The following is a 57,671-nucleotide window of genomic DNA, read 5'->3' as shown; positions in this document are numbered from 1 at the left end:
AATATTTTATGCAAAATCGATTGAAGCTTTTCTTTTTCTTTGTAAGTGCTATTGTACTGTTTAGCTCTTGTTCAAAAGATGTTGAGGAGTATAATAAACCGGCTATCTATTGGTATGGAAAGATCATCAGTTCTATATCGGATGGAAATATAGATAAAGCGGATGATTATTACTCATCACTTCAAGGTGAACATATCGGTTCCCCTTTGTTACCGGAAGCGACAATGATACTTGCTATTGCTCATATGTATGAGGAAGAGTATCTTTTAAGCGAACATTTTTTAGATGAATATATAAAAAGATATGCTAATGAAAATGAGAGAGAGTTTGCAGAATTTTTAAAGATTAAAGCAAAATATTTATCGTTACCAAATCCAAGACGTGATCAGGTTCTTATTCAAGATGCTATTAAAGCTGCTGAAGCATTCAAGAGAAACTATCCAGGTTCTGATTATTATGCATTGGTAGATTCTATGCTTACAAAATTGTATCTTTCAGAGGCTGCTTTAAATGAAACGATAGCTTCTTTATATGACAGAGTAGATAAATATAAATCTGCCCAATATTATAGAGATATAAAACCTGAGCCTTGGATCAAGTGGGATGAAATAGACAAAGCAAACAGCCCTTGGTACAGAGAGTGGTTTGAAGGGGATGGAACGGCAAGTTGGTATGGATTCATGATACCTGAAACACAAAGCGTTGTTTCAAGAAACTCTGTACAAGAGAATAATTCGACAAAATAAGGATGGCTAGATATGAAACTAAGTAATTACGGAGAATTCCCTGCTGATATTCCTGTTATCGCAGAGGATGACATTTTTTTATATCCATTTATGATATCTCCACTTTTTTTAAGTGATGAAAAAAACATAAATGCTGCTACAAAAGCGATAGAGGATAACTCTTTGGTGATTGTTTGTCCAACAAAGCCTAAACATGACGGTGAAAGAGAATACGACTCTCTTTACGATGCAGGTGTTGTTGGTTCTATTATGAGAAAAGTTTCCTTGCCTGATGGCCGTGTGAAAGTACTTTTTCAAGGTTTAGCACGCGCTAAAATGTTGAATAAGGTTTCAGATGAACCTTTAACAGCTCATGTAGATGTTATTCCATCGGTTGAGGTAAACAGCTTAAAAATAGATGCAATCTTAGAAGTTGTTCGTGAAAAAGTGCGTACACTTTCAGGTGTAAGTAACTATTTTCCACCGGATCTTTTACGTACGATTGAAGAAAACCATGACCATAACCGTATAATTGATCTTATCTGTTCAACTGTAAAATTAAAAAAAGAGCAGGCATATAAACTCTTTATAGAAACAGATACGGAGAAAAGATTTTTAGATTTAATTGATTATCTTATTGATGAGATTGAAGCAAATAAACTGCAAAAAGAGATCCGTTCTAAAGTACATACTCACATTGAAAAAGTAAACAAAGAGTACTTTTTAAAAGAGCAGTTAAAACAGATCCAAAAAGAGCTTGGAACTGACACGGCGCGTGATGAAGAGATCGAAGAGTATCGTAAAAAACTTGAATCGAAAAAATCAAAGATGACTGAAGATGCTTATAAAGAGATCTCTAAGCAACTTGAGCGTTTTTCAAGAATGCATCCAGACTCTTCCGATGCATCAATGACACAAACTTATCTTGACTGGGTATTGGAAATTCCTTTTGGTTCTATAAGCAAGAAGTCTTTAGATATTAACAAGGTTGAAGATCAGCTAAATAAAGACCATTACTCTCTTGAAAAACCAAAAGATAGAATTGTTGAATATTTTGCAGTGAAAGAGTTACTTGAACTGCGTGGTATTAAGCAGACAAAATCGGCGGGTGCTATCCTTTGTTTTTCAGGACCTCCGGGTGTAGGTAAAACTTCTTTGGCAAACTCTATCGCTTCTGCGCTAAAGCGTCCGCTAGTACGTATTGCTTTAGGCGGTTTGGAAGATGTTAATGAGCTTCGCGGGCACCGTCGTACATACGTAGGTGCAATGCCGGGACGTATTGTTCAAGGTTTAATTGATGCAAAGAAAATGAATCCTGTAATCGTACTTGATGAGATCGATAAAGTTACTCGTAACGGACGCGGTGATCCTACAGCGGCACTTTTAGAGATCTTAGACCCTGAACAAAACAGTGAATTCCGTGATTATTATACAAACTTTAATATTGATCTCTCAAACGTAATCTTTATTGCAACGGCAAATGATGTTGGGCGTATTCCGAAACCTCTTTTTGACAGAATGGAGTTTATTACCGTCAGTTCATATACACCTCAAGAGAAGTATGAGATAGCAAAAAGATATCTTATACCGCAAGAGTTAAAAAAGCACGGACTTAAAAAATCTGAAGTGACAATTTCAAAACCGGCACTTAAAGAGTTGATTCATAGCTATACTCGTGAAGCGGGTGTGCGTAATTTACGCCGTAGAATTGCTCAGATGAGTCGAAAAGCGGCATTGATGATGCTCAAAAACAATAAGCTTACTAAGATCTCTGTGAGTGTTAATAATTTAAATGAGTTTTTTGATAAAAGTGTTTTTGAGATCGAAAAAACAAATAAAGTACCTGTAGTTGGCGTAGTTAATGGTTTAGCGTGGACAGCTGTAGGCGGAGATGTTTTAAAAATAGAGTCTATCCGTATTAAAGGGAAGGGGACTATGCAGTTAACGGGAAGTCTTGGTGATGTTATGAAAGAGTCTGCTCGTATTGCTTTTAGTGTAGTTAAGACTTTAATAGATACAAGAAAATTAAAAATATCGGCAGAAAATATCCCTGTAACATTTAAAGAGAAAGAGGATGATATCAAAGTAGATCCAAGTGAAGTATATAAACGTTATGATCTACATGTTCACGTTCCAGACGGTGCTACACCAAAAGATGGACCAAGTGCAGGTATTGCCATGGTAAGTGTTATCGCTTCTATTTTAAGCTCGGCAAAAATACGTTCAGACGTAGCGATGACGGGTGAGGTTTCTTTAAACGGTGATGTTCTTCCAATCGGCGGACTTAAAGAGAAGCTTATAGCTGCACACAAAGCAGATATGACAAAAGTACTGATACCACAGAAAAACTATGAAAGAGATCTTGATGAGATACCTAAAGAGGTTAAAGATGCTATGGAAATAGTTGGAGTTAAAAGAATAGAAGAGGTGTTAAAACAAGTTCTTGTATAGAACTTGTTTTAAAGAAGAAGATTAAACGATTACAGTATCCATTTTTGCGATTAATTCGTCATTTCTAATCGGTTTCATTAAGAAGCCGTTTGCTCCAGCTTCTAGTGCTTCAGCTTTTTTAGTTTCATCTGTTGTTAATACAATGATAGGAAGTTGACGAAGAGAATCATCTGCACGTACAACTTTCAGCATTTCAATTCCACCCATAATAGGCATAATGATATCTAAAAGAATTAAATCAATATCATTACGTCCTTTGAGCTCACCGATAGCATCTGAACCGTTCTTAGCTTCAATAACCTCTTTAACGTTACCAGTTTTTAAAAGCATCGATTTTAATAACTTTAAGTTAATCATATCATCATCTACGGCAAGTACTACTAAGTCTTTTTGTGTCATAATTTATTCCTCTACATATATTGTTTTAATAAATCTTTTAATTTATCTTTGTTAACCGAATCTTCGAAAACCAGTACATCTGTGTCGGTGTGATCTTTTACTGCATCTTTAAATAATGTATCAGCTAATATCACTTTATATTTATAGTTGTCTAGTTTCTCATTGAGAACCTCTTGTGTATTAGCAGTATCATATTCAAATGAAAGGTCTGTTAATATTTTGGCAAATAGTTTTGTATTAAATTTACTATAGTTTGCAATCAATACATCTGCATCATATTGCATAGCTTCTGTCTCTTCTTGTGTCAACTCTTGAGGCATTTCTGCTTCAAGACCTTGAACCTCTTCAACTTCAGCTATTTCAGCTACTTCAGGAGCAGATTCAACAGGAGCTTCATCACCGTTTTCGGCACTATCCGTAATCTCCTCTTCATAAACAATATAATCACTTAGGAAGTGGTTCAATAGGGTAACTATTTCAGCACGAACTAGAGGTTTTGTCGTATACTCATCCAATCCTGCTTCAAGGAATCTTTCTCTATCTCCTTTAAGAGCATTTGCCGTTAAGGCTAAGATCGGAACGTGAGGTTGATTATATACCTCTTCATACTCTAAAATCTCTTGAGTAGCTTCCATACCATCTAAGAAAGGCATCTGGATATCCATAAAGATTAAATCGTAGTTTCCATCTTTACGTTTTTGGAATGCTTCAAGACCGTTTGATGCTATGTCAATTGTTAAACCTAGATCTTCTAACGTTCTTTTGATAAGTTTCTGGTTAATGATGTTATCTTCAGCAACCAATACATTCGCATTAAATCTTGCCGATTCTGCATTATATTTTTTACGATTAACTTTTTTAGATTTTTTTGCACTAAAGTTTGAACTACTAAAGTTTTCAAGAGTTAATTTTAACTTTGTATTATTGAGCGGTTCATAAAGTGTTTTAAAAATATCTAGACCCATTGAGTCTATCTGTCTCATATAGTACGATTTTGTTAAGAGTATTAACTCTTCCGGCATAGAACTAAATGCATTTAAGTCATTTTCATTCGTATAATCAAAATCTATAAATAAAAGATCGTAACTTACCTGTCTTTGTAATGTTTCAAGCTCAGCAAGGTCTTTGAATAATGTATAACTAACACCGTAAAAATCAAGGTATTCACGTAAGTATCTATCTTGACTTTTTTGTTTATGAGCTGATTCAAGTACAAGAGCGTTGATACTTGAGAATGCTCCTTTTGCAGAGTCTTGTGTAGGTTCAACCTCTTCAAAATCAACTGTAAAGAAGAATGTTGTTCCTTCCCCAGGTTCACTGTGAAGATCAAGTTGACCACCCATTAGCTCAATAAATCTAGATGAAATTGTAAGCCCTAGACCAGTACCACCGTATTTACGTGTAATTGAGGTGTCGGCTTGAGAGAATGCTTCAAAAATTCTTGCTTTTTGTTCACTTGTTACACCGATACCACTATCTTGGATCTCAAATCTAACACGAGTGATTCCCTCTTGCGGTGCTTCAAGTTTTCTAATATCAACGTTAATAGAACCTGAACTACTTGTGAATTTAACAGCATTTGAAAGAAGGTTAATAATAACCTCTTTAATTTTTGTAGGATCCCCTTTGATAGGTGTCTCAAGTTCCGGATCAATAAAACATCCAAGGTTGATATGTTTTTCACTTGCACGAACAGCGTATACTTCAACAGCACTCTCAAACTCTTCAATAGGATTGAAAACAATATCTTCAATTTCAAGTTTATTAGACTCGATTTTAGATAAGTCAAGAATATTATTGATAATTTCAAGAAGGTTTTCTGATGATTTTTCAATAATCTCAACAAATTCCTGTTGCTCCTCTTTAAGACCAGTATCTTTAAGAAGTTCAGTAAATCCAACAATACCGTTAAGAGGTGTACGAATTTCGTGTGACATATTTGCCAAGAACATAGATTTTGCTTCACTAGCCTCTTGAGCCATCTCTTTATCAAGTCTTGTTTGCTCAATAATTTTTTCAAGCAGGTTATACGCTTCAGTAGTACCTCTTGCGGTATCAAGATTGATACTTTCAGCATCATGTTCAGTCGCATCTTCTGCAACACGGATAAGAACCTCTTCAAGGTTTTTGATATTTTTAGCAATCTCATTTGAAAGTAAATATCCTAAAATACCAAGAAGAATTGAAACAAGCCAAACTGTAAGTGTGATTGTAAGAAACTGAAGAGCTTCAGTTTTTACTGCAATTGCTCTTTTATCCATCGCACTTAAAACTTTTTCCTGTGCTTGAGATAAAAGGTTTGTCTTTTCAGAAAGCATTGCGAACCAGATACCCGCATTTGTCTCATATTCACCTGCTGCTGCTGAAATCATTACTGAAGCTCTTTCAGTATTGATATCATCAAAAAGTTCCATTGCGTCTTCATTAACAAAAATTGCATCTAGTGCTTTGATGAGTTTTTCATCTCTTAATGTATCGTAAGTGATAGCATCTGCTTTAGAGACAAGGTGAATCCATCTATTTACCTCTTCCTCATCCAGCTCCGTCGAACGTGCAATTGCAAAAGAGATAAAGTCCCTTTCCGCTGCCGTAAACTCATTTGCTCTAACTAATGTAAGATATTTAAAAGAGTAGTCATTGATCTGTGAATCGAGCTGATCATAAGTGATCTCTTCAAGTTGTTTGATTGCTATAGTTTGCGCAGCACCGTAAATTTTTTCATATACATCTGTAAAGTTTGTTTTTTGTTCATCAACTAAATGACGTGTTGCTACAATTTTTTTGATTGCATCTTCAAGTAGTTTTGATTCCTGTTTTAAAGTAGTTGAATGCTCTTTATCAGCTTGTGCATAGATGTGTTCAAAATAGAGTTTAGCTTGATCATCAACTATTTTTCTTTGCTTTATAAGAGACTTTAATGTATTTGGAGATGAATTTCCAAGATACATTACCGTCATACCTCTTTCACGAGATATATTATTTACGAGTGTATTTAACTCTCTGTTTGCCGAAAGTCTGTCTTGCAATTGTTGCGCAGCTTTATAATTTTCATACGAATCATAAACGAAGTAACTCGTAATAGAAAATAGAATAATAATAGGCAGTAATGAAATTAATCTAAGTCTATTTTTAAGTCCTAGTTGCATCTGTTAATCCTCTGTAGAGATTTGTTGTAAAAGTTCTTCAACTTTAGTTAGCGAAAAAGATATCTGATCTGTTGAATCAGAATCTAAAAGCTGTTGGAGTTCACTTGATAAGTCTGAGAATCTGATATTGTTACTCATACTTTTAAGTTGGCGAGCTTGATCTTTGACAAAATCAAGATCTGAATTTTGTATAGCAGTTTTCATACTTGCTATAATCTCTTGAGACTCACCGCTAAACTCATTAAGTAGTTCGTTAAAGCTTTCACTGTCAAGTCCTATCTCTTGTGCAATAGTATCTCTTTTATATGTTTGATCCGGAGTCGTTTCATCTAGTGATAACGGCTCATCAAGTTCCATTTCAAGTTTATCAGCTTCAAGATCATTAGCAAACTCTATAGGCATATCATCTTGTGCTACAAAATTGTCATCTGCTAGTTCAGGGATCTCAATTTGTTCAGGTACATCATCGTCTGCTATTGTAATCTCTTCTGCTACTTCAAAAGTGTCGTTTGGTTCATCTTTAAAGTCAAGGATAAGTTCATCATCTTCAACATCAGGTTCATCAAAATTAATCTCTTCACCTGCAAGTTTTGCAATGATAATGTAGAAAATATCAAGATTTTTCTTAATTATATTAAGATCAGAAGTTGTATTAACTGTTGTTAATACTTCAAGAGCATCTTCAATACGAAGGTTCGCAGCAACCCCTTTAAGTTTGTGAGAAAGAATTTTTACATTATCAATATCACCTTCATCTAAGGCGTTATATAAACTAGGTTTAAACTCTTTGGCTTGATTGATAAAGTCTTCAATAAATTCTTCAATAAGGTCTAATGGTAATCCAAGTTCATCAGATGCTATTTGCGGATTGTAAACATAGTCACTGTGAATTGCTTTTTCAAGGTCTGCATCTAGTTCTTTATGTTTATGCGCTGGAGCAGCAGTCGGTTGTTCAACAACCTCTTTTATTTCTTCTGTTTCAAATACTTCAGGGAGTTCAAGTGACTCAGGTGTCTCTACTGGAGTCTCTTCTTGCGGCATTAATTCAGGATGCAGATCAAGTGAATCATCAACGACGTCATCAACACTTAAGTCACCAACATCTAATGGATGGTGGTATTCTTCTTCCACCGGTGTTACCTCTGCTATTGCACTTGTATCGTATTCATCTTCTAAAACCTCTTCGGTAATAGTAGGTTGTGGTTGTGTCGGTGTAGTAACGCTTTCAAAATGGATAGGAGTAATTTCAGTAGCTGCTGTAGATGGATGTTTGTCAAGTATATCTCCGGAGATTGTACTCTTTTCTGCATCTGTAAGAACTCTTAAGTGGTTAAGGTTGACAAGATAAGCTTTTTCTACAGGGTTGTCTGCAAGGTAACATGTAGCTATAGTTACATCTGCTTTAAAAAGGTTGCCTTTTGCATTGATTACAACTTTAGGTTGTTCAGTAGAATCAGCACAAGCGATATAGTCGATCCAGTGCACATGTTGGAAGTTATGTACATATCCAGGTGTTTTTACAAAAAGATCAGCAAAATCAGCAGCTTCTGTACGTAATTGAGCTAAGTCCTCAACTCCTAACGTTTTTAAGTCCTTTTCATCGATTCCTATAAACTCTTTTTTATAATTATATATCAGCATCATAACCCCTTATTTCTCTACTGCTTCTAACATTTTTTGATAAGCTTCTTCAGTATCCACTATATCTTTTCTTGATGCGGCACGCCTTGCAGCGATAAAGCCGGTGATATTATCATCGCTATCTTTGATAGGTAAGACTTCTGAATCTACCCAGTAGTATTTACCATCTTTTCTCAGGTTTTTTACAATACCGTTCCATGCTTGGCCACCTTGAATAGTACTCCACATTTTTTCAAATGCGGCTGCGGGCATATCTGGATGTCGAATGATATTATGCGGTTGTCCCACAAGCTCTTCTACACTATAACCAGAAACTTCACAAAATGCCTTGTTTGCATAAGTGATAATACCTTTTTCATCTGTTTGACTTACTATGACCAAATCATCAAACATGTACTCTTCATCAATAGGAGTCACTTTTTCCATCTCTAAACCTTATAGTTAGCAAAAATTTTAGAATTGTCACAAATATATCATAAGGAAATAAAAATAAAACTTATTTATAAAGCAATTTGATGTTTTTTGCATCTTTTTTGTTCAAAATTGTCGTTAAATCCTCTACAGAAGCACTTTTTATATTTTCAAAAGTTCCGAAATGATTGAGTAATTTTTGGATTTTTGGGGCAGAAATACCGTGTAAACTTAAGAGTTTGCTCTCTTGATCAAGTTTAAGTTTCGTTTTCTTATGAAAGGTGATTGCCGAACGGTGTGCTTCGTCTCTAAGGTTTTGAATCCATTGAAGTCTTTTGTCAGATTCTTGAAGTCTATAAGTTTCATCTTTTGTGTAGATAATATCTTTTGCTTTCCCTTTTGCACGATGTGCTTTAGCATCAATCTTTTCTTTCGATATAGCAATTACATCTATCGTTACGCCGTTTGATTCTAAAATATCGAGTGCTAGTTTTAAAAGCGTAGCCCCTCCGTCAAGAACCCAAAGATCAGGAGCCGGGTTTTTTATGAAACTCTCAACTCTTCTTGAGAGTGTTTCTCTCATTTGGGCATATTCATCTTTAGCTTCAAGATGGTAAGTTCTGTACGATTTTTTATCAAACTTCCCGTTTTCGTAAACTATCATAGCTCCAACCGTAGCCATTCCAGCCATATGAGAGTTGTCAAATACTTCAACTCTGTTTGGAATCACTTCTAAATGACATAACTCTTTGATCTCTTGGAGTAGTTTTTGATTTGTATTATTCTGTTTTTTAAGAAGCTCTTGTGCATTGAGTAGGGCTAAAGATACCAAGTCTTTTTTCTTTCCCCTTTGAGGTACAGAGAGCGAAGTTTTTTTCTCAAATACCTGACTTAAATGTTCTTCAATTAAGTTTTTGTCTTCAAAATCCATATTTACAAGTATCGGGGCTACAATAGGTGGCTTTTCATCTTTATAAAAGTCTACTAAAGCCTGCGTAAAAATCTCATTTTCATCAAAACCTTCATTTAAATTGATATAGTCATGGGAAGAGGAGATGATTTTCCCGTTTCTCATAAATATTTTAACAAGTACCGCACGCACTTCATTATGCTCTACAACAAATATGTCGAAGTTTTCATTGCTTGCAAAATCTATTTCGGAATTGATTTCCGAACGAGAAATTTTATCGATCGTATCACGGAGTTCTGCTGCTTCTTCAAAACGAAGTTCTTCAGCATAAAACTCCATCTTCTCTTGCAGTTTTTTGATCAGCGTTTTTTTATTTTTGATTAGAGAAACGGCTAAATCAACTTCTTGTTGGTAACGCTCTTTAGATATAGGGAGCTCACACGGTCCTAAACATTTATCGATCTGGTAATACAGACACAGTTTTTTAGAACGCAGGCACCCTTTTTTTTGGACGAGTTTCGCTATATTGTAGACCGAATTTAAAATATCTCTTGCACCTACAGAGTAGGGGCCGAAGTAGGTGATCTCTTTTGAGTTGATTATTTTTCTTGTTATATCTAATCTGGGATATTTTTCCGAGTTATCGAGATAGATATATGGATATGTTTTATCATCGCGCAGCAGGATATTGTATTTTGGATGAAGTTGTTTGATCAGAGAGTTTTCCAGGATCAAAGCATCATGCTCAGAGTTTACTACAATATACTCCAAAGAGATTGTCTGATGCAGCATCTTAGTGATTCTTGCAGAGAGTGTCGGGTTTGGACGAAGTTCAGGTGTAAAATGCCAGTAACTCTTTACTCTGTTGGCAAGATTTTTTGCTTTTCCTACATATAAGAGCCTGCCATTTTTATCGAAATATTGGTAGATCCCGGGAGATGTGGGGAGTTGTTTGATCGTGCTTTTAAGATCCATTTTTCTCTTTTATAATGTCAAAAATTGATTTGACAAGTTGGTTTAACCTTTCATCTTTTATATCTACTGAAATCTCACCGCTTGCTCTTTCTGTGTAATGGGGAGCAGTTTCTTTTACTAACGGCTTTGGAGGTTTAAAACTTGGGGTATGTGTTACGAAAGCTCTTATATCTATGATAGAAAGCTCCTTACACTCATCAGGAGTGACAAACTTTAAAGCGCTTTTAATAGATTGTATATTATTATCAAACTCTTGTTTAGCCCCAGGATGATTTAGCACAAAAAAAAGTGTTTGATTTTTTATGTAGGCAAATTTTACCATCTTTTGGAGTGGTAGATTAAAAAGAGACTGTATCTTTTTTATGCAATGAAAATGAGATAGTTTAGAAAACTGAGGTTGATTTTGAATAATTTTTATAATATCAGTAGCATTTTTCATATGCTAATTATAACAAGCTTTTTGTTAAGTATGAGTGGATGCGGTTATAAAGCGCCCCCTTATTATGAAAAAGCAGCTCCACAAAGTGATGAGAATGTTGAGTTTCACATGCAAGAGAAAAAATTTGATAATAATGAGAGTTGTAACTAAATGTATAAATATGATGTAATAATAGTAGGTGCAGGAGTTGCAGGACTCTACGCCGCTATGAAGTTACCCGAAGATAAAAAAGTTTTGATCATTAACAAGCGTGAAACTTTTAAATGTAACACCTTTTATGCACAAGGGGGGATCGCTTTGGCTCGTGATGAAGCCGATATCCCTCTCCATGTAAAAGATACTTTAGCAGCAGGTGACGGTCTTTGTGATGAAGAAGCGGTAAAAGTTTTAAGTGAACATTCGATCGAAGCGATTGATGATCTTGTCAATAACGGTTTTGAATTTGATAAAGACAATGAAGGACATATACTTTACACGAAAGAAGCTGCACACTCTTGTGAAAGAATTGTCCATGCAGGCGGTGATGCAACGGGAAGATACCTCCATTTCTTTTTGCTTTCTCAAAATAAACACGCAATGCTCAGTGATGCACGTGTAGTCGATCTTCTTATCAAAGACAACAAGTGTTACGGTGTAACGGTACTCGATCACAGAGAGACAAAAAATATCTATGCAGATAATGTAATTATTGCAAGTGGGGGTGTAGGTTCCCTTTATGAGTATCATACTAATGCACCGTGTATAAGTGCAGATATGCAAGGTCTTTGTGTTATGAAAGGGATCGAACTTGATCGCATGGAGATGTTGCAGTTTCACCCGACAGTGTTTGTAAATTCTTCTAATGCACAAAAGATGCTTTTAACAGAAGCTCTTCGTGGTGAGGGTGCAACCATTACAGATGAAAACGGAAAGCGTTTTTTATTTGAATATGATGAACGCGGCGAGCTTGCTTCTCGTGATATTGTAAGTAAATCTATCTATCTGTACAGAAAGAAAACAGGTTTGAATATTTATCTCAATTTTGATAATTTCAGTGAAGAGTATTTTGCTCATAGATTTCCAAATATTTATAAAAATATGCGTGCTTTAGGGTTTAAAGTTCCAGAGCAGAGAGTACCTATTTCACCGGCATTTCATTATGCAATCGGCGGTATAAAAACAGACCTAAAAGGTAGGGTGCCAAATATCGAAGGGCTTTATGCTGTTGGAGAAGTGGCTTCAACAAGAGTTCACGGTGCAAATAGACTTGCATCAAACTCTTTACTTGAAGGTTTGGTTTTTGCAAAAATAGCAGTTGATGATATTTTAGAAAACAATAACTTCAATGACCAGATCACAGAGTTTGGTATTGAAGATGAGGTGATGAGTTATAAAGATGATAAAGCGAAAAAGAATCAACTGCGTAAAATAATGTGGGAAAATGTCTCAATTATTCGTACGAAGAGGGGTTTAACCGACGCTTTAGAGACAATTAATGCTCTTTTAAATGAAAAAATTGGTAAACTGTTAAAATTTCGTTTACTAACTGCTCGAGAGATTGTACTCTCAGCGTTAAATAGAACAGAATCGATAGGTGTACACACCATACAAGAGGAGAATTAGATGGAAAACAGTTCGGTGGTTGAAACTACTGCAAATGCAGTTGCTCATGCAGCAACAGATATAAACTTAGCTACAACATGGGTAGGTTGGTTAAGTTTAATTGTATTTATCGTAGCATATTATTTTATTGCTGCAGAGGAAAAGTTCGAAGTAAATAAAGCAAAACCTGCACTTTTTGCGGGTACATTTATGTTTATGTTAGTTGGGATCTATTTTGCGATCAATGGAATGAATCCAAGTGGTTTACACGATGAGCTTGAGACTTTAATTTTAGAGATCGCTGAAATTTTCTTCTTCTTGTTTGTTGCTATGACATTTATTGAGACACTGATAGAACGCGGTGTATTTGATCTTATGAAGTATAAACTTGTATCTAAGGGTTATACATATAAAAAACTGTATTGGTTAACAGGTCTTTTAGCATTTTTTATCTCTCCGGTTGCAGACAACTTAACAACTGCACTTATCCTTTCAACTGTACTTTTTACAATCGATAAGAAAAACCTTTCTTTCTTAGTTCCAGGTGCGATAAATATTGTTGTTGCGGCAAATGCGGGTGGTGCTTGGTCACCGTTTGGAGATATTACAACTCTAATGGCATGGACAGCAGGTAAAGGTACATTTGTTGATTTCTTATACTTATTCCCGGCATCAGTTACTGGTTGGTTAGTAACTGCTTATCTTCTTTCTATGTCAGTTCCAAAAGGGCAACCTGAATTTGATGCGAGTACAGAGAAAAAACCTGAGCTTTTAGATGGTGCAATGGGGACTGTATATCTTGGTGTAGCTACTATTACAATCGCAGTTCTTGGTCACCAGTTTTTCCATTTCCCGGCAATGTGGGGTATGATGTTTGGTCTGGCAATTCTTAAAATGTATTCTGTATTTCTTACAAAAAGAGGAAGACAAAGTTTTAATATCTTTGTAAATATGCAAAAAGTAGAAAATGACACACTTCTTTTCTTCTTTGGTATCCTTTCAGCAGTTGGTGCTTTACACTTTTTAGGTTTCTTACACTACATTCACGATCTTTATGGAATGATGGGTTCAACAGCATCAAATATCGGTGTTGGTTTCCTTTCTGCAATAGTAGATAATGTTCCGGTTATGAGTGCTATATTAAAATCATCTCCAGAGATGGGACTGGATCAATGGATGCTTGTTACAATGACAGCAGGTATTGGTGGTAGTTTAATCTCATTTGGTTCAGCTGCAGGTGTTGGTGTAATGGGTAGACTTCATGGTATCTATACATTCGGTGCACATATGAAACATGCTTGGACTATCCTTGTAGGTTATTTAGTATCTATCGTTATCTGGTATTTACAATTTGAGGTTATGGGGCTTTACTAAGCCTCAATAACTACTTCACTTTTTTTACTCATCAAATCTTAATCTTTTTTATAGTATCCTTTCACAATTAATTATCTTTAAAGGCATTTTAATGACAAATGTTAGCATTATTGTATTGGACTTTGGTTCTCAATATACTCAGCTTATAGCTCGCCGTCTTCGTGAAGATCAAATCTATTGTGAAATTCTTCCTTACCATACAAAGGTAGAAGATATTAAAGCAAAAAATCCTAAAGGTGTAATTCTTTCAGGTGGTCCATCTTCAGTTTATAACAAAGATGCTTATGAAGTAGATCAAGGTGTATACGAAATGGGTATCCCTGTTCTTGGTATCTGTTATGGTATGCAAAGAATTGCTGTTGACTTCGGTGGAAGTGTTATCCGTTCTGATCACCATGAATATGGAAAAGCAGAATTAAGTATCAATAATTACGAAACAAATGCATCAAAACTTTTTGAAGATTGTGACAATGACCGTATTGTATGGATGTCTCACTCTGACAGAGTTGATGAACTTCCTGCAGGTTTTGAAGTGATCGCAACTTCAGCAAATTCTCCATTTGCAGCTATCGCAAATGAAGAAAGAAATGTATATGCAATGCAATTCCACCCAGAAGTACAACACTCGGAAGAGGGTTACTTAATGCTTCGTAACTTCGCAAAGAAGATTTGTGGTGTTGATGAGAAGTGGAAAATGGAACACTTCTTAAAAGAGCAAATCAGAATCATCAAAGAAAAAGTTGGTGACGGTAAAGTTCTTTGTGGTTTAAGTGGTGGAGTTGATAGTTCAGTTGTTGCTGCAATGCTTTACGAAGCGATTGGTGATCAACTTATCCCTGTATTTGTTGACAACGGTCTTTTACGTAAAGGTGAGCGTGAGCAAGTTGAACAGATCTTTAAAGTAAATCTTAAAGCTCCTTTAGTAGTTGCAGATGCAGCTGATCTATTTTTAGGTCGTCTTGCCGGTATCTCTGATCCTGAGCAAAAACGTAAAATTATCGGTCATACTTTCATTGAAGTATTTGAGCAAGAAGCAAAAAAACATGACGGTATTAAATTCTTAGCGCAAGGGACACTTTACCCTGACGTTATCGAGTCTATCTCTGTAAACGGACCATCTGAAGTTATTAAGTCTCACCATAATGTTGGTGGTCTTCCTGATTGGATGGATTTTGAACTGATTGAGCCTTTACGTGAACTTTTCAAAGATGAAGTTCGTAAAATCGGTTTAGAGTTAGGTCTTCCTGAGTCTATGATTAACCGTCATCCATTCCCTGGTCCAGGTCTTGCAATCCGTATTATGGGTGATGTTAACCAAGCTGATCTTGATCTGCTTCGTGAAGCTGACGTAATTATGTTAGACGAGCTTAAAGCAAGCGGTTACTACACAAGAACTTGGCAAGCATTTACAGTTTTACTAAACGTAAAATCTGTTGGTGTTATGGGTGATAACAGAACTTATGACAACACTATTTGTGTACGTGTAGTTGAAGCGGTTGACGGTATGACAGCAACATTTGCGCACTTGCCGCATGACTTACTAGAGAGAATCTCTAGAAGAATTATCAACGAAGTTGACGGTATTAATAGAGTTGTATATGACATTAGTAGTAAGCCGCCGGCTACTATCGAATGGGAGTAAGCCAAAAGGCTTTCTCTTATGTCTAAAAATATCTACCTTTTTTCTACATCTTCATATCCCGATACTATCCATATAAACTCTTTAGATACAACACTTTTTACACCTTCAATCGATTTTTCGAACTACGATTATTTAATTATTACATCAAAACAAGTTGCCAAGGCTCTTGAGGGGTATGAACGAGAAAGTTATATAAAACTCCCTGCTTTATGTGTCTCTTTGCAAAGTGCAAAAAGTTATCAAGAATTAGGGGGAAAAGTTTTAGAGCTTGGAAGTGGTTACGGGGATAATTTAATACAGGTTATTCAAAGATATCCACAAGATACAAAATGGTTGTATCTCAGAGCAAAAGAGGTGGCATCGAATTTTGTTGAGAACTCTAAAAACGATGGATACATAATAGATGAAGCTATTGTGTATGAAACCTCCTGTTCCAAAGAGATTAAAACGCCCCAAGTAGAAGAGGATGGAATACTCATTTTTACATCCCCCTCAAGTGTAAAATGTTTTTTGCAAAATAATCAGATAAAACAAACCCAAAAAGTGGTAGTAATAGGGAAAACAACGGCAAAATCTTTACCAAAAAATGTTAACTTTGTGATCTCCGGTGAAACAACTATTGAGAGTTGTGTCAAAATAGCAAAAACACTCTAGTTTCAAAGAAAAATCAACTAATTTTTTGTATAATATTATTAATAGTCTGGATGGCTCGTGCCAGCACATATATGAGGGTTCTACATATTCATATCGTGAACCTGTAGACCTGTTGTGTGTCGGTGGTTTTGTTTGAGGTATGTTAACTCTGCCGAGAAATTGCCGCCTAAAACGGGTCTCCCTTCACACAAATTAGGCTTTCTAGAACCAAAGCCATTAGTGTGACGGCCATCTGGGCTACTATTTGGTGAGAGCTAAATAGTGACAAAGCCTGTTATTAGAGGCAAGGACTTAAGTCCTTACAATCCCCTCAAATTATAAAAGAAGAAAAATATACTGAGTTTAGCAAACAGCTAGGTTCATTATATTTTTTAGTGGAGAAGTGAATGAAAATTTTGATTTTAGGTTCTGGTGGTCGTGAGTATTCTATAGGTTTGGCAATTGATAATGAAAATGCCGGGCATGAATTGTTCTTTCAACCTGGAAACGGTGCAACAGATAAACTTGGTACAAATATCGATATTAAAGATTATAATGAACTTGCATCATGGGCAAAAGCCAATGAAATAGAACTTACAATTGTTGGACCTGAAGCTCCACTAGTTGACGGTGTTGTAGACATTTTTAAAGCAAACGGTTTGACAATTTTCGGACCAAGTAAAGAAGCTGCACAGCTAGAGGGTTCTAAAGTTTATATGAAAAACTTCTTAGCGAAGTACAATATCCCTACGGCCGCTTATATTGAGAGTGACTCGATCGAAGAACTTTATAAATTTACAGATACACTAAGTACACCTATCGTTGTAAAAGCTGACGGGCTTTGTGGCGGTAAGGGTGTAATTATTGCGCAGTCACATGATGAAGCTAAAAAGACTATCGGTGAGATGCTCAGCGGAAAAGCATTCGGTGATGCAGGAAAGAAAGTTATCGTTGAAGAGTTCTTAGACGGATATGAGCTTTCAATGTTTGCAGTATGTGACGGTGATGACTATATTTTACTTCCTGCTGCACAAGACCACAAACGTATAGGTGATGGCGATACTGGTCCAAACACGGGTGGAATGGGTGCATATGCTCCAACACCGCTTGTAGACGAAACTCTCTACCAAAAAGTAAAAGATAGAATTATCCGCCCGACACTTGATGGTATGAAAGCTGAAGGTGCTCCTTTTGAAGGTGTACTTTTCATTGGAATTATGGTTGTAAACGGTGAGCCTATCACACTAGAGTTTAATGTACGTTTCGGTGATCCTGAATGTGAAATTTTAATGCCGCTTATGACTTCAAGTGTAAGCGATATGTTCTATAAAGCTGCAACAAACCGTTTAGGTGAGATTGAGGTGAGTTTCTCTAAACAATATGCAGTTGGTATTGTAATGGCTAGTGAGAACTATCCGTACGGAAGTTCAACACCGGCAGAGATTATCTTAGATGATGTTCATCATGAAGATATTGAAAAATATACACATATCTCTTTTGCAGGTGTTTCTAAAGAGGATGATAAGCTTTATGCGACAGGTGGAAGAGTTTTACTTTGTATAGGTCTTGGTGATACAATCAAAGAAGCTAGAGACAGAGCATATTTAAGATGTGGCCAGGTGCATTTTGCCGGGAAAAAATTTAGAACAGATATAGCATATCAAGCGTTATAGGAAATATTTTGAACGAAGATATAGAGAGTACATTACATCGTGAAGGTTTAACTTTAGCCGATACAAAAAAAAGGGCGATGGCTTTTTTTATAGATGAGATGTTGCTCTCTTTTTTACTTATAATTGCATTGTACGATAACTTTGCAGCAGCTACTACAATTGAAGAGTGGATAAATACGACAAACCAGTTCGTTCTAGAGTTTATGATGATGAAGATAGTGTATCAAGCATTCTTTGTAATGCAGTACGGTGCAACTATCGGTAAACTTGTGATGAAAATTAAAGTGATAGAGATTAGAACATTAGATAATCCTAATGTACTCAGTTCACTTAATCGTGCTATTTTTAGAGTGATTAGTGAGATGTTTTTATACCTCGGATTTTTATGGGGTATGATGGACCCGGCTCGCCAGACATGGCATGATAAAACTGCAAAAACTTTGGTTATAGATGCTTAAAACTCTCCTCCTTTTTACACTTTTATTATCTTCGGTTTATGCTTCATCGAAGGTTGAAGTGTATGCTTCACATATGGATACAAACGGTTCTACGGTATTTGCCGAGAATGGTGTAACTGTTATATATCAAGATTATTTTTTAACGGCAAAAAGAGCAATATATAACAGAGATACTTCTGATCTCGAATTGTTTGATAATATAAAAGTGAACTACAAAGGTAACTATAAACTTCTAGGAGAATATGCAAGACTTAATTTAGCAAAAAAAGAGAAAGAGTTTAAACCGTTTTATATGCTAGATACCTCTTCAGAAGTATGGATGAGCGGTAAAAGCGGGTATGCCAAAGATTATGATATAGATGTTGAAAGCGGAATGGTAAGTGGATGTAATCCAATTGATCCGCTTTGGAAAATGGCATTTAGCTCATCAGATTATAATGCTCAGACAAAATGGCTGAACCTCTATAATGCAAGATTCTATTTTTATGATATTCCTATATTTTATACACCGTACTTTGGGTACTCTTTAGATACAACACGTAGAACAGGTTTGTTAATGCCTTCTCTAGGACTCTCTTCAACAGAAGGGTTCTATTATGAACAACCTATATATATCGCAGAGCAAAACTGGTGGGATTTAGAGCTAAAACCACAAGCACGTACAAACAGAGGAAACGGGATTTACTCAAAATTTCGTTTCGTTGACTCTCAAACCTCTAAAGGTGAGATAAATCTAGGTTACTTTAAAGAGTATGATTCTTATTTAAACTCAAGTTTAATCAGTTTAAAAAATGATAAACATTACGGTGTGAACTTTAAATATGAAAATAGTGACGTTCTTAATCAATGGTTTGCAACAGAACTAGAGGGGCAGTCAGGCCTATATGTTGATGTGAGTCATATGAATGATGTTGAGTATATTAACCTCGCTTCAAACAGTGCGCAATCACAGGTAACGTCAAACCAAGTTCTTTCTCGAATCAATGCTTTTTATAATACTGATGATAACTATATCGCAACATATTTTAAATACTATCAAGATTTAGAACAAGAGACGAATGCAAATGTACTACAGCAGCTGCCGACTCTGCATTACCATTATTATTTAGACACATTTTTAAAAGATCATCTCCTTTATTCTTTAGATGGGCAGAGTAAAAATATCTATAGACGAATAGATACGAGTGTAGTGCAAACAGATATTAATCTGCCTGTTACTCTGCAAACAGATCTATTTGATGAATATTTGAACCTTGCATATAAAGCTAATATCTATATGCAGCACTCTGCATTTCGCGGATCTACTACTGCATTACCAAACTACGAATATCAAGATGGATACTTCTTAAGAAACTATCATACTTTGAGTGTTTCTACGCAACTCACAAAAGCGTTTGATGATTTCATACATGTTATGGGATTTTCTGCAAGATATAACCGATTTGATCAAAGTGTGCAAACAGGTTATTATGATGAAGTTGCTGATTTTTGTTCCCTAGAGGAGAATCAAAACGATGCAAGATGTGAGTTTTATAATATTAATGCAATAGACAATGAAGCATACCTAGACTTTACACAATATTTTTTCGATAGTGCAGCGAATGAATTTCTTTACCACAGACTTTCTCAACAACTTTCATATGAAACAGGGAAAGACAAACTGGGTGAGCTTGAAAATGAATTAGATTATAAATTGAGCAAACATCTTTCTTTTTATAATAATATGTTTTATAATTATCAACAGCATCGTTTTACAAAAATTTTCAACTCTATAACGTATAATGATTACGGACTAAAGTTAGACCTATCTCATCTATTTAAGTATGATATAGCAAAAGTAAATACACTAGAAGATCCTTTTACAAAGTATTTAACATCATCATTAGAGTATGATTACAATAGACATTACAGTTTTTCTGCAATATATAATTATGATATTGAACTAAAACAGGTAAAAACAGCGTCAGTCGGATTTATGTATAAAAAGAGATGTTGGGATTTCGGTGTAAAATATAGTGAAAATACAAGACCTATTTTGGATGCAAACGGAGATGCTTCTTCGATCAAAGACAGGTATGTATTTATAAGTGTAGTGTTAAAACCGTTTATGAAACCTGATCCAAATAATGCTCTGATAGAGTATAAGTTAGAAGAGCAAGTGAGTAATTAAAATGAAACAGTATAAAGAGATATTACAAAACAGACAAGATGCCGCTAAAAAACTTACCGAAGTGATCCCTATGAACAAGCTTAAAGATGAGCGATGGGAATTGATCGCCGTATCTCATGGCGGTTTAGAGCTAAGTACCTATATCAGAGGAAGACTAAAAAACCGTATAGATATCCTTTTTTTAGAACCAATTATGGCACCAAACAATCCTGAATGTGAAGTTGCACGTGTAAGTGAAACAGAAGAGATTGTTATCCAGGAGAACCTGATCGAGTCTTTTGAAATTAAACTCGATTATGTCTATGGTGAAGCACATAGAAAGCATGAAGAGGGTATACTTAGCAATATATATAAGTTTAGAAAAGGACGACCTTTTGCATCTATGAAAGATAAGATAGTTCTTTTAATTGATGAAGGAAGTGAAACCGGTACGAAGTTGATGACTGCTTTAAAGACGGTGTTAGCACAATCTCCAAAAGCAGTTTACATAGCTGTCCCTGTGATTCCAAGTGATGTACTGGAAACTTTGGAAACTTTTGTAGATGATATATTCTTTCTGCATGAAATTGATGATTATGTAGAAACTGGACTTTACTATAAAAAATTAGAAAAAGTAGATGACGAAACTGTAGAAAAAATTTTAGAGGAAAATAAATGAAATACGATGTAAATGTAGAATTAAAAAATAAAATAGAAGAATATAGCTTTAACGATGTAGCACGCCAAGCAAATGGTGCTGCTTGGTTAAAATCTGGAGATACTGTAATACTGGCAACAGTTGTTATTGAAGAGAATGAAACGGTAAGTGAAGACTTTTTACCACTTACTGTACAATATATAGAAAAAACGTATGCAGCGGGAAAAATCCCTGGAGGTTTTTTTAAACGTGAAGCAAAACCGAGTGATTTTGAAACACTTACGTCAAGAATCGTAGATAGAAGTTTACGTCCTCTATTTCCAAAAGGGTTTGGACATCCGACACAGATAACTATCATGGTGTTTAGTGTAGATAAAGAAGCTGATTTACAAGTATTGGCACTTAATGCTGCATCAGCTGCTTTATATGTTTCAGATATTGATATTAACAGAAGTGTAAGTGCTGTTCGTGCTGCTAAAATTGACGGTGAATTAGTTTTAAATCCAACACTTTCACAGTTAAACAACTCAACATTAGATCTTTACCTTTCAGGGACAAAAGAGGATCTTTTAATGATTGAGATGCGTTCAATCGGTAGTGAAAACGTAGAAGTTGAGCCTAGCATCGAGCCTATGCTTGATCCTATCAATGCAGGTATGGGCGGTGTTGTGATAGATACACACCTTTCAAATGCTCTTGCAGAAGATGAGCTGATTGAAATCCTTGGAAAAACTCAAGAGGTTTTATTTGAAGCAAACAGCAAATATGAAGAGAGTTTTGCACCATTTCAAAAAGAGGCGATGCCATTACAGTTAAATGTTAATCCGCTTAATGAAGAGATGGTAAGTTATGTAGAGCAAAACCATATGACGGATATTAAAGATGCAATGAACCAGATGGCAAAATCTGAACGTTCTTCAGCTCTTAGAAACTTAAGAAAATCAATCTTAGAAACAAAAGAGGATTGGGATGAATCAGAGTTAAAAGCTGCAATCGAGAGTGTAAAAAAACTTCAAGTTCGTTCTCAAATTCTTAACGAAAAAGTGCGTGCAGACGGAAGAGCTTTAAATGAGGTAAGACCAATTACGATCGATACAAACGTACTTCCTGCCGCTCATGCATCTTGTCTGTTTACACGTGGACAAACACAGGCTCTTGTAGTACTTACATTAGGTGGGCCAAAAGATGCGCAAATGTTTGAAACATTGACTGATGAAGGTACACAAAACGAAAACTTTATGGTGCACTATAACTTCCCAGGTTTCTCTGTTGGTGAAGCAAGCCCGATCATGGGAACAAAGCGTCGTGAACTCGGTCACGGAAATTTAGCTAAACGTGCGTTAGAGCCGATCGTAGACACAGACGGAAAAACTATCCGTTTAGTTTCTGAGATTCTAGAGTCAAACGGTTCAAGTTCAATGGCTACTGTATGTGGTGGATATATGGCACTTAAAGCTGCTGATATCGATACTTCAGATACTATTGCCGGAATTGCGATGGGTATGGTAAGTGAAGGTGACAAGTATGCTATTCTTTCAGATATTATGGGACTTGAAGATCACGACGGTGATATGGACTTTAAAGTAACGGGTTCAAAAGACGGAATCACTGCTATGCAGATGGATATAAAACTTGGTGGTATCTCACTGGAAGTTTTAAAAGAGGCACTTTACCAAGCAAAAGAGGGTCGTACTCACATTATCGACATTATGCTTGAAGCTCAAAGCAAAATCGAGTTCAATGACGGTGTACTTCCAACAACTGATTTCTTCCATATCGATCCTAGTTTTATCGGTGAGATTATCGGTCAGGCAGGAAAAACTATCCGTGAAATTATCGAGAAGTTTGAAGTTGCTATCGATATAGATAAAAAAGAGGGCAAAGTTAAAATTACAGGTACAAATAAAGCGGGTATTGAAGGTGCAAAAGAGCATATCAACTCTATTGTCTCAAAACCAAAAGTAGCAAAAATCAAGTACGAAGTTGGTGACAAATATGAAGGTACTGTAAAGCGTATAGTTGATTTTGGTGCTTTTGTTGAACTTCCAGATGGTACAGACGGACTGTTACATATCTCTAAAATCTCTAAAGATAGAGTAGAAAATGTTAAAGATGTGTTAAATGAAGGTGACAAAGTGACAGTAGAAATCATTGAGTTTAAAGGGAATAAAATCTCTTTATCAATGGTATAATCTCCTAAGATTTCCCCTCTTATCTAAATCTCTTTTTGCCCAACTCTCAGTTGGGCTAACTTTTAATCATCTACAGTATGGAATAGTATGTGTATATTTCAATTGTAGAGGAATCTCCTTAAAGTATAAAGCTTCTACATATACGCTACATTCGCCCAATATGCGACTTATTAAATAGATTCAAAATTTAAAAAATAGTCCTGATGTATTATTTTTAGGCTAACAAATAGAGAATGTGGTATTATTTGTATGATAAAATAATTAAATTTTAAAGATTCTGATTGAAATAGCGGTAAAATAAAAAAGCGGGGTTTTGATGAAACAAATCAATTATGAATATACTAATAAAGATGATTTAGAGAAGTTTATTAGTCAAAATTTTCAGTTTGATGATCATACTAAAATATTGGTACAGCTTTTTACTTCAAACAAACTCTATATAGAGATTTCAAAAATCAAAAATGAGCTTAAATCTTTACTAGAGAATGCTTCGATAATTACTGCTACAACCGCCGGTATAGTACATGACGGGCAAATATCGGATAATAAAATAATTTTATCATTTTCAGTTTTTGAGAACTCTAGTGTTAAAAATATAGGTTACTATGATAGTTCCACAGAAGAGATCATTAACGATTTAAAACTACATTATATTACCGATGATACAAAACTCCTGATCGCATTTGCAAACACTTTTAAAATTGATGCATCCGAACTACTTCAAAGACTTGCTAAAGAGAATCCAAATTTAGTTGTTGTTGGCGGTAATGCCGGCGATGATTTTAAGTTTCATTCTAACTACATAAGCTCTAGTGATAATGACGATAGTGATATCGTATTTGCAATCATAGATTCTAAAGTTTTGAAAGTAAATGCAGACTACTTATTTAATTGGGAAACGATCGGTAAAGAGATGCTTGTAACAAAAGCAATCGGACCTACGGTGTATGAACTTGATCATGTACCTGTAATTGATATTTTTGAAAAATATTTAGGTAAAACGGTTCGTGATGACTTATTAAAACACGGTTCCCAGTTCCCATTAGTGCTTAATATTGGAGACACCGAAGTTGCAAGAGCACTTGTAGGATTTAATTATGAAGAGGGAAGCATTACATTTGCAGGTAATATACCAGAAGGTCAATATGTACGATTTGGTTTTGCAGACCTTGGTACGATTGAACATAAAAATATTGAGCACTTAAAAGCACATAATCAGAAAGTTAATGAAGCAACCTTTGTTTATACTTGTGGGGCAAGACGTCAGATGCTTGGAAACTTTTTAAACAAAGAGATAAAAACACTCAACTCTATTGGAGTAAGTTCAGGTTTTATAACATATGGTGAATTTTTTCATAACAGTGTTAGTTGTGATAACAATCTTTTAAATATTACTACAACATACGTTACATTGAATGAAAATGAAGAGAATTCAAATAGTCTGGATATGGATATAACAGAAGAAGAAGTGAGTGATGAAGAGGTACGTTTATCTGCTTTAACAACCTTGATTAAAGAGACGAGTAAAGATCTTGATGAAAATATCCATTACTTGGAACAGTTTAAAAATGCGGTAGCCTCAGCATCAATTTTTTCAACTACGGACAGTGGGGGTAAGATTACCGACGTAAATAAAAACTTTGAAAAGATTTCAGGATATACACGGGATGAACTCATTGGAAAACCTCATAATATTGTGCGACATCCAGATACCGATTCTAAACTTTTCAAAGATATGTGGAAGACGATTCAGTCAGGAAAAATATGGAAAGGACTGGTGAAAAACAGAACAAAAGAGGGGGCTGATTATTGGGTGGTTTCTGAAGTAGCTCCTATTTATTATAAAGATGGAAGCTTTAGAGAATATATAGGTATTAGAAATGATGTAACCAAACTTGAAGCCGTAAAACAGATTCTGCAAAATGAAGTATTGTCTTCTAGAGAGAACTTGGAAGAGAATCTCTATTACTTTAAACAATATGAAGAGGCAATCAACCTATCAACTGCTGTTTTAAGAACAGATGTTCATAACAATATTAAATATGTAAATGACAAGTTCCTTAAACTCAGTAAATATACAAGAAAAGAACTTGTTGGCAGAAACTGTGGAGATATTAGACATAAAAAACATCAAGAAAAAGGTTTATGTGATCAGATACTTCATACTTTAATGAGTAAAAAGACTGTAAAAGAAGTTATTACCAATATTGCAAAAGACAAAAGCGAATTTATTACAAAGACACTATTTTATCCTGTTAAAGATACAAGTGGTGAAATTGTAGAGTTTATACAAGTGATGTTTGACGTAACAGATATTTATAGACTTAATGAAGAGATTGTAAACACTCAAAAAGAAGTAGTGGAAAAAATGGGTGCAATCGGTGAAACTCGTAGTAAAGAAACTGGAGATCATGTTCGAAGGGTTGCTGAGTACTCTTATATGTTGGCAAAGTATTATGGTCTAAGTGAAGAGGAAGCTATTTTACTAAAACAAGCAAGTCCAATGCATGATATTGGAAAAGTAGGTATACCGGATAGTATTTTAAACAAACCGGGTAAATTAACAGACGAAGAGTATGAGGTTATGAAGACACATGCCGAAATAGGGTATGAGATGCTTAAACACTCAGAAAGAGACATTCTTAAAGCTTCTGCAATGGTAGCATATACCCATCATGAAAAATGGAATGGAACAGGTTATCCGCAAGGCACAAAAGAGAGTGATATCCATATTTTCGGTCGTATCACTGCTGTTGCCGATGTATTTGATGCTTTAGGACACGACAGGGTGTATAAAAAAGCATGGGAACTTGAGAAAATACTTGAACTTTTTAGAGAGGAGCGAGGGAAACATTTCGATCCCGATTTAATTGATCTCTTCTTTGAAAATCTTGACAGCTTTTTGGATGTGAAAAACAGATTTGATTCAAAGTTAGTATCAGAAAAATAAAAACTTTAGCAGTATAAGTTTTTATTTAGCACTTCTCTTGTAAAATTGCGCTATCAATTTCTAGTAGGGAAATCTGAGCATTTATGTTTAGGTTGCTTCATCTTGTGATGAGGTTACGCTATCCGAACGGATTGTAATACTTTTAAGGATATATTATGAAAAAAATTCTTTTTCTTTTAGTAGCATTTTCTGCTGCACTTTTAGCTAACGAGGGTGAAGTTGCTAACCAAACTCTTAAAGCTTACTCTATGATCGCTGCTGGTCTAGGTCTTGGTTTAGCTGCACTTGGTGGTGCTATCGGTATGGGTCACACTGCTGCTGCAACTATCGCTGGTACTGCACGTAACCCAGGTCTAGGTGCTAAACTTATGACTACAATGTTCATCGCTTTAGCAATGATCGAAGCGCAAGTTATTTATGCACTAGTTGTTGCATTAATCGCTCTTTACGCTAACCCATTTTTAGGTTAATCTTTAACGATTATCTAAAAGTACCTCAAAGTTTAACTCTTTTTGAGTTAAACTTTTTTTCTTTTTACAATGCGATCGTGGTGGAACGGTAGACACGCTACCTTGAGGGGGTAGTGCCTTACGGGTGTGAGGGTTCAAATCCCTCCGATCGCACCATTAAACTTCTACAATATTCATTTTTAAATCAAAAATTAAAATTAAAACCTACAAACCAATTGCGAAAGTCATTAACTTTAAAGTCGGCATCATATCCTGATTCACGATAGGTTTCATTCATTGTAGATTTTATAAACCTGTATCCCGCTTCAAGAGAAAAGTATGAGTTTATCTCATAATTAAGACCGGCCTGAACACCGTACATCGCACCGTCTATATTAAAATCATAATTATCCAGATCATATCTTCCATATCCAAGTATTACACCTGCAAAAGGTTTGAGCGGATTTTCTCCAATTAGATAATTGTATTCCAGACACAACATTCCAAATTTTGCATCGTCTGCATTGATATTATGATAAAGCACTGCAGCTCTGTGGTTGTCATTGAAATAGTGACCAAGCTTTAGTGTTTGTGAGCCGCCATCATCATTGCTAGATTCATTGATACCTAATCCAATTGATGTAACTGTATATTTTGCTGTAGTATTGCCTATATCCAATCCAATGTAGTTATGCTCTTGAGCATTGGCATTGATGAAGAGGAGAGTAGAGAGGGTAGTTATTGTAATGAGCTTTTTCATCTTGACTCCTTTAAAGACACTATAGATTATATTATACACATATAATCTATAGTAATTGTCTAAAAAAGTTGTTTAATGATGGTGTGAATGATCATGAGAGTGATCGTGTTTACCCTCTTCAAGATATTGTGTCATATTTGTGCTATCAACTTTTACAAGTTCTTCATTTTGTAGATTAGAGAGTAAATCTTGCAGCAAGATTCTCTCATCACCACCGTAGAAACACTCCATATTTGCCTTTTGCAGAAGCATAAAAGGGTTTGCTCCCATATGATTAAATACAATAGTATCTACACCTTTTGCGATCATATTATCAACTACTACACGACCGCTTTGCGTTTCGTTCTTTTCAATTGAGATATTACCATCTCTATCTACATATGCAAACCATTTTGCTTTGCCAAAGAGCGGGCTGAGTGCCGGATTTTCATTGTTCGTTTTTACGGGAATTGCGATCATGACTCTTTCTCCTCAAATTTTAATACATTTTTTACACTAAACTTCCAACCTAAATATATGACGATTGGCCAAAGACTCAGCCAACCCAATTCTGCTAAATATTCCATCATAGACTCCTAGTAGTTGTGAGCATCTGGTGCTTCAATCTCTTCTTTTGTAATTTTTACTCTGTCCATTGAGTACCAAGCATAAGCGATATATGCTAAAACAAACGGTACCATCAATGAAGCATAACTCATAGCCATCAGTGTGTAGTGACTCCCAGATGAATTCATAATTGTTAAACTGCTTTGCAAGTCTGTAAGTGAAGGGTAGTATGCGGTATTGTTATAACCCACATTGAGTAAAATGGCTGTAACGGTAACAACTGTTCCGACTCCCGCAGTTCTGATACAACAAGTAAATCCATATACAACGGCAACAAATACGGCGATCACAACCATAGCTACACCCACAATAAACATACCGAGAACTACAGGCATTTCAAGGAAGTTGTTGAGGTACTTGTGGTGCTCTAACACAACAACACTGTTAGAATCTACCGCGTAACCGTCTTTTAAAAGTAGCCAAGCTGTAAACCCTACGAAAAATATCAGGAAGATAGGCATATTGAACTTAATTGAACTCACCGCTCTTTCACGAATAGGCTGATAGTCAATGTTGTTTAAAAAGTAAAGCGCGCCTGAGATCTTTGTTAAAAAAACTAAAGCAAAACCTAGTAAATAGTTATAAGGGTTTGCAAGTGCTTCAAGACCTCTTAACGAGTTATCCCAAAGAACAAAATTATTGTCGTTTAGGTGAAACTCTGCACCGCTGAAAAATGTAGAGATAGCAACACCGAGTAAAAATACCCCAAGGCTACCGTTTATTTTTAAAAAACTCTCATAAATCTTTTGCCCTAAAAAGTTGTTAGGCTTTGTTCTATACTCGTAACTTACCGCCTGGATAATGAAACAAAATAAAATTGCAAGCCATACCCAGTACGCACCGCCGAAGCTAGTTGAGTAAAAGAGTGGAAAAGCTGCAAAAAGAGCCCCGCCAAAAAGTACGAGGGTAGTAAACCCAAGTTCCCACTTTCTACCGATTGAGTTAATGAGCATCGTCTTTTCAGTTTCATTCTCCGAGAGTGTATCGATCAGTGTTTGTCCACCCTGGACAAACATGATAAATACAAAAAGCCCACCAAGCAGTGAAACGATGAACCACCAGTATTGTTGTAATGTTAAAAGTTCTAAATCTCCAAAACCCATCTTAGTGTCCTCCATTTGGTCCGATTTTAATCTGTTTGAGCATAATTTTTATCTCTGCTACAAGCAGAAGCGTAAATAAAAATGCAAACATCCAAAAACTGATCTGTATATTTGTTGTCGCTATTTGAGTTGCGGCAATATTTACAGGCATTAAATCCTGAATAGCCCATGGCTGACGACCAACTTCCGCGACAATCCATCCCGCTTCAGCCGCAATATATCCAAGAGGGATAGAAAGCACTGCTGACTTTAAGATCAGTGTATAGCGTGAGATATCCTTTTTAGTTGAGAGGTACAGCAGTACACTAAAGAGTACCAAGAACCATCCGCCCAGTGAAACCATGATGTGAAATGCGTAAAATGTAAGTCCAATAGGCGGTACTACATCTTCAGGTGCTTTAATATGCCCGTACCCGAAATATTTCATATCCTGATCAAGAATCTGTTTTGCTTCAAAAGCTTTTTGCTCATTGTTTGCTTTTTTCGCCTCTTTGTAGTCTTCTAAAGCTGTAACTGCGATCTTACCGCGAGCCATTTTCTCTTCTACACTCATAATACCGCGTTCTTTATTCCCATATACAAGATCGTTTAGTCCCGGTACAAAAGCATCTATATCATGATATCCAAGCAGTGAAAGAGCATATGGAGCCTCAAGTTCAAATAGGTAAGGCTCTGCTTCATTCGTTAAAGTTTTTTTAGGATTTAACATACCAACGGCCACGATTCCGGCTTCAGTTCTTCCCTCATACAATCCCTCCATAGCCGCAAGTTTTATAGGTTGGTGTTGAGCTACCTGGTGTGCAGATTCATCACCGCTAAGTGTTAAAAATAGAGATGTGATAAGTCCAAACGTAGCACCTACGATCATAGATTTTTTAGCAATAGATACCTCTCTCTTTTTAAGAAGATAGTATGCACTGATCCCTACAACAAAAAGAGCTGCGATCACATAACCGCTTCCGATCGTATGTAAAAATTTAGAGATTGCAACAGGTGAGAAAAGTACGTCCCAAAAGTTTGTCATTTCGTTTCTAACAGTGTCAGGGTTAAATGTCATACCCACAGGATATTGCATCCAGCCGTTTGCAACAAGGATCCATAAAGCTGAAAGGTTTGAACCAATCGCTACAAGCCATGTTGAAAGGAGGTGAAACTTTTTACCAACTTTATTCCAGCCGAAAAACATTACTGCAAAGAATGTAGATTCCATAAAAAAGGCGAGTATACCCTCAACAGCAAGAGGTGCACCGAAAATATCACCTACAAACCAAGAGTAGTTTGCCCAGTTTGTACCAAATTCAAACTCCATAATAAGTCCTGTTGCAACACCGATGGCAAAGTTGATCGCAAAAAGTGTCATCCAAAACTGTGTGATCTTTTTCCACTCTTGTGAACCTGTTTTTACATAAATAGTCTCCATAATAGCGACTATAAATCCAAGCCCAAGTGTAAGTGGAACAAATAAAAAGTGATAGATTGCAGTCAGAGCAAACTGAGCTCTAGACCAATCGACTAAATGTTCTTCCATCTTATTCTCCTATTAAATTGTTATATACGAAATTGATTTTCGTATCTTCTGTTTTATACTCTGTATCTAACGATCTATCGTGAATAAAGTAGTTTAAAAACAGGAAAATTACAGCCAGCTTTAAGAAGATTATCTTCCATAAAGTCTTACCTGTTTTCATGTTTTTAAACCCGTCCAGATAGAAGTTATAAATTAATTTTATATTATTCATAACTATTCCTTAATGAACATATGTCCAAATTATGCCATCATTATGAACATATGTCAAGAAAATTTAAATTAACATCTGCTAAGATTGTAATATTAAAGGGTAAATCATGGCAAGAACAAAGAGTAGCAGAACTTTAAATTTTAAACCGCAGTATAAAAAATTTGTCCCCGAAGGCGTGAAGCCGGAGGGGAAAGTTACTTTACTGCATGAGGAGATCGAAGCGATATATCTGATGGATCTTTTAGGATTGTATCAAGAGGAGGCTGCCCAAAAGATGGGAATCTCCCGTCCGACATTTACAAGAATCCTAAAAAATGCCCGATATAAACTATCTTTAGGGATAGTGGGCGGCTATAAGATAGAGATAGAGGATGATAAAGAGGAACTTGTTGTAGCTATTTGTATGGAGAACGAAGAGAATTTTGAGAAGATCACACCGATGGAGCAATATATATTTATATATAAAATGGCACCGGGGAATATCTCTTTGCTCGAAAAACTGGAAAATCCCGTATATAGCGATAAAAAGAAACTGGCAATCGTTTTACCGAAAATATTTGCAGAGTATAATGTCAATCTTTTTGTCAGTTCACAAATAGGGGAGGGGTTGAAAAACTCTTTAATCTCTAAAGGGATAAAGCCGATGAATGTAAAAAAGATGACCTCTTTAGAAACATTGTTATAATAAATGAGATTTAAAAGCTATATTATGATATAAATAATATAATTAAAAAAATAAATTAAGAATTGTATAATATATTTAAAAGGGAACAGTTATGCGCACAAAATTGAAAGATTATTTTTCTTTTATAACCAGTGATTTTTTCAACTTGGGACCGATGGTTTCATTTGTTTGGAAAAACGATGCTAACTGGAGTATTGAAACAGTTTCCGGAAATATAAAAGAAAATTTTCATTATGACCCTAAAGAGTTTTTAGAGGGTGAACTTGTGTATATAGATTTAGTACATAAGGATGATATTGAGCGTGTAAAAAATGAAGTGCAAAATGCTTGTAAAAAACGAGAAAAATCTTTTACGCATGAACCTTACAGAATAAAAAATGGAAATGGTGAAGATAGATGGGTTCAAGACACTACAACAATTTTCTACGATGAAGATGAAAATATTACCCATTTTATAGGTTATCTTATTGATGTTACCGAGGGTGAACAGAATCTTATAAAGGCAATTAAGAATGAGGAGAAGCTTCAGGCTGCTCAGGCTTTGGCAAACCTTGGAAACTGGGATTATGATGTAGCTAATGATCAACTCTTTTGGTCAGATGAAGTATATAAACTTTTTGAGCTAGATAAAGCGATTACAACCCCTTCGTATGAGTTGTTTTTAAATGCAGTACATCCTGATGACCGTAAATTAGTTGATAAAGCGTATGCAAACTCTTTAGAGAAAAAAAAGAAGTATCTTATTCAACATAGATTATTGATGAAAGATAACAGGATAAAGTATGTTGAAGAAACAGGGGAACATTATTACGATAAAGATGGTAATGCGATCAAAACTGTTGGTACTATTCAAGATATTACACATCAAAAAGAGGTTGAAATTGAGTTAGAAAAAACACTCTCCCTTTTTAAAAGTCACAAACTTGCTATGGATGAATCAAGTATTGTAAGTAAATCAGATCGAACCGGAAATATCACCTATGTAAATGACAACTTTTGCAGAATTACCGGATATACTAGAACCGAAGTATTAGGACGTCCTCATAATATTTTAAGACACCCTGATAATCCAAAGTCACTCTTTCGCGATCTGTGGAAAACAATTGAAGCGAAAAAAGTGTGGAAACAAACACTAAAAAATAAAGATAAATTTGGAGAGGATTATTGGGTAGATATTGTTATCTTGCCTATTTTGGATGAAGAGGATAACATCATTGAATACATTGCAGTAAGACATGATGTTACAAAGATGATAGAACAACAAAAACAACTTGACGAGATGTTAAATACCGATCTTTTAACCGGTCTTGGAAGTAGATACAAACTTGTAAACGATATACAAGAGAGTACACAAGGTGCCTTGGCGATTCTAAATATAGACAATTTTTCCCAAATTAACGATTTTTACGGTCATGAAGTTGGAGATTATGTGATCAAAGAGTTTGGTCAGAAGATGGGTAGTTGTAAGTGCGACTTAGAGCTTCAAGTGTACCATCTTCAAGGTGATGAGTATGTAATCTTTCATCCTCGTATTGAACCAAAAGTATTTAGCAATGCTTTATTGGCTTTAAAGGAAGAGATTTCAAAAGTACAGATAGATATAGACGGAGAGTTGATCACTTTTAACTTTTCAATGTCAATCTCTTATGAGCCAAAAGAGAAACTTTTAACAACGGCAGATATGGCACTGAGAATTGCAAAAAGACATAATCAAGATATTGTAACCTATCATGACGATATCTCGCTAAATGATGAGTATAAAAACAATATCAAATGGACTAAGAAAATAAAAGAGGCGATAGCAAATGATAATATAGTTCCCGTTTTTCAGCCGATTGTTAATAATAAAAACGGTAAATGGGAAAAATATGAGTGTTTGGTAAGACTTAAAGATAATGAACAGTTGATATCACCGTTTTTCTTTCTGGATATTGCGAAAAAAACAAAACACTATATTGAGATTACTCAGATTATGATTGAAAAATCATTTGCGGTTTTTCATGAGAAAGATGTAGAGTTTTCACTCAATTTGACGATAGAAGATATTTTAAATGATGAGATCAAAAGTTTTATTTGTAAAATGTTACAAAAGTACAGTATCGGTGAACGTGTTGTTTTTGAGATCGTAGAATCGGAATCTATAGAGAACTTTGATGAGGTTTTAGAGTTTATTCGTAATGTGAAAAATTACGGCTGTAAAATAGCTATTGATGATTTTGGAACCGGATACAGTAACTTTGAATACCTGATGCGTTTAAAAACCGACTATATTAAAATTGACGGTTCGTTAATTAAAGATATTGATACTAATATAGATGCAGAACTTGTTGTCTCAACTATTGTTGATTTCGCTAAAAAAATGGGGATTAAAACAATTGCCGAATTTGTTGAGAATGAAGAGATACTTCTAAAAGTAAAAGAGTTAGGGATTGGTTACTCTCAAGGGTATCACTGTAGTAAACCATTAAGTACAATTCCTAAGTAGTTTTACAAGGGCTTATCTGTATAATGAGAAAAACATAAGATGATAAGAAAAGATGCGTGGAATAATATTTAGAACATATATAGATTTTATAAAAGATAAGTTTGGGTACACTACTTTAGATGAACTTTTAAATGAGAAAGAGTATCCAAACAAAGGTGGTTTTTCCAGCGCTGCTAACTATAGTAGTGAGTACCTGTTCTCACTCATTGACGGATCTACAAGATTATTTGACAACTCCCGAGAAAAGGTTATAGAAGCATTCGGAGAGTATGCTTTTAAATATCTTTTAAATATGTTTAAACACTCCTACAAAGGGGCAAATACCCCTTTACATGTAAATAACCCTTACGATTTTCTTGAAAAGCTTAATGTAATTCATTTTGATGAACTTAAAAAATTATATCCGGACGCTAAATTCCCTAAGTTCATTATCGAACGAAAAGGGGATGAACATATTGTTATAGAATATGCTAGTCCTAGAAATATTCCAGGTTTTGTATGTGGTTTAATGCGTGGATGTTTAAAGTATTTTAATGACTCTTCAAGACTAACGATGAATGAAACCAAACGTTATAGAGTAATTAACAATATAGAGTGTCAGGTGTATGTCTTTGAGGTAAAAAACAATGCATAACCTTCCTAAAGATGTTTTACTTAGAATGTTGGAGCGAGAACGCCTAGCAAGAGAGGAAACTGAACATATCCTAGAGCGAACTACACTTGATTTATACCATGCAAATCAACAACTGCAAGGTTACTTGAATGATAATGAACTATTACTGCGCCAATATAAAGATGCCGTTGATGAAGGGACTATTATCTCAAAAACAGATGCAAAAGGGGTCATCATTTACGTGAATGAACAGTTTTGTAAAATCAGTGGCTATACTCAAGAGGAACTTTTAGGCAAACCTCATAAAATTGTAAGACATGAAGATATGCCATCACATCTATATAAAGAGATGTGGGGTACCCTCAGGCACAAAAAAACGTGGCAAGGGATCTTAAAAAATAGAAAAAAGGATGGCAGTACCTATATTGTTCAGGCAACAATAAAGCCTATACTTGATTCTTATGACAACATTGTTGAATATATCGCAATTAGACAAGATGTTACAGAGATTTATAACCTTCAAAATGAGATTACCGAAACGCAGCGTGAGATCCTTGAGAGAATGGGGGAACTAGCAGAGAGTCGTTCTCAAGAGACTGGTTACCATGTAAAACGTGTAGCGGAGTACTCAGCACTACTGGCAAAACTTTACGGACTTGAAGAGGAGGAGATAGAACTTTTACGTATGGCTTCTCCGATGCACGATATCGGAAAAATTGCTATTTCCGATTCGATTTTACTCAAACCGGGTAAGTTGACTGAAGAAGAATTCGCTATTATGAAAACACATGCTACAAAAGGGCATACTCTTTTTATAAACTCTAAGCGTGAACTTTTAAAAGCGGCAGCGATAGTTGCGCATGAACATCATGAAAAGTATGACGGTACCGGTTATCCAAGAGCACTTAAAGGTGAAGATATACATATCTACGGGCGAATAACTGCTTTAGCAGATGTGTTTGATGCCCTGGGATCTGAGAGGGTATATAAAAACGCGTGGGAAGATGAAAAAATATTTCAACTTTTTAAAGAGGAAAAGGGTAAGCAGTTTGACCCTAAGTTAGTGGATCTGTTTTTTGAACATTTAGACCAGTTTTTAGCTATTAGAAATGAACTTCGGGAAAAATAAGATGGTGAGATTTGTAAATATATTAGCACTGTTGTTACTCTTTAGCAGTGTTATTGCCGCAGAAGATTTGAAAAAAGTATCTCTACAGTTACAGTGGAAAAATCAGTTTCAATTTGCCGGTTATATTATGGCAAAAGAGAAAGGCTTTTATAAAAAAGCCGGTCTTGACGTAACTCTAAAAGAATGGCAACATGGAATCCATATGGAAGATGATGTTATTCAAGGTAGAAGTGAGTATGCTACATGTCGAGCAACTTCTTTAATAGATATCTCAAACGGCAAGAAGATTGTATATCTTGCATCGATCTTCCAATCAAGCCCTCTTGTCCTATTAGCAGATAAGAGCTCTCATATCAAGAGTATCCAGGATGTAAAAAATAAGAGAATCATGGCAACGAGAGATATAGATATATCATTGTTCTCAATGATGTTTTCTCAAGGAATTACGCCTAAAGATGTAAAGGTTATACAGCCATCGTTTAAGGCTGCAGATCTTTTAAACGGTAAAACAGATCTCATAGCTGCTTATATTTCAAATGAGGCATATGTTTTAAAATCTTTAGGCGGTCAACCGGTTATTTTTAATCCAAAAGATTACGGATTTGATTTTTACAGCGATCTGCTCATAACAAGTCAAGAATATATACAGGATAATCCTCAAGAGGTAAAGCGTTTTAGAAAAGCATCATTACAAGGCTGGAAATATGCTTTTGAACATATAGATGAAACAGTAGAGCTTATCTATACTAAATACAACTCTTTGCATAAGACAAAAGAAGCACTCCATTATGAAGCAGAAGAATTAAAAAAATTAGCTTATTATGCAACAGATAAACTAGGTACTGTTGAAAAGCAGAAACTACAAAGAATTTATGATGTTTATAAACTTTTAGGATTAGTGCAAAAAGAGATAGATCTTCGCGGAGCACTCTATAGTGATTATGCTTTAGATACAGAACTAACAACAGAAGAAAAAAAGTATTTACTTAAACGTCAAGAGATTACGATGTGTATTGACCCTAATTGGATGCCTTTTGAACATTTCAATAAAGATGGAAAATATGAAGGGATGACGGCAGATTATTTTAAAGCATTTGAAAAAACACTGGCAACAAGCTTCAGAGTACTTCCAACGCAGACTTGGACGCAGTCTATAGAGTTTGCAAAGCAACGTAAATGTGATATCTTTTCTTTGGCGATGGAAACCCCTAAAAGAAAAGAATACATGAATTTTACGTCGCCGTATTTAGTGATACCTTTAGTTGTAGCAACAAAACTGGAAGTACCTTTTGTAAGTGATATCAAAGATTTAGAAAAGAAAAAAGTTGGTATATGTAAGGGATATGCTTTTGCAGAGCTTTTAAAAATGAAATACCCCTTTTTGAATATAGTTGAGGTTGAAGATATAGATGACGGACTCAAACGGGTAAGTGATGGAGAACTGTTCGGTTATATAGGGACTCTTGCAAGTATTGGTTATAAATTACAAAATAACTATATTGGTAAACTGAAAATTACCGGAAAAATTGAAGAATCCTGGACGCTTGGTATAGGTGTACGTAATGACGATCCGTTATTATTGAGTGTTTTACAAAAAGCAGTAAATAGTCTTTCAGAAGAAGAAAATAGAAGAATATTTAATAAATGGATTTCAATAAAATATGATCAAGAGATAGATTATACTATTTTATGGAAAGTCGTTGCTTTTTTCAGTTTTATACTTGTAGTAGGATATTATTTTTACAGAAAACAGCAACTCTTAAAAGGACGCTTACAAGAGGCAAATGACAAACTTGAAGTGGCATATGAATCACTTCAGGAGATAGCGATTACCGATAAATTAACACAGTTATATAATAGACATAAGCTTGATGAAGTATTGAGTATGGAAAAAAACAGAATCGATCGTTATGGAGGTAGTTTTGGGATTATTATCTTAGACATTGACTATTTTAAACTTATTAATGATACCTATGGACATCATGTAGGTGACATCGTTTTACAAGAATTAAGTGCACTTTTAAAAGAAAACTCGAGAATATCGGATATTATCGGTAGATGGGGTGGAGAAGAGTTTTTGATCATTGCACCTAATCTTGAAAAAGATGATATTGAAAGTTTTGCTAAAAATTTAAAAGATAAAGTATCTCAACATCTTTTTAACAAGACCTATAAAATAACTGTCAGTATGGGTATCAGTGTATATCAGGCTGGTGAAGATGTCGAAAAATGTCTTGTAAGAGCAGATGATGCTCTGTATATTTCAAAAAATAGTGGTAGAGATAAGATTACTATAAAATAGGATTATATCTCATCATTATTCCAAGCTTCAGCTGCTTGTGCAAGGTTTTCAAAACCATCCATCTTTCCGATAATAAACACTTCATCAAACACATAACAAGTAACTCTAGTATTTGGTTCAAGTAAAAATACTGCATACTCATCGTGAGATTTTGCATTGGTAGAGAGAACTCTCATTCCGTCTACTATATCACCAACCTCTACGATTGTATCGTACTCTACATCAACAAGTTTTTTACCGTCACTATAATATGTCGCCATTAGACTCTCTTTTTTTAGTATAATAATATCAAAAAATAGGTAATTGTATGAATTCAATTATATTTGTATGTTTAGGAAATATTTGCCGTTCACCTTTAGCTGAAGGAATTGCTAGAAAAATTGCAGAGGAAAAGAACTTGAATATAAATATTGACTCTGCAGGAACGGGTGACTGGCATCTTGGTGAAGCACCATGTGAGAACTCGGTAAAAGTGGCACGACAAAACGATGTAGATATCTCATCATACCGTGCAAGAAAAGTGACAAAAAAAGATTTTGACCAATTTGATTTAGTAGTTGCCTTAGATGATAGCAATTACAGTGATTTACAACGCATGGGAGCTACAAATCTTGTCAAACTAGGGGAGTTTGGTTATGATGGTGCAGATGTACCCGATCCATACTTCTTTAACGGCTTTGAAGGTTTTTTAGAGGTGTATAAGATGGTTGATATTTGTGTGAATAACATTTTTAAGATAAAATTTGAAAACTAAGAGGATATAAGAGATGAAAATAGCAAAAAACATTACGGAATTAGTTGGAAATACTCCACTTGTAAGGATCAATACAGCATCACAACTCTCAGGTGCAAATATTATCGGTAAATGTGAATTTATGAATCCTACAAGTTCTGTAAAAGATAGAATCGGGATGAATATGATCCGTCGCGGAATTGAGAGTGGTGTGATAAAAGATGATACTACGATCATAGAACCAACAAGTGGGAATACAGGGATTGCTCTTGCAGCAAACTGTGCAGCATTGGGATTAAAGTTGATTCTAACTATGCCAGATTCTATGAGTGTTGAGCGCCGTAACCTTTTAAAAGCATTAGGAGCTGAGCTTGTTTTAACACCGGCAGCTAAAGGGATGAAAGGCTCGATTGCTAAAGCTGAAGAGTTAAAAGCACTTACACATAACTCTATCATCTTACAACAGTTTCAAAACCCGACAAATCCTGAGATCCATACATTGACAACTGCACGTGAAATTTTAGCCGATACTGATGGAGAGTTAGATGCATTTGTAGCTGGTGTGGGTACGGGTGGAACTATTACTGGGACTTCAAAAGTTTTAAAAGAGGAAGTGCAAAATATAGCTATATTCGCGGTAGAGCCTGAAGCTAGTGCCATATTATCGGGCGAAGCACCATCTCCACACAAAATTCAAGGGATAGGTGCAGGTTTTGTACCTGATATCTTAGATACATCTGTATATGGTGAAGTGATAAAAGTAAGCAATGAAGATGCTCTTGAAACTGCTAGAATGCTTGCAAAAAAAGAGGGACTTTTAGTTGGGATCTCAAGCGGTGCAAATGTATATGCTGCTATGCAAGTTGGTAAGCGTCCTGAATTTCAAGGAAAAACTATTGTAACTATTCTATGTGATACAGGAGAGAGATACCTCTCAACAGAGCTTTTTAGTGAATAAACAATACCTCGAAACCATAAAGATTCTTGATCGAAAAGTTTATAATTTAGATTATCATCAAGCTCGGGTTGATAGAACAATAGGGGAGGGGAAACTAGATCTATTCTCCCTTATTAAACCCGAAGAATCGGGTTTATTACGATGCCGAATCCTCTACGATCAAGATAATGCCTCAATAGAATACATCCCTTATGAAAAACGTGAGATAAAAAAGCTCAAATTAGTTTTTGACGATACAATCGAGTACAGTAAAAAGTATGGAGACAGGGAACATATCAACAAACTATTTGAGCAAAGAGAAGAGTGTGATGATGTTTTAATTGTTAAAGATGGACTCGTAACTGATACTTCTATTGCTAATATCGCTTTTTTTGATGGAGATATCTGGCTGACTCCAAAACAACCTTTGCTAGAAGGTACTATGCGTGCCAAGCTGCTTGATGAGAAGAAAATATTTGCTACATATATCTCATATAAAGATATTTCAAAGTTTCAAAAAATAGCTCTTATGAACGCTATGATAGATTTTGATATAATTACGTCAGATAATTTAGAGGATACAATTTGTTAGATAATTTGATACAAGATAAAGATTTTACGAACTTAATGAAAAAAAACATACAAGAGTTAATCGTTTTATTCTTTGAAAAAGAGCAAAACTTTGGGATTCTGTGTAAAATTGAAGATGTAAGTTTTAATCCTCCTCTACCTGAAGAGATTAGTGCTGAGTTCCGCCCCTTAACACTTTTTTTCCTTGCCGGATATACGTTTGAGAGTGCGAGAATAGAAGATAACTATCTGCTGTTTGAAGCGGGTTTTGGAAGCGAAAATTTTGGAAGTGTTGTAAGTGTACCGTTACTCAGTATTTTACAAGTTATTATAGATGAAACACCGGTATTTATTAATCTTGCTATTGAATCGGAAAAGTCTCAAGAGGTAAAAGCTGATGAGATTGATGAAGAGGGGTTAGAGAACTCAATGGCTACATTTTTATCGAATCCAGAAAACTCCAAGTTTATCAAGTAAACTTGAGAGTTTTCTGTGGGGCAAACCTCCGCGACGAGCAAACTTTTCAAAGAAAAGTTTAGCCGGAGTGGAAAAAGGGTTTGCTCTACAAGTAAACTAAGTGTTTTTTATAGTATAACCCTACACTCTATGAAGAGATAAAAGATAGTTTACAACGTTGTCAACAAAGGCATCGTGTTTTCTCTCTTTTGAGTATGCGATATAAAATTCTCTTGTAATTTTATGGTTTTTAAGACGCCCTTCATAAAGAGTCCCTTTTTCAAGTTCGTTTTTAATAACGTGTTTTGACATGATTGATACTATCGGTCTTTCCGCATTTTTATCAGCATTCATGATAGTCTCTTTAATTGCAGTCGGACTCCCTAATACACCTAAAACATTGAAGTTGTTACACTGAACACCCATCTCTTCAAATACTTCACTTGTAAGTTTTCTTGTATGAGATTCTTCATTTCTACAGATCCAGTCGAATTCTAATAGATCATCAGCACTTAGGTGTTTTTTAATAGGTTGGTTTGAGAATACTACCAGCTCATCTTCAACCCACTCTCTATAGATGATTCCATCTTTAAATACAGGCGATTCAATCAGTGCAACATCAATTTTTTTATCTTCAAGTTGTTCGATGATATTGCATGAGAGATCAACATTCATAAATACTTCGTTATCGATTCTCTTTTTAATTTCACCAAGATAGTTTGGAAGGATGTAGTTTCCGATCGCGAAAGATGCACCCATAACAAATGTAAACTCTTTGTTAATAATTTTTAAAAGATCTTTTTCAGAGTTTTGAATAGCTTTTTCTAATCTTTGAGCAATTCTGTATAGATCTTCACCTTCTTTTGTAAGGATAATTCCATTCTTTTTTCTATCAACGATTTTAGTGTCTAAATAGTCTTCGATAAATTTAATTTGTTGCGTAACAGCAGGTTGAGAGATACCTAGTTTAGCCGATGCTTTTGAAAAACTCTTCTCTTTTATAACCATCAAAAAAGTTTGTAATTTTGCGAAATCTCTTAACATAATAATTCCTATAAGTAATAATAATACTAAAATTATAACTCATTATTATAATTATTGCAATAGCTTTGTAATAATTTTAGCTTTTTTTGTTATAATATTTTTAATTTATAGTTATAGTGGATGAAATGGAAAAGATATTTGAACGATTAAACGAATCGCAAAGTGCTGCTGTTAAACAAACAGAGGGTCCGGTTTTAATTTTAGCGGGTGCAGGAAGTGGAAAAACTACCACAATTGTTTCACGTTTAGCGTATTTGATACAAGCAGTAGGTATCCCTGCATCAAACACACTAACACTTACATTTACAAATAAAGCTGCTCGTGAGATGAAAGAGCGCTCAATGGCAATGATACAAAATGCTGCATACCCACCACTGCTTTGTACTTTCCATAAGTTCGGTCTTCTATTTTTAAAGTTCAATATCCATCTTTTAGGTCGCCAAAACAATTTTGTCGTGATCGATACCGATGATAAAAAGCGTATTATTAAAAAAATAAACTCTGAACTTCCGACTCCGCTGATAGCTTCTGAGATCTCAAGATATAAAAACTCTTTGATGACTCCCGATGATGCTTATAAACAGGCAGAGCTTTTTAACTACAAACAGATTGCTGAAGTATACGGGGAGTATGAGAAATATCTCCATGAGAATAATCTTGTAGATTTTGATGATCTTATAGCACTCACATATAAACTCCTAGACGAGAACCAAGAGTTGGCTGAAGCTACAAGTCAAAAGTATCAGTATATTATGATCGATGAGTATCAAGATACTAATGAGCTGCAACTCAAACTTTTACAAAAACTGTGTATGACACATAACAATATTTGTGTGGTTGGGGATGATGACCAGTCGATCTACGGTTGGCGTGGTGCGCACATCAGAAACATTATGGAATTTGACGAAGATTTTGAAGGGACAAATGTTTTTAAACTGCAAGAGAACTACCGTTCACGCTCACCCATATTAAAAGTTGCCAATGCCCTGATCGAACATAACCGTTCACGTTTGGGCAAAGAGCTGATTGCAACTCGTGGAGAGGGGGAAGAGGTTTCCACTCTTAACTCTCAAGATGAAAATGAGGAAGCAAGAAAAGTAGCTACGGCTATTCAAAAGCTTTTAGATGCCGGAGTAAAAGCAAGCGAGATAGCAATCTTGTATCGTGTGAATGTACTTTCCCGTTCTATTGAAGAGGGGCTAAATCGAGCACGTATCGGCTATAAAGTTGTCGGCGGTGTACGTTTCTACGATCGTGCGGAGATTAAAGACCTTATCTCATACATCCGTGTGATTACAAACCATCACGATGACTTCTCCTTCAAGCGTATAGCAAACAAACCAAAACGTGGTCTTGGAAAAGCGAGTTTAGATAAGATAGAACTCGCAGCGCACCAAAAGGGAAGTTCAATCTATGAGTATATTAAAACGGCAGAGTTAGAAGAGCTTGTAACCCTGGTTAAGAAGAAAAATGCAAATACCCTCAAAGAGTTTATAACAAACCTTGAAAACGTCGCAGCAGTTGCTAAAGATGCTACATATGAGTTTGTAGAAGTACTGGAAGATACTTTCCATCTAAAAGATATTTATGCGGCAATGCCTGATGGACAAGAACGCATTCTTAACATGGATGAGTTCTATGCACTTTTTAGAGACTTTGTGAAAAACCATCCTGAGACCTCTTTAGATGAGTTCTTAAACGAGTTAACGCTTCAAAGTGATCAAGATGAGGTTGAAGGAGACTCTATCTATATGATGAGTATCCATGCTTCAAAAGGGTTAGAGTTTGAACATGTATTTGTAATCGGTATGGAAGAGGGCTTCTTACCGCTTGTAGGTGACGGAAGTGACCTAGAAGAAGAGCGTCGCCTTGGGTATGTTGCTTTTACACGTGCAAAAGAGACTCTGACGCTCTCTCATGCGGGAAGCAGATTTTACAAGGGGCGAAGAAGTGACCTTGCTAAGAGTAGATTTTTTAACGAAGCGGGGCTTTGCGAGGGCTCGCTTAAGCTAGAGAAAAATACGGCGTACAAAAAAGGTGATCTTGTTCGTCATAAGATCTTCGGAACAGGGCGTGTGCTTGGGGTGAGTAAATCGGGTCGTGAATTTAAACTCAACATCAATTTTGCAGGAAGTAAAAGGGAGATCCTTGCATCTTTCGTAGAGAAACTATGAATCGTTTATTTGTAGCGTATAAACCTGCAGGGATAGGTTCAAATCTTTTCCTCTCAAAACTAAAAAGAAAATATCAGGTAAAAAAAGCAGGCTTCTCCGGTACCTTGGACCCTTTTGCAAAAGGTGTATTGGTGATCGGTTTTGGCTCACATACGAAACTGTTTCGTTTTTTAAACAAAACGCCAAAAACATACCGTGCAACTCTTTGGCTTGGTGCAAAAAGTGATTCTTTAGATACAGAGATGATCGAAGATGTTAAAATATTAAACGAGTTCAAGCAAGAAGATATTTTAGCAGCGGTAAAATCTTTAGAGGGTGAGTTAGAGTATGAGCCCCCTATCTTTAGTGCAAAAAAGATAGACGGACAGCGTGCATATGATCTGGCTCGTGCAGGTAAAGAGGTGGTTTTAAACAAGATTCACTCTACAATATATGAGATGAAACTGCTTCACTACTGCCACCCTTTTGTTACATTTGAAGCTACGGTAAGTGAGGGGACATATATTCGTTCACTCGGTCTTTTAATCGCAAAGAAGCTTGGGCTTGAAGCGGGAAGTTTAAGTGCGTTAGAAAGATTGTGCGAAGGGCAGTTTGTTTATGAAGATGAACAAGCTTTGGATATAAAGAGCTCTTTAAATATACCTCAAAACTATTACCTCGGTGATCAAGAGAATGTGAAGTATGGAAGAGTTCTTGCTTTAGAAGATTTAAAAGTGCAAGAAGCGGGAACCTATTTCCTTGATAATGGAGATAACATCTCGATCATCACAATAGAAGATGGTTCAGTAACATATGAATTAGGGAGAATAGCATGTTAGTTTTAGCAAGAAAAGTGGATGAATCGATCGTAATCGGAGACAATATAGTCGTAAAAGTTGTTGCTGTTGAAAACGGCGTAGTAAAACTTGGAATTGATGCTCCAAAAGATGTTGCAATACTAAGAGATGAACTAGCACGTGAAGTAGCTCTTAGCAATAAAGCCGCTTTGTATAAAAGTGATGAAGATGAACTCAAATCTTTAGGAAAACTCCTAGGAAAATAGAGATGAAAAAATATAAAGCATATGCTAAAGTAAATATTTTTCTGAAAATTACAGGCAAAAGAGATAACTATCACGAGATTATTTCCCGTTTTATGCGTGTAGACACTCTTTATGACGAACTTTCGTTTATCTCAAAATCTGAACTTGATGCAAAGATGAACGAGTTTAAAATTATAGGTGATTTTGAGTGTGATACTACACAAAATACTATCTATAAAGCATATGTTGCACTCAAAGAGTACACAAAATCATCCTCACTCGAAAACTTGATGCAGACCCATGCTATTAAAGTAGAGAAGAATATCCCAGCTTTTGCAGGTTTAGGCGGTGGCAGCAGTGATGCCGCAACATACTTAAAGATGTGTAACGGTGTCTTAGACTTAGGTCTGAGTTTGAATGAGTTAGCAACCATAGGATTAAAGGTTGGTGCAGATGTGCCGTTTTTTATCTATGGGTATGACAGTGCAAACGTAGGCGGTATCGGTGAGATCGTTGAGCCTTTTGAAGAGAAGTTACTAAAGTTTGATGTGTATACTCCAGATGTAAAGATATCTACGCCTAAGGTATATACCGCTTACAGAGATAATTTTTACGAGCCGATTGACGGTTTTGAGGTACAAAAGCTCAAAGATATGAAATCTGAGCAGGTTTTACAAACTATGAAAGCACAAGAGGCAAATGACCTTTTTGCTCCGGCATTACAAGAGTATCCGGAATTAAAACAATATTACAGACAAGGCTACTTTTTCAGTGGAAGCGGTAGCAGCTTTTTCAAAATAAAAGAAGTAAACTCAGGAGAAGGAAAATAATGGGCGAGACGATCGCAAAAAACAAAAAAGCTTATCATGACTATTTTATAGAAGAGAAGTTTGAAGCGGGGCTTGTTCTATCCGGCAGTGAAGTAAAGGGTATTCGTGCCGGGCGTGTGAACTTGAAAGATAGTTTTGTCCGGTTTGTAAAAGATGAGGCATTTTTATTTAATGCCCATATAGGCAGACTTGATACTACTCACCAGTTCTATGGACATGAAGAGCGAGGGACTCGTAAACTTCTCCTCCATAAAAAAGAGTTGGCAAAACTTCAAAAAGCGATTGAACGTGACGGTTATACGGTTGTACCTTTACAGCTTTATTTTAATGCAAAAAATATTGTTAAGCTGCAAATAGCACTTGCAAAAGGGAAACAACTTCACGATAAGCGTCACGATCTTAAAGAGAAAGATCAAAAAAGAGATATAGCTCGAGCAATGAAGGATTATTAATGCGATTATTACTATTTTTAACACTATTTTTTATCAATCTGTTCGCTATTCATGTGCGCACTATTGACAATGAGATTGAAAATGGTAAAACAGCACTTATTACTTTTGCGAAGCAAGAGGGGATTAAGTATGAGAGTGTGACTTTTGGAAAGAAAGAGTTCCCTATTATCAACTCCCCTTTAGACAAAGAGAGTTATTTTGTTCTTTTGCCTGTAAGTTATTATGAAAAGGCAGAATCCAAAGAGTTTTACGTGAACTATCTTCAAGGCAAAGAGCGTGCGTCAAAACTTCTCTTTTTAGATGTGCGAACAGGTATCTATAAACATGAAGAGATACTTGTAGATAGTTCAAAAGTAAATCCAAAATCAAAACTGGTACAAAGAAGAGTCGCAAAAGAGTACAATCAGGCGATGAAAATTTACAATACCGTAACACCTAAACTTTATATATCGAAACCTTTTGATATGCCCCTAGAGAGTAAAATAACATCAGATTTCGGAAAAGCCAGAATCTATAACGGCTCGCTCAAAGGGTACCACAGCGGGACAGATTTCCGTGCAAAAGTTGGGACACCGATTAAAGCGAGTAATGACGGTAAAGTTGTACTTGTCGCAAAAAGGTTTTACTCAGGCGGTACGATACTCATTGATCACGGATATGGGATATATACCTGTTACTTTCATATGAGCAAGTTTGATGTTAAAGAGGGGGAGCTGGTACAAAAAGGGCAGGTGATAGGTCTAAGTGGGCAAAGTGGCAGAGTAACAGGGCCGCATCTCCATTTTTCAGCACGTATTAACGGTATACAAGTTGATCCTCTGCAACTTATCTCATTACTAAATACACAAATTTTAAAGGATAACAATTGACTTTTTTTCAACTATTAATGCTCGGGGCTTCGGCGTTTTTTGCATTTAAAATTTACGAACATATTCAAACACTTAAAGATGATGAAGATGATATACAGCATACAGAAACAGACAAAATAGAATCGTTAATCTCTCAGGCAGATGATGAGATGCAAAACGGTGATTTTCAAAAAGCACTGGCTATCTACAGCGAGGCTAATTACAAACTGCCAAACAATGCCGAGATACTTTTTAAAATGGGTTTTGCTTTAATGCAGCAAGACAGAGTTGATGAAGCGATTGAGTACTATCAAGATACATTAAAACTTGATGATAATTCTCCTGCTATCCATCAGGCACTCGCTTCGGCATATAGAACACAAGGAAATTTTGAAAAAGCAAAGTATCATCTTGATTCATCATTACTTATTAATGATAAAAATCCGATCACTTACTACAACTACGGAAATTTACTTGTTGATATGAAAGAGTTTGAAGATGCTAAAGAGATGTATCAACAAGCATTAGAATTAGACAGTGATTTTAAAGAGGCAAAAGAGGAACTGGAGAAAATATCATGAAAGTTTTAGAGATCTACGACTTTTTAAATCAGCTCTCCCCATTTGAACTTCAAGAGTCTTGGGATAATTCTGGTCTTTTGGTAGGGGATTTTAATCATGACATAAAAACGGTAGCTCTAAGCATAGATGTAGATGAGGCTCTGATCGATTCATTGGAAGAAAATACTCTACTGATTACGCATCATCCGATCATCTTCGGAGGACTCAAGCAGCTTGAATTTAGTAAATACCCCGCAAACTTGATCCAAAAAATGATCCAAAAAAATATCTCAAATATTGCTATGCATACAAACTTTGATCAGACACATCTTAATGAGTATGTAGCAACTGAGATTTTAGGATACGAGATCAAAGAGAAAGACGGTTTTGTAGCGTATTTAGAGGTAAATGAAGATTTTGATACATTTGCTAAAAAAATATCTTCTGCTTTAGGGTTGAAGTTTGCAAAATGTGTGAAGTGCTTAGATGAGGTAAAAACAGCAGCTCTAACAACCGGTTCGGGATGTTCATTGATGAGAAGTTTACATGCAGATTGTTTTTTAACGGGTGATGTAAAATATCATGATGCGATGGAAGCAAAAAGTATAAATTTATCACTTATTGACATTGGACATTATGAAAGTGAACACTTTTTTGCAGAAATTTTAGCGAAACATTTGAAAAATTTAGGTTTAAAAGTTATAATTGCGTCATCAGAAAATCCATTTACATATATTTAAGTATGTTTTTAGAAAAAATGGTAGAAGTAAAACTCCTAAAGGACCCCAATGAATAAGCACCTTAAACAACTTATCGACCTTTCAATAGTGGACAAAGAGATCGATGCGTTTGAGCCTCAGATAGAAGAAGCTAACTATATGTATGAAGCTGCACTTGCAAAAACTAGCAGCATAGAATCTGATATTGAAAACTTAACAACTGAGATAAAAGAGGAAGAAGTAAAAAAATCGAAAAATGAACTTCACCTCGCTGAACTTTCGGCAAAACTTGAAGAAAATGCTAAAAAAGCGGCAGAAGTAAAAACTGAGCGTGAGATGAAATCACTTCAACTAGAAGAGGAGATTGCAAAAGAGCAAATCACTTTCGCAAATGAAGAGATTGAACGTTTAGAAAAAATTATCGAGATGAAAAAAGAGCAGATCGAATCATCAAAATCTAGCTTAGAAGAGTTAAACGCTTCTTTAGAAAATGTAAAAGCTGAAGTTGATGGAAAACTTGAAAAAATCAATACTGATCGTCAAGAAGTTTTCAAGAAAAAAGAGAAACTGCTTTCAGAGATAAACCAAAAAGGTTTAGCTTTCTATCAAAAAATTCGTCGTTGGGCAAAAAATACAACAGTAGTTCCTGTAGAAGAACAAGCATGTATGGGTTGTCACATGGTAATAGGGGATAAAGTATACTCTGACGTAATTCGTGGAGAAGATATTACTACATGTCCACACTGTGGTCGTATCCTTTACGTGAAAGCTAGCGAAGAGTAGGCTTTGCCGTTTACTCTTTTTTACTACATCTTAGGTGTAGTGCTATATATCATAGCACTGCCACTTCTTTTTGTTTTATCTTTTAAATACAAGTATAAAGAATCTATTCCTGCTCGTTTTTTTCTTTTTAAAAATCCTAGTTTTAACTCTCTTAACAAGATCTGGTTTCATGTATGTTCTCTCGGTGAAGCAAGAGCATTAAAGCCGATTTTACAAGAGCTTGATCAAGAAGTTTGTATCACTACAATTACCCATACGGGTCAAGAGGAAGCAAAAAAGTACAATGCGGAGGTAAGATACTTGCCTTATGAGATATTTTTACCGTTTTGGATAAAAAAACAAAAAGTTCTAGTGGTTTTAGAAGCGGAATTTTGGTACCTTTTATTTGTGATAGCATTTAACAGGGGTGCAAAGATTATACTTTTAAACGGAAGAATCTCAGATAAAAGTGTAAAAAGTTACCTGCAGTTTGCTTGGTTTTACAAAAAGATGCTCTCCCGTGTAGAGATTATCTATGCACAAAGTGAAGTGGATAAAAACAGATTTTTGGCTTTGGGTGCTAAAAAAATAGAAGTAGTAGGCAATATCAAACTAGCAGGTGAGATAACAAGTACTAAAGAGTATACTAAACCGGAATGTGAAGTGATAGTGGGTGGAAGTACCCACCCTACAGAAGAGGAAAGCATACTGGAAGCTTTTGTCGAGTATCGTAAAACAAATGATGCGAAGCTTATTGTTGTTCCTCGTCATCCTGAACGCTTTGAGAGTGTATATAAACTGATGGAAGAGTATGCTCAAAAGCATAATTTTTCTCTAGAGAGATTTTCTGAGACACAAAATTTTAGTAGTGATATGATCCTAGTCGATAAGATGGGGGAGTTAAACAATATCTACGCTGTAAGTGATATTGCCGTTTTAGGTGGTGCATTTAGAAAAGACGTAGGTGGACATAACCCGCTTGAACCGGCACACTTTGGATGTAAAATCATTACCGGAAAACATTTTTTTCATCAAAAAGAGCTTTTTAAATATGTACATCATGTACAGTATGTAGAGAGTGATGAAATTTTAAAAGCACTTCAAAATGCAAGTGAGCTTCCCCCATCAATGGTTGAGGAAAAGATAGATTTGCAAAAAGTTATAGAAAAAATAAAGGAAATAAAAAACGATGGCAACTGAAAAAGCATATAAACTCGTAGCACAGCAAGAGGGGATTTCAAATTCTCAAGCCAAGTCAATGATCGATCGCGGACTTGTTTATGTGGGCAATAAAAAAGTTATGATTGCTCGTGGTGAGATTGATGTTAAAACAATTTTTCGTATAGAGAAAGTTGAAAAGCCGAAAATTATCTTTGAAAATGATGATATTGTGGTTGTTGATAAACCTGCATATGTAAACTCTGATGAGTTAGAGCGTCAGTTTAAAGGGGCAAGACTGCTTCATAGACTTGACCGTGAAACAAGCGGCGTATTGATGCTTGTAAAAAATGAAGAGTTTCGTGAAAAAGCGATCAAAGAGTTTGCACAGGATAAAGTATATAAAGAGTACATTGCTTGGTTAGAGGGAACTTTGGCTGAACCGGTAACTGTTGATAAGCCGATCATGACGCAAAAGAAAAACAACAAAGCTTACTCAAATGTTTCAGGAAAAGGAAAACCTGCAATTACAGAGTTTTATCCTGAAGAGGTAAGTGCGAAAAAAACAAAAGCAAAAGTTATCATCCATCACGGACGTACCCACCAGATTCGTGTACATGCCAGATATATTGAACATTCAATTATCGGTGATGAGCAATACGGCGGTCGTCGTGCAAAAAGGGTAATGCTGCATGCTCATAAAGTAAGACTACTCGGTATGGAGTTTGTATCTCCAGAACCTAAGGCTTTTATCCACTTTGAATAGCATTTATATAGGGATTGACCTTGCCTGGGGAGAGAAAAATCTCTCCGGATTTTGTGTCGCAAAACCTGAGGGAAAAAAACTTAAAATTTTAGAGCTGAAACTCTTAAAGTCGATCGATGAGATAGTTCAACAGATTTTACAATATAAAGATCATAAAATATACGTCGGTGTAGATGCCCCGCTTGTTGTTCCAAATGAAACCGGGAACCGAGAGATCGAAAAAAACTTCAACAAAGATTTTGCAAAGTATAAAATCTCAATGCTCCCTGCAAACAAAAAACTCCTTAGTAAATACTCTCCAAAGATTAGAAGCATAGAACTTTTTGAAAAGTTACGTGAAGAGGGTTTTGATAGAGATTACGGCAGTGAGAAAGTGATTTACGAAGTATATACACATTCCACAATTGCTATATGCTTTCATAACCACCAGATATTGCCTTATAAAAGAAAAAAAGGGCGTAGCAGCGAGTTTATCAAAGAGCAGCTAGGTATCTATAAAAAGTACCTTTTTAAAGAGTTCCATTCCCATCCGATCCTAAAGCAAGATGTTGCAGAGTTAAAAGGGCAAAAAGTTAAAGACTTTGAAGATCTTTTGGATTCTATCACCTGTAGTTATGCTATGTGGTATTGCAAATACAACGATGCAAAATTTTATCAAGTAGAGGGTGTAGATACTTTTGTTACTCCGATCAGTAAGTGGAAAGTGTATATGCTCAAATGTAGTGATGACAGTTTATACACCGGTGTAGCAACTGATTTAGAGCGCAGGGTATATGAGCACAACAATTCGCCTAAAGGTGCAAAATATACAAGGGTGAGACGACCGGTTGAGTTGGTTTACTATGAGAATTGTGACGACAGGGTAGATGCGACTAGACGTGAGTATGTGATCAAGCAGTTAAGTCGAAAAGAAAAATTGGAGCTGATTAATGTTTAAAATATATGTAGACGGTGATGCTTTTCCAAATCTGCTTAAGCCTATACTTTTAAAGCAGGTTGAGCGTTTAAAAATTGAAACTATCGTGGTTTCAAATAAAAAGATAAATATAGGCAAATCAAACCTGGTTGAGTATATGATCGTAGATGCAGGCGCAGATGAAGCTGACAATAAAATAGTGGAGATACTACAAGAGGGTGATTTAGTGATTACGGCTGATATTCCGTTAGCTGATCGTGTAATCTCAAAAAATGCCCATGCGATAGATCATAGAGGGGAGTTATATAGTGTCGATAATATTAAACAGTATCTTGCTATGAGAAACTTGATGGAGAAGATTCGCGAGAGTGGAGAGGTCACAAAAGGTCCCAAACCGTTTTCTAGTAAAGATGCCGAACTATTCGCAAATCAGATCAACGCTTTTTTAACAAAATATACAAAATGAAAAAATTAAAATATATAAACCACTATCCTCAAGCTGTACAACAACAAGTTCAAGCTCTAATAGATGCAAACAAGCTTGAGAGCTACTTAACGAATAAATACCCGACACCTCATAGCTATAAAAACGATAAAGCATTGTTCTCATATGTACAAGAGATGAAAAATGAGTATATGAAGAAAACTTCGCCGCTCTCTAAGGCAGTGTATGACGGGAAAATCAATGTCATACATAACGCTTTGGGGACACACCATTTTATATCTCGAGTACAGGGCTCAAAACTCAAAGCAAAAAATGAGATACGAATTGCCTCTCTGTTTAAAAATACACCTGAAGAGTTTTTACAGATGATAGTTGTTCATGAACTTGCTCACTTTAAAGAAAAAGAACACAATAAGCCTTTTTATAAACTGTGTGAACATATGTTTAGCGAGTATCACCAGGTGGAATTTGACCTGCGTCTGTATCTTACACAGCTAGATATAGCCAGTAAAATTGATATTTGGAACAATTAGAGGCTCTTTTTTTCTGACTTTAGAGAATATTTTAATAAAGCAAAGAAAAAGCACTCCTTTGCTATAATCGCGAAAATTAATCCGACGAAGAGGGTAGTTTATGTTTGGTACATTAACAGATAGTTTTACAAGTGCGATAAAAAAGATCCGTTTTCATGATGATGAAAAAGCATTATCAAAAGCGTTAAACGAGCTGAAAAAAAGTTTATTAAAAGCGGATGTTAATCATAAAGTTGTAAAAGAGTTAATCACTAAAGTTGAATACCGTACAAAAGAGAAGGGGATCGGAAAAGATCAATTCCTTGAGGCACTTCGTGAGACATTAACTGATCTACTTGAAGTTGGCGGTAATAAAGGATTTGTATTTGCACCGAATCCTCCTACAACTATTTTAATGACAGGTCTGCAAGGTTCTGGTAAAACAACAACTACGGGTAAGCTTGCAAACTACCTGAAAAACAAAAAGAAAAAAGTACTGATCGTTGCAGCCGACCTGCAGCGTTTAGCGGCGGTTGAACAGTTACGTCAAATTACTGCACAGATCGAAGTAGAGCTTTATGAAGATGAAGCGACTAAAAATCCTGTTGAAGTAGTAAAATCAGCGTTAGAGTATGCAAACTCTAAAATCTTTGATGTTGTTTTAATAGATACGGCAGGTCGTTTAGCTATTGATGATGAGCTAATGCAAGAGCTTGAAAATGTTAAAAAAGTAGCAAACCCTGATGAAATTTTTTACGTAGCAGATTCACTGACTGGTCAAGACGCGGTAAGAACTGCAACTACATTTAAAGAAAAAATCGGTATTGACGGTGTCATCCTTTCAAAATATGACGGTGATTCTAAAGGCGGTGTTGCTCTTGGACTGTCATCTCAAGTAGAAGTTCCACTAAGATTTATCGGTCTTGGTGAGAAGATGGAAGACTTGGAAGTTTTCCTACCTGAGCGTATCGTTAACCGTTTAATGGGTCTTGGAGATATTGAAGGTCTTGCGGAAAAAACTGCAAACGTTATCGATGAGAAACAAGCAAAAAAATTAACGAAAAAGATCCAAAAAGGGAAGTTTAACTTCAACGACTTCATTGAGCAGATGGAATCTATGAAGAAGATGGGTTCAATGAGCTCTATTATGGGAATGATCCCTGGTATGGGCGGTATGAGTAAAGCTATTAAAGATTTTGACTTTGATAACTCATCGGAGCTTAAAAACATTAGAGCTATGGTAAACTCAATGACTCTAAAAGAGAGAGAAGACCCGGATCTTCTTAACAACTCAAGAAAACAAAGAATCGCTACAGGTTGTGGTTTAACAGTTGTTGAAGTGAACCGTATGATCAAGCAGTTTAAAAATGCCGGGAAAATGGCTAAGAAGTTTTCTGGTAAAAACGGTATGAAACAGCTCCAGTCTATGATGGGACAAATGGGTGGTCCTGGTGGATTAGGCGGTATCCCAAGATAGATAACAGATGGAATTTGCTATTTATAAAATATTTAGATATAATTCCAGTTCAAAAAAATTTTCTTAAACAATACCTCTGTGATAAGAAAGTTTGTAACCTATTTACTGGTTAAATGTGTACATCCAACTATAGAGATGATTAAGAGGGAAGACTTACTACAAATGTAATACGGCTTATACGCCAACTTCCCAAATAACTTCATAACTATAACTTGCACAGATTTAACCAGTAATAGGTAAAAATAAAACACAGGAAAACAAATGACAGTAATTAGACTTACTCGTATGGGAAGAAAGAAAAGACCATTTTACCGTATCGCGGTAACTGACAGCCGTAAACGTAGAGATGGTGGTTGGATCGAGTTAATTGGACACTACAATCCAATGAACGAAGAGAAAACTCTAGTAGTTGATAACGAAAGATTAGATTACTGGTTAAGCGTTGGTGCTAAAATGAGTGATCGCGTTAAAAAGATTACTGGTAGATAATCATGATAGCTGAATTTGTCGCACAATTTGCAAAGCTTATAGCTTCAAATCCTGAAGACGTAAGAGTTGAAGTGATTGAAGGCGACGAAGTAACAGAGATAGTTCTTTATGCAAATCAAGCTGATATCGGTAAACTTATCGGTAAAAGCGGGAAGATGATAGGGGCTATTAAAACTGTTATCTCTGGCTGTAAAGCTAAAGATGGTGTGAGTTACAGAATAAATGTCGAACCAATTGAATAAAAAATTATTACATATCGCTACCATAGGTAAAACTGTTGGTATTAAAGGTGATATGAAGTTACATATCCAAAGTGACTTTCCGGAGCAGTTTATCTCAGGAGCAAGTTTTTTTATCAATAAAAACGACAAAATTGTTCTTAGTGAAGTAAATTTAGAAAAAGGGCTTGTTAAGATTAATAATATTAGCAATCCTGAAGATGCAAAAAAGTTTACAAATGCAAAACTTTATACAACTTATGAAGATACCAGAAAAAATTGTCATCTTGAAGATGGCGAATACTTTTGGTTTGACTTAGAAGATTGTGAAGTTTTTGAAGATGGAAAACTTTTAGGTAAAGTGTACGAAGTACAACGTCTGAATATTACAAACTATTTAGTAATTGACACTGATGAGTCATTGGTGAAAGAGGGGTTCTCAAAAAGGTTTTTGGTTCCTTTTATAGAACCGTTTAAAAAGAGTGTGGATATAGATAGCAAAACAATCACTATCAGTGGTGGGATTGATATCTTAGAAGCGTCATAATGACTTTTACTTTTGTAACCCTTTTTTCAAATTTGATTGAGGGTTATTTCGGTGACTCTATCTTAAAAAGAGCAATCGAAAAAGGGATTTTAGATATTAAGTATCTAAACCCTAGAGATTACTCAAAAAATAAACATCTTAAAGTAGATGATACTGCAGTCGGCGGTGGAGCAGGGATGGTAATGAATCCTCAACCACTTTATGACTGTTTGGAAGATTTACAAAAAAAAGATGAAGATGTTCATATAGTTTTTCTAACTCCAGTTGCAAAACCTTTTACGCAGAATGATGCGAAAAGACTTGCAAAAAAATCACATGTAGCGTTTGTGAGTGGGCGCTATGAAGGGATTGATGAGAGGGTAATTGAGAAATATGCTGATGAAGTTTTTAGCATAGGTGACTACATATTAACAGGAGGTGAACTAGCCTCGATGGTAATATGTGATGCCACTGCTAGAAATGTTGAAGGTGTACTTGGAAACAGTGAATCGCTTGAAGTTGAAAGCTTTGAGACTGAATTACTGGAAGCTCCAAGCTTCTCAAAACCACAGACTTATGAGCAAATAAGTGTTCCATCAGAATACTTAAAGGGAAATCATAGTAAAATTCGCTCACTAAAATTCGCCTTGTCTGAAGCAAAGACCAAGTTCTTCAGACCTGAGCAGCTGTTAAAGCATAAAACAAGGAAATCTTATGAGAAATAAGTACATAGAAAACTTTGAAAAAGCACAAATCGCTGACAAAAATATTCCAGATTTTCGTGCTGGTGATACTGTTCGTCTAGCAGTAACTATTAAAGAGGGAGACAAAACTCGTGTTCAAAATTACGAGGGTGTTTGTATCGCAAGACGTGGTCAAGGTACAGGTGAAACTGTAACTGTACGTAAAATTGGTGCTAACGGTGTAGGTATTGAGAGAATTTTCCCAATCTATACTGATTCAATCAATGAAATCACAGTTATTCGTCGCGGTCGTGTTCGTCGTGCGAAACTTTTCTACTTACGTAACCTAGCTGGTAAAGCTGCACGTATTAAAGAGCTTAGAAGAAAATAATTCTTCTAAGTCCCCACTTCATTTAATTCTTCAAATTTTATTTTAAAACTTCAAAACAAATCTTATCTTTAAAAATTAACAAACTAACTTTTACAATATATTCTATATTATTAGAAAATAATTTTAATTTTTCAACATTTACTATAGTAAATAAGAAAATACAGATTATGTAAATGTATCTATATAAGTATGAATCAATTATACATTACTTATAACTCTATATATAACACATGTAATTATTAAACATATATATAGGTTTCTTTATCCTCTCAAAGAAAATCAATATAACCTATTTTATATCTATCAATTAACTAGTAACTTTTTTCTACTAACTTATTACTTCTATATAAATAAGTAGAGTGATTTGGAATTTTAGATACATAATAATTAATAAGTAAGTTTAAAAATTGATTTGTAGTTTATAAAAATAGTACTACAATAAAAACTTCCAACCTTTATTTTACAGTTAAGAGATAATTACTGTATAGATAATTGTTGTAACATAGGGCTATAAAAGGGTAGTTTTGAAGTAGAAAAATGCTTTTTTTACAAAAAAAGAAAAATGTAGAAAAGTTTTTTATATTTTAAGAAAACTGTAAGGAATATTCTCCTATAATTCCCGTCCACAAACGATGAGAGGCCATCGAAAGAGGGTCAGAAGTACTTCGGGTTGAAGCTACTGATTAACGTTTGAGATCATTGAAAA

At 35.4% G+C, this 57,671-nt stretch carries 56 protein-coding genes and 1 tRNA gene; 44 read left to right on the top strand and 13 right to left on the bottom strand.

The features are described 5' to 3' along the window. Window positions 1–8 precede the first annotated feature (8 nt). Both QWY88_RS06845 and lon read left to right on the top strand, forming a co-directional pair. Window positions 9–746 (top strand): outer membrane protein assembly factor BamD, encoded by a 738-nt coding sequence (locus QWY88_RS06845; RefSeq protein WP_304545450.1) that lies wholly within the window; start codon window positions 9–11, stop codon window positions 744–746. Window positions 747–758: 12 nt separating this feature from the next. Then, window positions 759–3,176: an endopeptidase La gene (gene lon / locus QWY88_RS06840; RefSeq protein ID WP_304545447.1), complete on the top strand. Its 2,418-nt coding sequence runs from the start codon at window positions 759–761 to the stop codon at window positions 3,174–3,176. 21 nt (window positions 3,177–3,197) lie between these two features. Here lon and QWY88_RS06835 read toward each other — a convergent pair whose 3' ends face one another. The 6 genes from QWY88_RS06835 to QWY88_RS06810 all read right to left on the bottom strand — a co-directional run bounded on the left by QWY88_RS06835 (window position 3,198) and on the right by QWY88_RS06810 (window position 11,097). Further along, window positions 3,198–3,575: a response regulator gene (locus QWY88_RS06835; protein WP_304545445.1), complete on the bottom strand. Its 378-nt coding sequence runs from the start codon at window positions 3,573–3,575 to the stop codon at window positions 3,198–3,200. Window positions 3,576–3,586: 11 nt separating this feature from the next. Further along, window positions 3,587–6,721 (bottom strand): hybrid sensor histidine kinase/response regulator, encoded by a 3,135-nt coding sequence (locus QWY88_RS06830; RefSeq protein ID WP_304545443.1) that lies wholly within the window; start codon window positions 6,719–6,721, stop codon window positions 3,587–3,589. Window positions 6,722–6,724: 3 nt separating this feature from the next. Continuing rightward, window positions 6,725–8,362, bottom strand: coding sequence for an Hpt domain-containing protein (locus QWY88_RS06825; protein WP_304545442.1), 1,638 nt, complete (start codon window positions 8,360–8,362; stop codon window positions 6,725–6,727). 9 nt (window positions 8,363–8,371) lie between these two features. After that, on the bottom strand, window positions 8,372–8,788 hold the full coding sequence (locus QWY88_RS06820; protein ID WP_304545440.1) for a PAS domain-containing protein: 417 nt from the start codon (window positions 8,786–8,788) through the stop codon (window positions 8,372–8,374). 70 nt (window positions 8,789–8,858) lie between these two features. Further along, window positions 8,859–10,658 carry an excinuclease ABC subunit UvrC gene (uvrC, locus tag QWY88_RS06815; RefSeq protein ID WP_304545438.1) on the bottom strand — a complete coding sequence of 600 codons (1,800 nt, stop codon included), beginning with the start codon at window positions 10,656–10,658 and terminating at the stop codon, window positions 8,859–8,861. Beyond that, window positions 10,648–11,097 (bottom strand): hypothetical protein, encoded by a 450-nt coding sequence (locus QWY88_RS06810; protein ID WP_304545436.1) that lies wholly within the window; start codon window positions 11,095–11,097, stop codon window positions 10,648–10,650. The genes uvrC and QWY88_RS06810 overlap by 11 nt, the downstream gene beginning before the upstream one ends. On the opposite strand from QWY88_RS06810, the gene QWY88_RS06805 reads away from it, so the two are divergent. The 13 genes from QWY88_RS06805 to QWY88_RS06745 all read left to right on the top strand — a co-directional run bounded on the left by QWY88_RS06805 (window position 11,098) and on the right by QWY88_RS06745 (window position 27,033). Further along, window positions 11,098–11,247: a hypothetical protein gene (locus QWY88_RS06805; protein WP_304545434.1), complete on the top strand. Its 150-nt coding sequence runs from the start codon at window positions 11,098–11,100 to the stop codon at window positions 11,245–11,247. After that, entirely contained in the window at window positions 11,248–12,699 is a 1,452-nt protein-coding gene (gene nadB, locus QWY88_RS06800; RefSeq protein ID WP_304545431.1) for an L-aspartate oxidase, read from the top strand. Further along, window positions 12,700–14,052, top strand: coding sequence for a sodium:proton antiporter NhaD (gene nhaD, locus QWY88_RS06795; protein WP_304545429.1), 1,353 nt, complete (start codon window positions 12,700–12,702; stop codon window positions 14,050–14,052). A 91-nt stretch (window positions 14,053–14,143) separates the two neighbouring features. Beyond that, window positions 14,144–15,694: a glutamine-hydrolyzing GMP synthase gene (guaA, locus tag QWY88_RS06790; RefSeq protein WP_304545426.1), complete on the top strand. Its 1,551-nt coding sequence runs from the start codon at window positions 14,144–14,146 to the stop codon at window positions 15,692–15,694. A gap of 18 nt (window positions 15,695–15,712) precedes the next feature. After that, window positions 15,713–16,348, top strand: coding sequence for a uroporphyrinogen-III synthase (locus QWY88_RS06785; RefSeq protein ID WP_304545420.1), 636 nt, complete (start codon window positions 15,713–15,715; stop codon window positions 16,346–16,348). Between the two features lie 386 nt (window positions 16,349–16,734). Then, window positions 16,735–18,000 (top strand): phosphoribosylamine--glycine ligase, encoded by a 1,266-nt coding sequence (gene purD / locus QWY88_RS06780; protein ID WP_304545416.1) that lies wholly within the window; start codon window positions 16,735–16,737, stop codon window positions 17,998–18,000. Between the two features lie 8 nt (window positions 18,001–18,008). Further along, window positions 18,009–18,458 (top strand): RDD family protein, encoded by a 450-nt coding sequence (locus QWY88_RS06775; protein WP_304545414.1) that lies wholly within the window; start codon window positions 18,009–18,011, stop codon window positions 18,456–18,458. Further along, complete coding sequence (locus QWY88_RS06770) at window positions 18,451–20,628, top strand: LPS-assembly protein LptD (RefSeq protein ID WP_304545412.1); 2,178 nt, start codon at window positions 18,451–18,453, stop codon at window positions 20,626–20,628. Before QWY88_RS06775 ends, QWY88_RS06770 begins: the two co-directional genes overlap by 8 nt. 1 nt (window position 20,629) lies before the next feature. After that, window positions 20,630–21,286, top strand: a complete 657-nt coding sequence (locus tag QWY88_RS06765; protein WP_304545410.1) for a phosphoribosyltransferase — start codon at window positions 20,630–20,632, stop codon at window positions 21,284–21,286. Beyond that, window positions 21,283–23,457, top strand: a complete 2,175-nt coding sequence (locus tag QWY88_RS06760) for a polyribonucleotide nucleotidyltransferase (protein WP_304545408.1) — start codon at window positions 21,283–21,285, stop codon at window positions 23,455–23,457. Before QWY88_RS06765 ends, QWY88_RS06760 begins: the two co-directional genes overlap by 4 nt. Before the next feature lie 316 nt (window positions 23,458–23,773). Beyond that, window positions 23,774–26,407, top strand: coding sequence for an HD domain-containing phosphohydrolase (locus QWY88_RS06755; protein WP_304545406.1), 2,634 nt, complete (start codon window positions 23,774–23,776; stop codon window positions 26,405–26,407). A 155-nt stretch (window positions 26,408–26,562) separates the two neighbouring features. Beyond that, complete coding sequence (locus tag QWY88_RS06750) at window positions 26,563–26,877, top strand: F0F1 ATP synthase subunit C (RefSeq protein WP_193113241.1); 315 nt, start codon at window positions 26,563–26,565, stop codon at window positions 26,875–26,877. A gap of 71 nt (window positions 26,878–26,948) precedes the next feature. Continuing rightward, window positions 26,949–27,033 (top strand) — tRNA-Leu (locus tag QWY88_RS06745). Between the two features lie 28 nt (window positions 27,034–27,061). On the opposite strand, the gene QWY88_RS06740 is transcribed toward QWY88_RS06745, so the two are convergent. From QWY88_RS06740 to QWY88_RS06720, 5 genes are all read right to left on the bottom strand, one after another. Beyond that, entirely contained in the window at window positions 27,062–27,616 is a 555-nt protein-coding gene (locus QWY88_RS06740) for an outer membrane protein (protein ID WP_304545403.1), read from the bottom strand. 72 nt (window positions 27,617–27,688) lie between these two features. Continuing rightward, entirely contained in the window at window positions 27,689–28,075 is a 387-nt protein-coding gene (locus QWY88_RS06735; RefSeq protein WP_304545400.1) for a NifB/NifX family molybdenum-iron cluster-binding protein, read from the bottom strand. 116 nt (window positions 28,076–28,191) lie between these two features. Next, window positions 28,192–29,325 (bottom strand): cytochrome d ubiquinol oxidase subunit II, encoded by a 1,134-nt coding sequence (gene cydB / locus QWY88_RS06730; protein WP_304545398.1) that lies wholly within the window; start codon window positions 29,323–29,325, stop codon window positions 28,192–28,194. A 1-nt stretch (window position 29,326) separates the two neighbouring features. Next, window positions 29,327–30,853: a cytochrome ubiquinol oxidase subunit I gene (locus QWY88_RS06725; protein ID WP_304545396.1), complete on the bottom strand. Its 1,527-nt coding sequence runs from the start codon at window positions 30,851–30,853 to the stop codon at window positions 29,327–29,329. 1 nt (window position 30,854) lies between these two features. Next, the gene (locus QWY88_RS06720) at window positions 30,855–31,064 is read right to left on the bottom strand and encodes a DUF4492 domain-containing protein (RefSeq protein WP_304545395.1); all 210 of its coding nucleotides are present in this window, start codon (window positions 31,062–31,064) and stop codon (window positions 30,855–30,857) included. A 106-nt stretch (window positions 31,065–31,170) separates the two neighbouring features. Between QWY88_RS06720 and QWY88_RS06715 the strand changes: the two genes are divergently transcribed. The 5 genes from QWY88_RS06715 to QWY88_RS06695 all read left to right on the top strand — a co-directional run bounded on the left by QWY88_RS06715 (window position 31,171) and on the right by QWY88_RS06695 (window position 38,278). After that, the gene (locus QWY88_RS06715) at window positions 31,171–31,749 is read left to right on the top strand and encodes a DUF134 domain-containing protein (RefSeq protein WP_304545393.1); all 579 of its coding nucleotides are present in this window, start codon (window positions 31,171–31,173) and stop codon (window positions 31,747–31,749) included. Between the two features lie 91 nt (window positions 31,750–31,840). Beyond that, window positions 31,841–34,234, top strand: coding sequence for a bifunctional diguanylate cyclase/phosphodiesterase (locus tag QWY88_RS06710; protein ID WP_304545391.1), 2,394 nt, complete (start codon window positions 31,841–31,843; stop codon window positions 34,232–34,234). Window positions 34,235–34,286: 52 nt separating this feature from the next. Then, entirely contained in the window at window positions 34,287–34,868 is a 582-nt protein-coding gene (locus tag QWY88_RS06705; protein WP_304545389.1) for a heme NO-binding domain-containing protein, read from the top strand. Continuing rightward, on the top strand, window positions 34,861–35,976 hold the full coding sequence (locus QWY88_RS06700) for an HD domain-containing phosphohydrolase (protein ID WP_304545387.1): 1,116 nt from the start codon (window positions 34,861–34,863) through the stop codon (window positions 35,974–35,976). Before QWY88_RS06705 ends, QWY88_RS06700 begins: the two co-directional genes overlap by 8 nt. 1 nt (window position 35,977) lies before the next feature. Next, complete coding sequence (locus QWY88_RS06695; RefSeq protein WP_304545384.1) at window positions 35,978–38,278, top strand: ABC transporter substrate-binding protein; 2,301 nt, start codon at window positions 35,978–35,980, stop codon at window positions 38,276–38,278. A 2-nt stretch (window positions 38,279–38,280) separates the two neighbouring features. Here the strand turns inward: QWY88_RS06695 and QWY88_RS06690 are convergent, their stop codons facing one another. Continuing rightward, window positions 38,281–38,538: a hypothetical protein gene (locus tag QWY88_RS06690; protein ID WP_304545382.1), complete on the bottom strand. Its 258-nt coding sequence runs from the start codon at window positions 38,536–38,538 to the stop codon at window positions 38,281–38,283. Window positions 38,539–38,585: 47 nt separating this feature from the next. Between QWY88_RS06690 and QWY88_RS06685 the strand changes: the two genes are divergently transcribed. Genes QWY88_RS06685 through QWY88_RS06670 form a run of 4 tightly spaced genes read left to right on the top strand, consistent with a single transcriptional unit; the run spans window position 38,586 to window position 40,995 of the window. Next, complete coding sequence (locus QWY88_RS06685) at window positions 38,586–39,032, top strand: low molecular weight protein-tyrosine-phosphatase (RefSeq protein ID WP_304545380.1); 447 nt, start codon at window positions 38,586–38,588, stop codon at window positions 39,030–39,032. A gap of 13 nt (window positions 39,033–39,045) precedes the next feature. Continuing rightward, the gene (gene cysK, locus QWY88_RS06680) at window positions 39,046–39,969 is read left to right on the top strand and encodes a cysteine synthase A (protein WP_304545378.1); all 924 of its coding nucleotides are present in this window, start codon (window positions 39,046–39,048) and stop codon (window positions 39,967–39,969) included. Next, window positions 39,962–40,540 (top strand): aminotransferase class IV family protein, encoded by a 579-nt coding sequence (locus QWY88_RS06675; protein WP_304545376.1) that lies wholly within the window; start codon window positions 39,962–39,964, stop codon window positions 40,538–40,540. Before cysK ends, QWY88_RS06675 begins: the two co-directional genes overlap by 8 nt. Window positions 40,541–40,575: 35 nt before the next feature. Continuing rightward, window positions 40,576–40,995, top strand: coding sequence for a hypothetical protein (locus QWY88_RS06670; RefSeq protein ID WP_369811223.1), 420 nt, complete (start codon window positions 40,576–40,578; stop codon window positions 40,993–40,995). Window positions 40,996–41,115: 120 nt separating this feature from the next. Here QWY88_RS06670 and QWY88_RS06665 read toward each other — a convergent pair whose 3' ends face one another. Next, a complete protein-coding gene (locus QWY88_RS06665; protein ID WP_304545372.1) occupies window positions 41,116–42,018 on the bottom strand; it encodes a LysR family transcriptional regulator in 903 nt (300 codons plus the stop codon). Between the two features lie 125 nt (window positions 42,019–42,143). On the opposite strand from QWY88_RS06665, the gene QWY88_RS06660 reads away from it, so the two are divergent. The 20 genes from QWY88_RS06660 (at window position 42,144) to rplS (ending at window position 56,965) form a co-directional block, all read left to right on the top strand. Further along, window positions 42,144–44,192, top strand: a complete 2,049-nt coding sequence (locus QWY88_RS06660; RefSeq protein ID WP_304545370.1) for an ATP-dependent helicase — start codon at window positions 42,144–42,146, stop codon at window positions 44,190–44,192. Beyond that, window positions 44,189–45,010 (top strand): tRNA pseudouridine(55) synthase TruB, encoded by an 822-nt coding sequence (gene truB / locus QWY88_RS06655; RefSeq protein WP_304545368.1) that lies wholly within the window; start codon window positions 44,189–44,191, stop codon window positions 45,008–45,010. The genes QWY88_RS06660 and truB overlap by 4 nt, the downstream gene beginning before the upstream one ends. After that, entirely contained in the window at window positions 45,004–45,234 is a 231-nt protein-coding gene (gene csrA, locus QWY88_RS06650) for a carbon storage regulator CsrA (RefSeq protein ID WP_304545366.1), read from the top strand. The genes truB and csrA overlap by 7 nt, the downstream gene beginning before the upstream one ends. 2 nt (window positions 45,235–45,236) lie before the next feature. Further along, window positions 45,237–46,043, top strand: coding sequence for a 4-(cytidine 5'-diphospho)-2-C-methyl-D-erythritol kinase (locus QWY88_RS06645; protein WP_304545363.1), 807 nt, complete (start codon window positions 45,237–45,239; stop codon window positions 46,041–46,043). Then, entirely contained in the window at window positions 46,043–46,495 is a 453-nt protein-coding gene (smpB, locus tag QWY88_RS06640; RefSeq protein ID WP_304545361.1) for an SsrA-binding protein SmpB, read from the top strand. The genes QWY88_RS06645 and smpB overlap by 1 nt, the downstream gene beginning before the upstream one ends. Continuing rightward, entirely contained in the window at window positions 46,495–47,364 is an 870-nt protein-coding gene (pgp3, locus tag QWY88_RS06635; protein WP_304545358.1) for a peptidoglycan metallopeptidase Pgp3, read from the top strand. Before smpB ends, pgp3 begins: the two co-directional genes overlap by 1 nt. Then, the gene (locus QWY88_RS06630) at window positions 47,361–47,924 is read left to right on the top strand and encodes a tetratricopeptide repeat protein (RefSeq protein WP_304545356.1); all 564 of its coding nucleotides are present in this window, start codon (window positions 47,361–47,363) and stop codon (window positions 47,922–47,924) included. The genes pgp3 and QWY88_RS06630 overlap by 4 nt, the downstream gene beginning before the upstream one ends. After that, window positions 47,921–48,643: a Nif3-like dinuclear metal center hexameric protein gene (locus tag QWY88_RS06625; protein WP_304545354.1), complete on the top strand. Its 723-nt coding sequence runs from the start codon at window positions 47,921–47,923 to the stop codon at window positions 48,641–48,643. Before QWY88_RS06630 ends, QWY88_RS06625 begins: the two co-directional genes overlap by 4 nt. 48 nt (window positions 48,644–48,691) lie before the next feature. Beyond that, window positions 48,692–49,405: a zinc ribbon domain-containing protein gene (locus QWY88_RS06620; RefSeq protein ID WP_304545352.1), complete on the top strand. Its 714-nt coding sequence runs from the start codon at window positions 48,692–48,694 to the stop codon at window positions 49,403–49,405. Between the two features lie 3 nt (window positions 49,406–49,408). After that, window positions 49,409–50,584, top strand: coding sequence for a lipid IV(A) 3-deoxy-D-manno-octulosonic acid transferase (gene waaA / locus QWY88_RS06615; RefSeq protein WP_304545349.1), 1,176 nt, complete (start codon window positions 49,409–49,411; stop codon window positions 50,582–50,584). Further along, window positions 50,574–51,308, top strand: a complete 735-nt coding sequence (locus tag QWY88_RS06610) for an RluA family pseudouridine synthase (RefSeq protein WP_304545347.1) — start codon at window positions 50,574–50,576, stop codon at window positions 51,306–51,308. Before waaA ends, QWY88_RS06610 begins: the two co-directional genes overlap by 11 nt. Next, window positions 51,301–52,245, top strand: coding sequence for a DUF429 domain-containing protein (locus tag QWY88_RS06605; RefSeq protein ID WP_369811222.1), 945 nt, complete (start codon window positions 51,301–51,303; stop codon window positions 52,243–52,245). The genes QWY88_RS06610 and QWY88_RS06605 overlap by 8 nt, the downstream gene beginning before the upstream one ends. Then, a complete protein-coding gene (locus tag QWY88_RS06595) occupies window positions 52,238–52,690 on the top strand; it encodes a YaiI/YqxD family protein (protein ID WP_304545345.1) in 453 nt (150 codons plus the stop codon). Before QWY88_RS06605 ends, QWY88_RS06595 begins: the two co-directional genes overlap by 8 nt. Continuing rightward, window positions 52,687–53,202, top strand: coding sequence for a YgjP-like metallopeptidase domain-containing protein (locus QWY88_RS06590; RefSeq protein WP_304545343.1), 516 nt, complete (start codon window positions 52,687–52,689; stop codon window positions 53,200–53,202). Before QWY88_RS06595 ends, QWY88_RS06590 begins: the two co-directional genes overlap by 4 nt. A 100-nt stretch (window positions 53,203–53,302) precedes the next feature. Beyond that, window positions 53,303–54,658, top strand: coding sequence for a signal recognition particle protein (ffh, locus tag QWY88_RS06585; protein WP_304545341.1), 1,356 nt, complete (start codon window positions 53,303–53,305; stop codon window positions 54,656–54,658). Between the two features lie 261 nt (window positions 54,659–54,919). Next, complete coding sequence (gene rpsP, locus QWY88_RS06580) at window positions 54,920–55,147, top strand: 30S ribosomal protein S16 (RefSeq protein ID WP_193113209.1); 228 nt, start codon at window positions 54,920–54,922, stop codon at window positions 55,145–55,147. Window positions 55,148–55,149: 2 nt separating this feature from the next. Further along, on the top strand, window positions 55,150–55,389 hold the full coding sequence (locus QWY88_RS06575; protein ID WP_304545338.1) for a KH domain-containing protein: 240 nt from the start codon (window positions 55,150–55,152) through the stop codon (window positions 55,387–55,389). Beyond that, complete coding sequence (gene rimM, locus QWY88_RS06570) at window positions 55,382–55,912, top strand: ribosome maturation factor RimM (RefSeq protein ID WP_304545336.1); 531 nt, start codon at window positions 55,382–55,384, stop codon at window positions 55,910–55,912. Before QWY88_RS06575 ends, rimM begins: the two co-directional genes overlap by 8 nt. Continuing rightward, the gene (gene trmD, locus QWY88_RS06565; RefSeq protein ID WP_304545334.1) at window positions 55,912–56,616 is read left to right on the top strand and encodes a tRNA (guanosine(37)-N1)-methyltransferase TrmD; all 705 of its coding nucleotides are present in this window, start codon (window positions 55,912–55,914) and stop codon (window positions 56,614–56,616) included. Before rimM ends, trmD begins: the two co-directional genes overlap by 1 nt. After that, window positions 56,606–56,965 carry a 50S ribosomal protein L19 gene (rplS, locus tag QWY88_RS06560; RefSeq protein ID WP_193113205.1) on the top strand — a complete coding sequence of 120 codons (360 nt, stop codon included), beginning with the start codon at window positions 56,606–56,608 and terminating at the stop codon, window positions 56,963–56,965. The genes trmD and rplS overlap by 11 nt, the downstream gene beginning before the upstream one ends. Window positions 56,966–57,671 lie beyond the last annotated feature (706 nt).

It is taken from the genome of Sulfurimonas sp. hsl 1-7 (assembly GCF_030577135.1).
In the GTDB taxonomy this organism is placed as follows: Bacteria; Campylobacterota; Campylobacteria; order Campylobacterales; family Sulfurimonadaceae; genus Sulfurimonas; species Sulfurimonas microaerophilus.
Note: the sequence above shows the minus strand (reverse complement) of the source record. Positions and strands in the feature narration are given on the sequence as shown.

Bases quoted from the DNA above. Each gene is read 5' to 3' on its own strand.
- QWY88_RS06845 (WP_304545450.1), top strand. From the start codon at position 9: ATGCAAAATCGATTGAAGCTTTTCTTTTTCTTTGTAAGTGCTATTGTA.
- lon (WP_304545447.1), top strand. From the start codon at position 759: ATGAAACTAAGTAATTACGGAGAATTCCCTGCTGATATTCCTGTTATC.
- QWY88_RS06835 (WP_304545445.1), bottom strand. From the start codon at position 3,575: ATGACACAAAAAGACTTAGTAGTACTTGCCGTAGATGATGATATGATT.
- QWY88_RS06830 (WP_304545443.1), bottom strand. From the start codon at position 6,721: ATGCAACTAGGACTTAAAAATAGACTTAGATTAATTTCATTACTGCCT.
- QWY88_RS06825 (WP_304545442.1), bottom strand. From the start codon at position 8,362: ATGCTGATATATAATTATAAAAAAGAGTTTATAGGAATCGATGAAAAG.
- QWY88_RS06820 (WP_304545440.1), bottom strand. From the start codon at position 8,788: ATGGAAAAAGTGACTCCTATTGATGAAGAGTACATGTTTGATGATTTG.
- uvrC (WP_304545438.1), bottom strand. From the start codon at position 10,658: ATGGATCTTAAAAGCACGATCAAACAACTCCCCACATCTCCCGGGATC.
- QWY88_RS06810 (WP_304545436.1), bottom strand. From the start codon at position 11,097: ATGAAAAATGCTACTGATATTATAAAAATTATTCAAAATCAACCTCAG.
- QWY88_RS06805 (WP_304545434.1), top strand. From the start codon at position 11,098: ATGCTAATTATAACAAGCTTTTTGTTAAGTATGAGTGGATGCGGTTAT.
- nadB (WP_304545431.1), top strand. From the start codon at position 11,248: ATGTATAAATATGATGTAATAATAGTAGGTGCAGGAGTTGCAGGACTC.
- nhaD (WP_304545429.1), top strand. From the start codon at position 12,700: ATGGAAAACAGTTCGGTGGTTGAAACTACTGCAAATGCAGTTGCTCAT.
- guaA (WP_304545426.1), top strand. From the start codon at position 14,144: ATGACAAATGTTAGCATTATTGTATTGGACTTTGGTTCTCAATATACT.
- QWY88_RS06785 (WP_304545420.1), top strand. From the start codon at position 15,713: ATGTCTAAAAATATCTACCTTTTTTCTACATCTTCATATCCCGATACT.
- purD (WP_304545416.1), top strand. From the start codon at position 16,735: ATGAAAATTTTGATTTTAGGTTCTGGTGGTCGTGAGTATTCTATAGGT.
- QWY88_RS06770 (WP_304545412.1), top strand. From the start codon at position 18,451: ATGCTTAAAACTCTCCTCCTTTTTACACTTTTATTATCTTCGGTTTAT.
- QWY88_RS06765 (WP_304545410.1), top strand. From the start codon at position 20,630: ATGAAACAGTATAAAGAGATATTACAAAACAGACAAGATGCCGCTAAA.
- QWY88_RS06760 (WP_304545408.1), top strand. From the start codon at position 21,283: ATGAAATACGATGTAAATGTAGAATTAAAAAATAAAATAGAAGAATAT.
- QWY88_RS06755 (WP_304545406.1), top strand. From the start codon at position 23,774: ATGAAACAAATCAATTATGAATATACTAATAAAGATGATTTAGAGAAG.
- QWY88_RS06750 (WP_193113241.1), top strand. From the start codon at position 26,563: ATGAAAAAAATTCTTTTTCTTTTAGTAGCATTTTCTGCTGCACTTTTA.
- QWY88_RS06740 (WP_304545403.1), bottom strand. From the start codon at position 27,616: ATGAAAAAGCTCATTACAATAACTACCCTCTCTACTCTCCTCTTCATC.
- QWY88_RS06735 (WP_304545400.1), bottom strand. From the start codon at position 28,075: ATGATCGCAATTCCCGTAAAAACGAACAATGAAAATCCGGCACTCAGC.
- cydB (WP_304545398.1), bottom strand. From the start codon at position 29,325: ATGGGTTTTGGAGATTTAGAACTTTTAACATTACAACAATACTGGTGG.
- QWY88_RS06725 (WP_304545396.1), bottom strand. From the start codon at position 30,853: ATGGAAGAACATTTAGTCGATTGGTCTAGAGCTCAGTTTGCTCTGACT.
- QWY88_RS06720 (WP_304545395.1), bottom strand. From the start codon at position 31,064: ATGAATAATATAAAATTAATTTATAACTTCTATCTGGACGGGTTTAAA.
- QWY88_RS06715 (WP_304545393.1), top strand. From the start codon at position 31,171: ATGGCAAGAACAAAGAGTAGCAGAACTTTAAATTTTAAACCGCAGTAT.
- QWY88_RS06710 (WP_304545391.1), top strand. From the start codon at position 31,841: ATGCGCACAAAATTGAAAGATTATTTTTCTTTTATAACCAGTGATTTT.
- QWY88_RS06705 (WP_304545389.1), top strand. From the start codon at position 34,287: ATGCGTGGAATAATATTTAGAACATATATAGATTTTATAAAAGATAAG.
- QWY88_RS06700 (WP_304545387.1), top strand. From the start codon at position 34,861: ATGCATAACCTTCCTAAAGATGTTTTACTTAGAATGTTGGAGCGAGAA.
- QWY88_RS06695 (WP_304545384.1), top strand. From the start codon at position 35,978: ATGGTGAGATTTGTAAATATATTAGCACTGTTGTTACTCTTTAGCAGT.
- QWY88_RS06690 (WP_304545382.1), bottom strand. From the start codon at position 38,538: ATGGCGACATATTATAGTGACGGTAAAAAACTTGTTGATGTAGAGTAC.
- QWY88_RS06685 (WP_304545380.1), top strand. From the start codon at position 38,586: ATGAATTCAATTATATTTGTATGTTTAGGAAATATTTGCCGTTCACCT.
- cysK (WP_304545378.1), top strand. From the start codon at position 39,046: ATGAAAATAGCAAAAAACATTACGGAATTAGTTGGAAATACTCCACTT.
- QWY88_RS06670 (WP_369811223.1), top strand. From the start codon at position 40,576: ATGAAAAAAAACATACAAGAGTTAATCGTTTTATTCTTTGAAAAAGAG.
- QWY88_RS06665 (WP_304545372.1), bottom strand. From the start codon at position 42,018: ATGTTAAGAGATTTCGCAAAATTACAAACTTTTTTGATGGTTATAAAA.
- QWY88_RS06660 (WP_304545370.1), top strand. From the start codon at position 42,144: ATGGAAAAGATATTTGAACGATTAAACGAATCGCAAAGTGCTGCTGTT.
- truB (WP_304545368.1), top strand. From the start codon at position 44,189: ATGAATCGTTTATTTGTAGCGTATAAACCTGCAGGGATAGGTTCAAAT.
- csrA (WP_304545366.1), top strand. From the start codon at position 45,004: ATGTTAGTTTTAGCAAGAAAAGTGGATGAATCGATCGTAATCGGAGAC.
- QWY88_RS06645 (WP_304545363.1), top strand. From the start codon at position 45,237: ATGAAAAAATATAAAGCATATGCTAAAGTAAATATTTTTCTGAAAATT.
- smpB (WP_304545361.1), top strand. From the start codon at position 46,043: ATGGGCGAGACGATCGCAAAAAACAAAAAAGCTTATCATGACTATTTT.
- pgp3 (WP_304545358.1), top strand. From the start codon at position 46,495: ATGCGATTATTACTATTTTTAACACTATTTTTTATCAATCTGTTCGCT.
- QWY88_RS06625 (WP_304545354.1), top strand. From the start codon at position 47,921: ATGAAAGTTTTAGAGATCTACGACTTTTTAAATCAGCTCTCCCCATTT.
- QWY88_RS06620 (WP_304545352.1), top strand. From the start codon at position 48,692: ATGAATAAGCACCTTAAACAACTTATCGACCTTTCAATAGTGGACAAA.
- QWY88_RS06610 (WP_304545347.1), top strand. From the start codon at position 50,574: ATGGCAACTGAAAAAGCATATAAACTCGTAGCACAGCAAGAGGGGATT.
- QWY88_RS06595 (WP_304545345.1), top strand. From the start codon at position 52,238: ATGTTTAAAATATATGTAGACGGTGATGCTTTTCCAAATCTGCTTAAG.
- QWY88_RS06590 (WP_304545343.1), top strand. From the start codon at position 52,687: ATGAAAAAATTAAAATATATAAACCACTATCCTCAAGCTGTACAACAA.
- ffh (WP_304545341.1), top strand. From the start codon at position 53,303: ATGTTTGGTACATTAACAGATAGTTTTACAAGTGCGATAAAAAAGATC.
- rpsP (WP_193113209.1), top strand. From the start codon at position 54,920: ATGACAGTAATTAGACTTACTCGTATGGGAAGAAAGAAAAGACCATTT.
- QWY88_RS06575 (WP_304545338.1), top strand. From the start codon at position 55,150: ATGATAGCTGAATTTGTCGCACAATTTGCAAAGCTTATAGCTTCAAAT.
- trmD (WP_304545334.1), top strand. From the start codon at position 55,912: ATGACTTTTACTTTTGTAACCCTTTTTTCAAATTTGATTGAGGGTTAT.
- rplS (WP_193113205.1), top strand. From the start codon at position 56,606: ATGAGAAATAAGTACATAGAAAACTTTGAAAAAGCACAAATCGCTGAC.